31 protein-coding genes are annotated in these 52381 nt (G+C 42.6%); 24 read left to right on the top strand and 7 right to left on the bottom strand.

The features are described 5' to 3' along the window. From GVN20_RS28290 to GVN20_RS28200, 19 genes are all read left to right on the top strand, one after another. A partial coding sequence (locus GVN20_RS28290; RefSeq protein ID WP_166561567.1) for a response regulator occupies positions 1 to 1069 on the top strand: 1069 nt, incomplete at its 5' end. A gap of 354 nt (positions 1070 to 1423) precedes the next feature. Beyond that, entirely contained in the window at positions 1424 to 4558 is a 3135-nt protein-coding gene (locus tag GVN20_RS28285; RefSeq protein ID WP_166561566.1) for a TonB-dependent receptor, read from the top strand. A gap of 6 nt (positions 4559 to 4564) precedes the next feature. Continuing rightward, a complete protein-coding gene (locus GVN20_RS28280; protein WP_166561565.1) occupies positions 4565 to 6364 on the top strand; it encodes a RagB/SusD family nutrient uptake outer membrane protein in 1800 nt (599 codons plus the stop codon). A gap of 297 nt (positions 6365 to 6661) precedes the next feature. Then, positions 6662 to 9121, top strand: a complete 2460-nt coding sequence (locus tag GVN20_RS28275) for a glycosyl hydrolase family 95 catalytic domain-containing protein (protein ID WP_166561564.1) — start codon at positions 6662 to 6664, stop codon at positions 9119 to 9121. A gap of 36 nt (positions 9122 to 9157) precedes the next feature. Beyond that, the gene (locus tag GVN20_RS28270) at positions 9158 to 10834 is read left to right on the top strand and encodes a glycoside hydrolase family 43 protein (RefSeq protein WP_166561563.1); all 1677 of its coding nucleotides are present in this window, start codon (positions 9158 to 9160) and stop codon (positions 10832 to 10834) included. Then, a complete protein-coding gene (locus GVN20_RS28265) occupies positions 10831 to 12396 on the top strand; it encodes a glycoside hydrolase 43 family protein (protein ID WP_166561562.1) in 1566 nt (521 codons plus the stop codon). Before GVN20_RS28270 ends, GVN20_RS28265 begins: the two co-directional genes overlap by 4 nt. 69 nt (positions 12397 to 12465) lie before the next feature. Then, complete coding sequence (locus GVN20_RS28260) at positions 12466 to 14826, top strand: carboxylesterase family protein (protein WP_166561561.1); 2361 nt, start codon at positions 12466 to 12468, stop codon at positions 14824 to 14826. A gap of 23 nt (positions 14827 to 14849) precedes the next feature. Beyond that, a complete protein-coding gene (locus GVN20_RS28255) occupies positions 14850 to 15968 on the top strand; it encodes an esterase (protein WP_166561560.1) in 1119 nt (372 codons plus the stop codon). Between the two features lie 34 nt (positions 15969 to 16002). Continuing rightward, positions 16003 to 17166 (top strand): esterase, encoded by a 1164-nt coding sequence (locus GVN20_RS28250; RefSeq protein ID WP_166561559.1) that lies wholly within the window; start codon positions 16003 to 16005, stop codon positions 17164 to 17166. Positions 17167 to 17179: 13 nt separating this feature from the next. Continuing rightward, the gene (locus GVN20_RS28245; RefSeq protein WP_166561558.1) at positions 17180 to 18259 is read left to right on the top strand and encodes an esterase; all 1080 of its coding nucleotides are present in this window, start codon (positions 17180 to 17182) and stop codon (positions 18257 to 18259) included. Between the two features lie 29 nt (positions 18260 to 18288). After that, complete coding sequence (locus GVN20_RS28240) at positions 18289 to 19404, top strand: alpha/beta hydrolase-fold protein (RefSeq protein ID WP_166561557.1); 1116 nt, start codon at positions 18289 to 18291, stop codon at positions 19402 to 19404. A 26-nt stretch (positions 19405 to 19430) separates the two neighbouring features. Then, the gene (locus GVN20_RS28235) at positions 19431 to 21356 is read left to right on the top strand and encodes an alpha/beta hydrolase-fold protein (RefSeq protein WP_409033853.1); all 1926 of its coding nucleotides are present in this window, start codon (positions 19431 to 19433) and stop codon (positions 21354 to 21356) included. Between the two features lie 30 nt (positions 21357 to 21386). Beyond that, a complete protein-coding gene (locus GVN20_RS28230; protein ID WP_166561555.1) occupies positions 21387 to 21722 on the top strand; it encodes a hypothetical protein in 336 nt (111 codons plus the stop codon). 150 nt (positions 21723 to 21872) lie between these two features. Next, a complete protein-coding gene (locus tag GVN20_RS28225) occupies positions 21873 to 22982 on the top strand; it encodes an endo-1,4-beta-xylanase (protein ID WP_166561554.1) in 1110 nt (369 codons plus the stop codon). A gap of 121 nt (positions 22983 to 23103) precedes the next feature. Further along, positions 23104 to 24522, top strand: a complete 1419-nt coding sequence (locus tag GVN20_RS28220) for an MFS transporter (protein ID WP_166561553.1) — start codon at positions 23104 to 23106, stop codon at positions 24520 to 24522. Positions 24523 to 24546: 24 nt separating this feature from the next. Continuing rightward, complete coding sequence (locus GVN20_RS28215; RefSeq protein WP_166561552.1) at positions 24547 to 25581, top strand: glycoside hydrolase family 43 protein; 1035 nt, start codon at positions 24547 to 24549, stop codon at positions 25579 to 25581. A gap of 59 nt (positions 25582 to 25640) precedes the next feature. Beyond that, the gene (locus tag GVN20_RS28210; RefSeq protein WP_166561551.1) at positions 25641 to 26783 is read left to right on the top strand and encodes an endo-1,4-beta-xylanase; all 1143 of its coding nucleotides are present in this window, start codon (positions 25641 to 25643) and stop codon (positions 26781 to 26783) included. Between the two features lie 109 nt (positions 26784 to 26892). After that, positions 26893 to 28239 (top strand): CotH kinase family protein, encoded by a 1347-nt coding sequence (locus GVN20_RS28205; protein ID WP_166561550.1) that lies wholly within the window; start codon positions 26893 to 26895, stop codon positions 28237 to 28239. A 49-nt stretch (positions 28240 to 28288) separates the two neighbouring features. Continuing rightward, entirely contained in the window at positions 28289 to 30952 is a 2664-nt protein-coding gene (locus tag GVN20_RS28200) for a sialate O-acetylesterase (RefSeq protein WP_166561549.1), read from the top strand. A 561-nt stretch (positions 30953 to 31513) separates the two neighbouring features. On the opposite strand, the gene GVN20_RS28195 is transcribed toward GVN20_RS28200, so the two are convergent. The 7 genes from GVN20_RS28195 to GVN20_RS28165 all read right to left on the bottom strand — a co-directional run bounded on the left by GVN20_RS28195 (position 31514) and on the right by GVN20_RS28165 (position 41396). Then, positions 31514 to 32188: a family 16 glycoside hydrolase gene (locus GVN20_RS28195; RefSeq protein WP_166561548.1), complete on the bottom strand. Its 675-nt coding sequence runs from the start codon at positions 32186 to 32188 to the stop codon at positions 31514 to 31516. A 180-nt stretch (positions 32189 to 32368) separates the two neighbouring features. Further along, the gene (locus GVN20_RS28190) at positions 32369 to 32797 is read right to left on the bottom strand and encodes a Crp/Fnr family transcriptional regulator (protein WP_166561547.1); all 429 of its coding nucleotides are present in this window, start codon (positions 32795 to 32797) and stop codon (positions 32369 to 32371) included. Positions 32798 to 32982: 185 nt separating this feature from the next. Beyond that, positions 32983 to 34938: a c-type cytochrome gene (locus GVN20_RS28185; RefSeq protein ID WP_166561546.1), complete on the bottom strand. Its 1956-nt coding sequence runs from the start codon at positions 34936 to 34938 to the stop codon at positions 32983 to 32985. A gap of 90 nt (positions 34939 to 35028) precedes the next feature. Continuing rightward, positions 35029 to 36873, bottom strand: coding sequence for a family 16 glycoside hydrolase (locus tag GVN20_RS28180; RefSeq protein ID WP_166561545.1), 1845 nt, complete (start codon positions 36871 to 36873; stop codon positions 35029 to 35031). 348 nt (positions 36874 to 37221) lie between these two features. Further along, on the bottom strand, positions 37222 to 38604 hold the full coding sequence (locus tag GVN20_RS28175) for a replication initiation protein (RefSeq protein WP_166561544.1): 1383 nt from the start codon (positions 38602 to 38604) through the stop codon (positions 37222 to 37224). 882 nt (positions 38605 to 39486) lie between these two features. Continuing rightward, positions 39487 to 40434, bottom strand: coding sequence for a hypothetical protein (locus GVN20_RS28170; protein WP_166561543.1), 948 nt, complete (start codon positions 40432 to 40434; stop codon positions 39487 to 39489). 20 nt (positions 40435 to 40454) lie between these two features. Beyond that, positions 40455 to 41396, bottom strand: coding sequence for a ParA family protein (locus tag GVN20_RS28165; protein ID WP_166561542.1), 942 nt, complete (start codon positions 41394 to 41396; stop codon positions 40455 to 40457). Between the two features lie 969 nt (positions 41397 to 42365). On the opposite strand from GVN20_RS28165, the gene GVN20_RS28160 reads away from it, so the two are divergent. The 5 genes from GVN20_RS28160 to GVN20_RS28140 all read left to right on the top strand — a co-directional run. After that, positions 42366 to 45500, top strand: a complete 3135-nt coding sequence (locus GVN20_RS28160; RefSeq protein ID WP_166561541.1) for a SusC/RagA family TonB-linked outer membrane protein — start codon at positions 42366 to 42368, stop codon at positions 45498 to 45500. Positions 45501 to 45542: 42 nt separating this feature from the next. Continuing rightward, the gene (locus GVN20_RS28155; protein ID WP_166561540.1) at positions 45543 to 47072 is read left to right on the top strand and encodes a SusD/RagB family nutrient-binding outer membrane lipoprotein; all 1530 of its coding nucleotides are present in this window, start codon (positions 45543 to 45545) and stop codon (positions 47070 to 47072) included. Positions 47073 to 47334: 262 nt separating this feature from the next. Beyond that, positions 47335 to 47814, top strand: a complete 480-nt coding sequence (locus GVN20_RS28150; RefSeq protein WP_166561539.1) for an ankyrin repeat domain-containing protein — start codon at positions 47335 to 47337, stop codon at positions 47812 to 47814. A gap of 127 nt (positions 47815 to 47941) precedes the next feature. Next, positions 47942 to 49135 carry an ATP-binding protein gene (locus GVN20_RS28145; protein ID WP_166561538.1) on the top strand — a complete coding sequence of 398 codons (1194 nt, stop codon included), beginning with the start codon at positions 47942 to 47944 and terminating at the stop codon, positions 49133 to 49135. A 122-nt stretch (positions 49136 to 49257) separates the two neighbouring features. Then, a partial coding sequence (locus tag GVN20_RS28140) for a two-component regulator propeller domain-containing protein (protein ID WP_166561537.1) occupies positions 49258 to 52381 on the top strand: 3124 nt, incomplete at its 3' end.

The following is a 52381-nucleotide window of genomic DNA, read 5'->3' as shown; positions in this document are numbered from 1 at the left end:
TATGTTGGAAAAAATCTTTGACCGGTTTTATCAAATCAACACCACCCCAAACATCCTCAATCAAGGTAGCGGTATTGGACTTTCAATCACTCAGGAGTTTGTGAAACTTCATGGCGGTACCCTAAAAGTGGAGAGTGAAGAAGGTACAGGAAGTGTTTTTACGGTGTATTTACCTCTGGTTTTACTATCAAATCAATCGTTAACTTTAACGGACGCCCAAGATGAAAAGCAGGAGATTGCAATGCCTCTAACCAGTGGAGATGAAATCGATGAGCCTTCAAAAATTGGAAAGCCAGTACTATTAATCGTCGATGACAGTGAAGACCTTAGAACTTATTTAAAAGAGAATTTAAAAGCAAAATATAAAATCATTGAGGCATCAGATGGAAAACAAGGTTGGCAAAAAGCCCTTGGGTGCCATCCCGAGATAATTGTAAGTGATGTAAACATGCCCAACATGGACGGCAGGGCCATGGTCCGGAAAATCAAAAATGATAATCGAACCAAGCACATCCCAGTCATTTTGCTTACGGTGTTAGCTGAAGAAATTGACCAATTAAAAGGGCTTGAAACAGGAGCCAACGATTATCTTACCAAACCCTTTAGTTTTCAGCTTTTGAATATGAAGATAAACAACTTGCTCAACCTTAACACTACCTTAAAAAATACTTATAGTAAACACATTAATCTCGAAACTCCCGAAATTGAACTCGTTTCGGAGGATGAGAAATTTCTGCTGAAAATCTCTCGCTATGTAGAAGACCACATCGAAGACCCAGACTTGTCGGTAGACATTCTGAGCAAAACAATGTTTATGAGCCGAGGCACGCTGTATAATAAAGTGTTGAGCCTAACGGGAGAAACCCCCGTGGAATTTGTGCGCTCCATAAAACTTAAAAAGGCGGTGGCACTGCTGGAAAAAAGCGATATGAAGATTTCGCAAATTGGCTACGCAGTAGGGTTCTCTAACCCTAACTATTTTGCAAGGGCGTTTAAGGCTAAGTACAATGTGTCGCCTTCTGAGTACATTCAACTGAAAAGAGATTCTGCAAAAAGTACACCCCGCTAGGTGGCTCCATTTTCACTTACTGGTTTTCTTCGTTATCGACGTTCAATTTTATTGGGTGCTTGGGTCATTGTTATAACTAAATAAAGAAAATTTAAAATAAACTCTGCTTCTTTTTACCCTGTCTCTGGGACCGTAAGCTTCTGTGCAATTATAGTCTGACTTTACCCACTACTCGAAAGGCTGAGCCCTTTTTGTGATACTTTATGTGTCAAATTGACAATTTTAAACATTCGGAACATAGATTTGGTGAAACGTGCTACTTAGTTTTTTGTGAGCGCGCTTACTTTACATCCACAAATAATCGGCCGTACTAAGGAAGATTATATAATTTATTCAACCAATCATATTTATATCATGAAACAACTCAACCTCTCCATTTCACAATGGCAAAATAAACATTGCTATTGGGCGTGGTGTATTTTGCTGTTGATCCTTTCGGGATTTACAGTCAACGCACAGACCGTAAAGGGTATCATTAAATCAAAAACGAACGGGGTAATACCAGGTGCTTCGGTATTGGTAAAAGGAACTGCAAGAGGAACTACGGCCAACAATGAGGGGGTCTATTCAATCAATGCCTCGCCCAATGAAACTTTGGTCTTTAGCTCAATTGGCAATAAGACCCAAGAAGTGGTGGTAGGAAACCGCTCAACCATCGACATCCTATTAGATGAAGACCAGTCAACGCTAAATGAGGTAGTGGTTGTAGGATATGGTACGCAACGCAAGCGAGACGTAACGGGAGCGGTTGTTTCAGTTACCGAGGCTACGTTGAAAGAAGTACCTGCTCCAAACCTGCTTAACCAACTTAAAGGTCGTGCGGCAGGGGTATCTATTGTAAGCAACGGTTCTACGCCCGGTAGTCAGGGAACGATTCGTATCCGTGGTAACCGCTCCATTACAACTGGTAACGGTGACGGTCTTGACGGCCCGCTTGTGGTGGTAGATGGTATTCCGTTTGGAGGGCTGAATGACATAAACCCCGACGATATTGCGAACCTTGAAATCTTGAAAGACGCCTCAGCAACGGCCATTTTCGGTTCGAGAGGTGCCGGTGGTGTCATTTTGATTACCACCAAAAGAGGAAAAGTAGGCAAGCCGATTCTGACGTATGATGGCTACCATGGTGTGACCAGCATCTTGGGCAAATACAATGTCATGAATGGGGCGCAATACGCAAAATTTAAGGAGCAATCGGCCGCGCTAAACACCCAAGGAGCAGGTACTACGGCCTATCCATTGACCGAAGAAGAAAAGGCGAACCTTGCCGCGGGTGTTTCTACCGATTGGCAGGATTTAATGTACAAACAAGGATTTAATACAAGCCATCAGCTCGGATTACAGGGCGGGGTAGAAAATACGCAATACAGCATGGGGCTTGGCTATTTTAATGAAACGGGTATTATGCCAAACCAAAACTTTGACCGTTTTACGATTCGTGCCACCATCGACCAAAAAATTGGAAAACGGGTTAAAATTGGTTTAAACACAATCAATACACTTACACGTAGAAACGACCCTGCGGGTGGGGGTGTTCCGACGGAATTGGTTCGTTTATCACCGCTCATCAAGCCATACAATGACGATGGCACTGTACTCCTGAACCCTAAACGTGGAACGATTGAAGCACAAGCCGTAAGCCCACTTACCCTAATTTCACGCGGAGATGATATTCTTTCCAACGAGCGTTCTATTCGAACATTCAATAGTTTATACGCAGAAGTAAACATTTTAGACGGCCTAAGATACCGTTTCAATGCGGGCCTAAATTTCAGTCAAGTTCATTTTAATGGCTACGGGCCGCCAAATACATTTGTCAATACAGGTGTTGATCAAAATGTTTCCAACGCTGATATTAGAAATACCGAATATTGGGACGTAAACATGCAGCATTTGCTTTATTACGATAAAACGTTTGCCACCAAACACAGAATTGGTTTGACTGCGCTCTATGAAATTACCAAAAACCATAATTTGGGGAGTAGTTTTAACGTAAGAGGGGTTCCTGCCGATTACATTCAAACGGCTAACTTCTCATTGGCTTCTGGTCAGCCTACTGGCAGCGGAAGTTTTGGTGAAACTGGGCTATTGTCTTATATGGCTCGTTTAAACTATACATTCAATGATAAATACATCCTGACGGCTACGTTCCGTCGGGATGGTTCTTCTACCTTATCACCTGGCAATCAGTACTTCAACTACCCCGCAATCGGTTTAAGCTGGAATCTCATTGATGAGCCGTTTATGAAAAACCTAAGCTTCTTGTCAAACTTGAAACTACGAGGTGGATGGGGTATTTCGGGTAACCGCAACGTAGGTGCTTATGCAACCTTGGGAGCGCTCTCAACGGGTTACTATAACTTTGGTACTACTACGGCTGGTCAGGCACTTGCTTATACAGTTACCAGTCTGCCAGCTAGTGATTTGGGTTGGCAGTCGACGTCCCAGACGGATATTGGTTTAGAAATTGGTTTATTTAATAACCGGATCACGGGGTCATTTGATGTGTATTATCAAAAAACCAAAGACATTTTGCTTTCGGTCAACCTCCCTCAAAGTAACGGTGCGGGCTCTACCCTCAAAAACTTAGGAAGAACCGAAGGAAAAGGCTTTGAAGCATCATTGACGTTTGACATATTTAGAAACAAAGGTGGCTTTAATTGGAGCACAGATTTGACTTATTTCTTAAATCGTGAAAAAATCACGCAACTTACTACACCTCAGGAGTTGGATAATAAAGGAAACTTCTGGTTTGTGGGACATCCACTTACGGTCATTTATGACTACAACAAAATCGGTATCTGGCAGCAGGCGGATTTGGATAACGGCACGTTGAAAAAACAAACATCACCCGTGCAGCTTCCTGGTGAAATTAGAGTGGAAGATGTCGATAATAACGGTGTTATTGATGCCAACGACCGTAAAATTATCGGCAATTTTCAACCGAAATGGGAAGGTGGTTTGACCAATAGAATTAGCTTCAAAGGATTCGATGTGTCGTTTGTCACCTTTGCCCGGATGGGAATGAAAGTGGTAGTGCCGTACTTATCGGGTACTTCTGGTGGCGGTTCTGGTTTTGGTTTCCTTAACCAAGGTCGTTCAAACCAATTAGTGATGGATTACTGGACCCCTGAAAACCCAACCAATGCCTTCCCTCGACCTGATGCTGGAGGTGGTGTGCGCAACTTTACATCTACAACTTCTTATCAAGACGGCTCTTTCATTAAAATGAGAAGTATCAACGTAGGTTATACGGTCAATGCCAAGGTACTTAACAAAATTGGGGTTTCCTCTGCCCGTATTTACCTGAATGCGACCAATCCTTTTATCATTTATTCCCCGTTAGTAAAAGCCAAGCTTGCAGTTGACCCCGAAGGGAATGGCTACGGTAACACCATTCAGGGAGGTAATTTTAACCGTTTTGTTACCGTAAACTTAAACAACCCTCCGGTTCGTCAATATACATTAGGTTTAAATCTTAAATTTTAATTCAAGATGAAAAAAATACAAATTTCAATCATTGCCTTTACTTTATTTTTCTGTGTGAGTTGCGGAAAAATACTGGAAGAGCATCCGCAATCACAAATTGTTCCTTCGTTTTTCAATAGCCCAGCGGGTGTATTGGGGGGTATTGCCGGGGTATATAATGAAATACGCGGTCAGTGGGGGACGGAAGGCTTTTCTTCGGAAATGCAGGCCGGTACCGACGAATTTATTCAGGGAGCCAGTAGTGGTGGTGGCCCAATACATACATTTAACGGCCTTAACAGTACCAACTTTGGCTCGGCATGGGGGGCAGCTTTCACGAGCATTAATACAATTAACGGCGTACTGAAGTATGGTAAGAGTATTGATTTACCCGAAGCAACCAAAAACCAGTATTTAGCTCAGGCTAAGTTTTTGAGGGCCTTCTGGTACTTCTACTTGGTTCAGACGTGGGGAGATGTGCCATTGCATACTGAGTTTATCACTTTACCCTCACAAAGTGCTAAAAGAGACCCAGCAGCCGAGGTATACAAGTTAATTATTCAGGACTTAACCGAAGCCGCGGCGGCATTGCCCGATAAACCAACCGCACCATTTTTAGGTAAAGCTGCCACTAAACCCACTGCCTTGTTCTTTTTGGCAAAAGCCTATCTAACGCGCGGTTGGTTGACCAATTCACAGGCAGACTTTGCCGAAGCTGCCAAAATTTCGAATGATCTTATTACCAATAAAGCAGCCTATGGACTTGATTTATGGCAGGATTTCGGCGATGCTTTTGTACCTGCTAATGATTACGGTAAAGAAACATTGTTTGTCAGCGACCACTCAAATGATGCAAAATACGGTTACTATCGACTAGGCTCTGGAGAAAGTGGCGGTTTCGCCAATAACCTGACGCCTTGGTTCACCAACTGGAACTATCCAAACAACAGCGGTATCAATTCCTTTGTCAATGCCGCTGGGGTTTTGGTAAACTCGGGAACTTCTGGTATGATACGTGATTCCTACTATGGCCGTCCATACGCCCGTATTCGTCCAAATAGCGTAAAACAAACGAACGGCAAAAACTATTTTCTTGATCAGGCTTTTGTAAAAAGGGATGTTGACTCACGATTTGCTAATACGTTTTATACAGTCTATATCTCTAATACTGCCGTGACCAATACGCCAACAGCGGCCAATAACAAACGCGGTATCGGCTACACAATGCAGGTCGGTATTGATACCGCTGTTTGGATTACGGATTATGAAGTGGTAGGAGCTCCGCAGTTCAATGGAACAAAACCATTTAAAGGAATCATCGCACCTCCAAGCACCTGGAATGCCAATTTATATCCTGCCATCAAAAAACACATGGATCCGAGCCGTGGTAGTAATTTCAATGACCCTTCTACTCGCCCCGTGGTGATTACCCGTTTTTCTGAAGTGTATTTAGTAGGTGCAGAAGCCTATCTCATGGCTGGAAATAAAGCAAAAGCCGCTGAACTCCTCAACGTGATTCGTCAAAGAGCCGCCTATCGTAAAACCAATACGGCGGCCCAAAATGCCGCTGCCGCTGCGGCGATGATAATCAGCGCCGATGAGGTAACCGTTGATTTTATCTTGGATGAGCGAAGCAGAGAACTATTTGGTGAGTGGATGCGATATCAAGACTTAGTGCGTACCAAAACCTTGGTAAGACGTATTCAGGCTTGGAACAAGGAGGCATCAGCCTATGTCAAAGATTTTCATTTGCTAAGACCCATTCCTCAGTCGCAAATAGACCGCACGGTTGAAGGCCCTCCATTTACGCAAAATCCGGGTTATTAATTGAGTATTGTAGATAAATAAAGAGAATGATGGGAGATGTAAGAGGGTTTTCTTCTTACATCTTTTTAATTTTTCAACAAATTGTTTGCATAATTTACGTAATAAATATAACTTTTCTATCTTGAACTAATATTTTACTATTATCATTTTTCTGAACACATTATAGTGGTAGTGTTACCATCACTATTTTTTTTGTACACAAAAATGTGTCAAATTTACACATTTCATCTTTTGTCATAAGTATTTAGTTCATAAACAATTAATTGTATTCTTATATATCGCATAAACCCGTTATTAATGAAATCGTTTTTCACTTTCTGTTTACTGATTGTTTCCTATCTGAGTTTTTCTCAGGATAGTAAAAGCCTAAAACTTTGGTATAACAAACCCTCTGGTAAAACCTGGGAAAATGCCCTGCCCATTGGCAATGGCCGACTGGGTGCCATGGTGTACGGAAATGTGGAAAAAGAAACGATTCAGTTGAATGAACACACTGTTTGGAGCGGTAGCCCTAACCGCAACGATAATCCGGAGGCATTGGCCGCATTGCCTGAAATTCGTCAATTGATTTTTGACGGAAAGCAAAAAGATGCCGAACGGTTGGCCAACAAAGTAATCATTACCAAAAAATCGCACGGGCAGATGTTTCAACCCGTTGGTAATTTGCACCTCACCTTTGAAGGACACGAAAACTACACCGATTATTACCGCGAATTAGATATTGAACGAGCCGTTGCGAAAACGACTTATACCGTCAATGGCGTCAAATACACGCGAGAAATTTTGGCTTCTTTTCCCGACCGAGTAATTGTCATGCAACTGACGGCAAGTAAGCCAAATAGCCTTTCGTTTATTGCTTTTTACGCAACGCTTCATAAAAAAAGAGCCATCAACACGGTGGCTCCTAACGAGCTCACGCTTTCTGGAACCACTTCGGACCATGAAGGAGTAAAGGGAATGGTAAATTTTAAGGGCATTTCCCGTATCAAAACCGTGGGCGGGAATGTTACTGCCAACGATAGTTCCATTACGGTAAAAGGGGCCACAACCGCCACCATTTATATTTCCATTGCTACCAATTTCAACAGCTACAAAGACCTCACCGGTGACGAAAATGCACGGGCAACTGCTTATCTGAACAAAGCTTATCCGAAATCCTTTGCTGCCATTTTACCCTCTCATATAACTGCTTACCAAAAGTACTTCAACCGCGTTCGATTAGACCTCGGAACTACAGAGGCGGCGAAACTCCCTACCGATGAGCGCCTGAAAAATTTTCGCTCCACCAACGACCCGCACATGGTGACACTTTATTACCAGTTCGGACGCTATTTGTTGATTTCTTCTTCTCAGCCTGGTAGTCAACCAGCTAATTTACAGGGAATTTGGAATAACAGAATGAACCCTCCTTGGGACAGCAAGTACACCATCAATATCAACGCGCAAATGAACTACTGGCCAGCGGAGAAAACCAATCTGGCTGAACTCCATGAGCCGTTTTTGAAAATGGTGAAAGAACTATCGGAGACAGGGCAGGAAACGGCGCGTGTTATGTATGGCGCAAAAGGATGGATGGCACACCACAATACCGATATTTGGCGGGCGACAGGCGCGATTGACGGGGCTTTTTGGGGAATGTGGACGGGCGGTGGCGGCTGGACCGCCCAACACCTTTGGGAACATTATCTGTACAGTGGCAATAAAGCCTATTTGTCTGAAATTTATCCAGTTCTGAAAGGAGCCGCTGCCTTTTATGCCGATTTCCTGATTGAACATCCGAAATACAAATGGCTGGTCATCAACCCAGGAAGCTCTCCAGAAAACGCGCCGAAAGCCCACGCGGGTTCGTCGTTGGATGCTGGTACGACGATGGACAACCAAATCGTTTTCGACGCTTTCAGTACGGCCATACGGGCTGCTGGAATCCTGAAAAAAGATGCTTCTTTTGCCGATACACTCAGGCAATTACGCGGTCGCTTGGCTCCGATGCACGTGGGGCAACACGGCCAATTGCAAGAATGGCTGGACGATGTAGACGACCCTAACGACCATCACCGTCACGTTTCGCATTTGTACGGGCTGTTTCCTGCCGTTCAGATTTCACCGTATCGTACGCCCGAACTGTTTAATGCTTCCCGTACCACGCTGATTCATCGTGGAGATGTTTCGACGGGCTGGAGCATGGGTTGGAAAGTCAACTGGTGGGCTCGATTGCAAGACGGCAATCATGCCTATACCCTGATTCAAAACCAGCTTACGCCGCTGGGTGTCACCAAAGACGGAGGCGGAACCTACAATAATTTGTTTGATGCGCACCCACCGTTTCAGATTGATGGGAATTTTGGGTGTACGTCGGGTATTACCGAAATGCTCATGCAAAGTGCTGACGGGGCGGTGCATTTATTGCCAGCCTTGCCCGATGTATGGCAATCGGGCAGCATGGATGGGCTGCGGGCCATCGGCGGTTTTGAAGTAGTGAATATGCAGTGGAAAGACGGAAAACTGACCAAGTTATCCATAAAATCAAGCCTTGGCGGTAACCTTCGCTTGCGCGTACCGAATGGTCTAAAATTGAGTACAGGCGGAACGCTGAAAAAAGCATCCGGTCAGAACCCTAATCCTTTTTATGTCGTGGAAGAAACGCCAAAGGCCGTTATTTCACCCAAAGCCAACCCAACTGCCCCGACCCTGAGAGAAACAATGCTATACGATATTCCTACCCAAGCAAGGAAAGTGTATACGCTTGTAAATCAGTAATATAAACTAATCATTGATATTAAACTTTACATAAAAATGTTCAAAAATAGTCTCTTTGCCTTGTTGATGGCCTTATGTTTTTCACTAAGCCACACTGTTTCAGCCCAATCCGTCACCTTGACCAACCCCATTTTGACAGGATTTTATCCCGATCCAAGCATTGTCAAAGTAGGGCCTGATTATTACACCGTACATTCTACTTTTTCCTATTTTCCGGGTTTGCCGATTATGCACAGCCGTGATTTGAAAAACTGGAAGCAAATCGGAAATGTAATCAATCGCCCTTCGCAAATGGACTTCATGGGTGAGCGCATGACGCGCGGGCTTTTTGCCCCTGCCATCAGTTATTACAAAGGCACGTACTACGTAACTTGTACCGATATTGACCACGATGGAAATTTTGTCGTAACCTCAAAAAATCCCGCCGGACCTTATAGTAATCCCGTCAAGATTCCGCAGGTACGCGGCATTGACCCCTCCATTTATTTTGACGAAGAAACCGACAAAGCCTACATCATTTATAACAGTGATGCTCCCGACCGTAAACCGCTGTATTCTGGCCACCGCACCATTCGGATGTATGAGTTTGATTATCAGAATCTAAAGGTAGTGGGTGAAGAAAAACAACTCGTCAACGGCGGGGTGGATTTGTCCAAAAAACCCGTTTGGATTGAAGGGCCACATATTTTGAAACGTAACGGTTGGTATATCCTCTACGCGGCCGAAGGCGGAACCTCCGTCAATCACTCGCAGGTGGCGCTGCGCAGCCGAGATATTTGGGGACCTTATGTGCCGTTTGAAGGCAATCCCGTTTTGACACAAAGAGGCTTGCCTGCCGACCGACCTAACCCCATCACCTCGGCGGGACACGCTCAGTTTATCGAAGGTCCCGACGGCAATTGGTACTCGATTTTCTTGGCCGTTCGCCCTTACGAAGGCGATTTTTATAATACAGGCCGTGAAATGTTTATTGCTCCGTTGACGTGGGTAAACGATTGGCCGATGATTGAACACGGCGAAAAAGTCATTGAATACAAATACCCCACCAACATCAAAGAGGTAAAACAAAAAGGGGCGTTACCGCAAAACGGCAACTTCGCTTATACCATGACCTTCGACAAAGGACTTGACCTTTCTCTGCTTTTTTTGAGAACCGTAGATAGTAGTTCGTTCAAAACGTCAAAATCAAACGGACTTACGCTTAAACTCAAACCAGAAACGATTTCAGAATCGGGAAACCCTTCGTTTGTGGGTAAGCGTCAACAACATTTAACAAGCACCGCCGAAACCGAAGTGAATTTTTCGCCAAAAACAGCAAATGAAAAAGCGGGCTTGGTTATTTTTCAGGACGAGCGCCATTTTTACTTCGTGGCCAAATCAAAAAACGAAGGCAAAGACGTAATTCAACTCTTCAAGAGCAAAGATAAGACTACGGAATTGGTGACCGAAGTACCTTTAACTTCCGCCGCTGCCAAGGTAAATTTTAAAATACAGTCGGAGGGAGCATTGTATAGCTTCTACTACTCAACCGATGGCAAAAACTGGATTTTGTTAAAAGACCAAATAGACGGTAAGTTTTTGAGCACAAAAGCGGCCAATAGCTTCATTGGCTGCGTTTATGGCTTGTATGCTACTTCTTCAGGCGAAAAATCTGAAAATTCTGCTTCGTTTAAGTTCCTGAAATACAGCGGTAACGATTCAATGTTGAAATGAGAAATCAGCTACTATTTTTAAGTTTCCTACTGTTTGGTTTAGGGGTTTTTGCACAAAAAAAAGTGGCAACAAACCCGATAATTCACGCCGACGTGCCCGACATGGCCATGATTCGAGTGGGAAATACGTATTACATGAGCAGCACGACCATGCACATGAGCCCAGGCTTGCCGATTATGAAATCGAAGGATTTGGTGAATTGGCAATTAGTAAGTTACACTTACGATACGTTAGCCACTGTCGATGCGCTTACGTTGACCAATGGCAAAAGCACCTACGGACGAGGTTCTTGGGCGAGCAGTCTGCGCTATCATAAGGGAATATTTTATGCCACAACTTTTGCCCAAACTACGGGGAAGACGTACATCTATACCACCAAAAACATCGAAAAAGGTCCGTGGAAAGTAGCAACGTTCAAACCATCTTACCATGACCATACGCTGTTTTTCGACGATGATGGTCGCAATTACCTGATTTATGGCGCGGGAAAACTCAAAATTGTAGAGCTCAACGCAGACATTACGGGCGTAAAAGAAGGCACAACCGAACAGGTTCTTATCGAAAACGCAAGTACACCATCGGGTACGGGTGGCGGTCTTCCTGCCGAAGGTTCACAGTTGTTCAAAGTCAACGGCAAGTACTATCTGTTTAACATTTCGTGGCCCCGAGGCGGTATGCGTACGGTGTTGATTCACCGCGCCGATAAAATTACGGGGCCGTGGGAAGGACGTGTGGCATTGCAGGATTTGGGCGTGGCGCAGGGCGGATTGATTGATACCCCCGACGGACGTTGGTTTGCCTACCTATTCCGTGATTTTGGCGGGGTGGGGCGTATTCCGTACCTGGTTCCTGTGAAATGGGAAAACGGATGGCCAGTGTTGGGCGAAAACGGCAAAGTCCCCGAAACGCTTGATTTACCCACTAACAAATCCCTGATTCCCAGCATCGTGGCTTCTGATTACTTTACGCGCAAAAAGGGAGACGCTGCCTTGCCATTGGTTTGGCAGTGGAATCATAATCCTGACAATGCACTTTGGTCGGTTTCTGACAGAAATGGCTTTTTGCGATTAAAAACGGGTCGGGTCGATACCTCGTTTGTTCTGGCCCGAAACACCTTAACCCAACGAACCATCGGCCCCGAATCGACGGGCTCGACCTTGCTGGATGTGTCTAATATGAAAGAAGGCGACTTTGCTGGGTTGAGTTTGTTGCAAAAAAACTACGGTTTAGTGGGTGTAAAGGTTGGCAAAGGCACCAAATCAATCGTGATGGTCAGTGCCAATACGGGTAAACCCATTGATATTGAGAATATTCCACTTTCCCAAAACGCCGTTTATTTCAAGGCCGAATGTAATTTCAGAAACCGCGCCGACGTCGCCCATTTCTTTTACAGCCTTGACGGTAAGATCTGGACAAAAATTGGTGAACCGCTGAAAATGCCGTATACCATTCCGCATTTCATGGGCTACCGTTTCGGGTTGTTCAACTATGCCACTCAAATGGTGGGTGGTTTTGCCGATTTCGACTATTTCCGAATTGAAGATAAGATTTCAGAAAAGTAATAATCACTTCGTGCCCGTTGTGCCATTCTTTGGGCTCTTTGTGGTTATAAACCCCTTAACTTACTACTAATGAAACGCTTACTTTTAGTTTTAACCATTTGTTTTGTAGGGTTCATCAGCGCCCAAGCCCAGGACCCTAATTTCCATATTTACCTCTGCATCGGTCAGTCAAATATGGAAGGACCCGCTAAAATAGAGCAACAGGACACGCTTGTAGACAGCCGGCTTCGGCTCCTTTCGGCAGTCGATTGTCCTGAGTTGGGGCGAACGAAAGGCAACTGGTACACGGCCAAACCGCCGCTTTGCCGCTGTAATACACGCCTTTCGCCCGCCGATTATTTCGGTCGGACGTTGGTGGTAAATCTGCCGAAAAACGTTAAAGTAGGTTTTGTGCATATAGCCGTGGCGGGAAGTAAAATTGAGATTTTTGATAAAAAAGACTATAAAATGTACCTCGACACCTCGGCCAAAGAAAGGCCGTGGATGATCAACATGGCCAATCAATACGGTGGAAATCCGTACGAAAGACTGGTAGAAATGGCGCGTTTGGCACAAAAATCGGGGGTTATTAAAGGTATTTTGCTGCATCAGGGCGAGTCGAATACGGGGGATAAAGCATGGCCGATGAAGGTCAAAAAAATCTACGACGACTTACTGGCCGACCTGAATTTACCTTCCAATTCGGTTCCGTTGCTGGCAGGTGAGCTGGTCAATGCCGATCAGGGTGGTAAGTGCGCGAGCATGAATACCATCATCGCTACGTTGCCCCAAACGATACCGTCAGCCATTGTGGTTTCGTCCAAAGGATTGCCCGCCGTTCCCGACAAATTGCATTTCAGCAGCGAAGGCATCCGCATTTTTGGTAAACGATACGCAGCGGCTTTGTTAGCGTCGCAAGGCAAAAAAATCGACATCGACGAAAGCAGCATTGCACCACCCTCTCCTGTAAAAGTAGAGCAAGGCTTAGTACAAGGCAGCACCGAAAACGGGTTATCGGTCTATAAAGGCATTCCTTTTGCCGCCCCACCCGTGGGAAACCTTCGCTGGAAAGCACCGCAACCCGCCGCCAAGTGGGAAGGTGTAAAACAAGCAACCCAATTTGCCCCCGCCCCCTATCAGGGCGGCAATCCGCCTTCGGGCAAGAGCGAAGATTGTTTGTACCTGAACGTCTGGACGCCTGCCAAAACCGCCAATGAAAACCTGCCCGTCATGGTCTGGATTTACGGCGGTGGGTTTAGCTTTGGCGCCACCTCAGAACCCGTAACGAATGGTGAAAAACTGGCAAAAAAAGGCGTAATAATGGTCAGTATCGCTTACCGTGTCAATCAAATGGGCTTTTTGGCACACCCAGAGCTAAGCGCTGAAACGCCCCAAAAAACGTCGGGAAACTATGGCTTGCTTGACATGATTGCGGGTTTGCAATGGGTGCAGAAAAATATCAGAGCCTTTGGCGGTAATCCTGACAAAGTAACCATTTTTGGCGAATCAGCAGGAGGCATTGCGGTGAGTATGCTGTGTGCGTCGCCATTGGCCAAAGGACTTTTTCACGGGGCGATTTCGCAAAGCGGCGGCTCGTTTGGCCCCCACCGACTCACGACCTACCCTGGAGAAAACATGAAGCTGTTGGCCTTGGCCGAAAAACAAGGCGTTGAATTTATGCAAAAAGCAGGCGCTACGTCATTGGTTGAACTTCGTGCTTTGCCTCCCGATAAGCTCCCATCAGGTTTTGGCAACCCCGGAGGCTGGCCAATCGTCGATGGATACGTCATTCCCGACGATCAACATGTTTTGTACCAAAAAGGCAAGTTCAACCATACGCCTGTGTTAATCGGCTACAACTCCGACGAAGGTGCGAGCTTTATGCCTCCCAAAACACCGAAAGATTATATTGAAAGCACCAACAAACGCTACGGACCGTTTGCCGAAAAACTGATAAAAGCGTATCCTGTTGAAGAAAACAGCGTTCCCAAAACGGCAAGGGATTTAGCCCGTGATGCCGCTTTTGGCTGGCAAACGTGGGCATGGGCCAATCTTCAGTCTCAGAAATCAAAGGAGAAGGTTTTCTATTACTATTTTGACCAACACCCTGAGCACCCCGCAGGCTCTGCAAAGTTTGGGTACGGCTCGCCCCACGCACAAGACGTTGCTTTTGTGTTTGGAAACCTCAATCCCGCCGACCAGAACCGTACGCCAACAGACGGTGATATGTCGGAAACCATCATGACGTACTGGACAAATTTTGCCAAAAGCGGCAACCCCAATGACGGAAATGTACCGCAATGGGAAGCGTTTTCTACCAAAAAACCTGCGGTCATGTATTTCCAGCAAAAGGCATTTATGGGACCTGTCCCGAGCAATGATGCCATGAAAGTACTGAATTCGTATTTCGAGTGGAGACGAACGCCCGAAGGAAAAGAATGGGCAAAATAAACCAAATAACAAACCCTTAACCGATGAAAGCCCAATCTATTTACTTGCTTTTGTTTGCCATCCTGACCGTGAGTATTGCAATAGGTCAGCCCGCGTCAAGACCCGTCATCGTTTCGCCCGAAGTCCATCCTGACAATTCGGTGACGTTTCGGTTTTATGCGCCTTCCGCTAAAGAAGTGAAACTCAGCGCGCAGTTTGAAAAATCACCTCTGGCCATGGCCAAAGACGATAAAGGCGTATGGAGCATCACCACCACTCCCGTAAAGCCCGATATGTATCCCTACGCCTTCAATGTCGATGGCATTTCGGTGGCAGATCCTAACAATTCAGCACTTTTCCCGAACGAGGGCTTTCAGAATAGCGTGGTCGAAATTACGGGAAATACGCCTTTGGTACATACCCTGCAAAACGTCCCCCACGGCACAGTGTCGTACCGTTATTACCAGTCGGTTGAGTTAGGAACGCGTCCTGTGGTAATTTACACCCCTCCAGGCTACGAATCTAACCCAAAGACCTCTTATCCAGTGCTTTATTTGTTACACGGCACGACCGATACCGAAGAAACATGGACAAAAGTAGGCCGCGCCAATATCATTCTCGACAACCTGATTGCGCAGGGCAAGGCCAAACCCATGATAATTGTGATGCCCTACGGACGGGCTTATCCTGTCATCAGCAAGTCGTCGGGCAGTTTGCGAAACTGGGACAATTTGCAGGAGTTCAAAAAGGACTTTTTCGGCAATCTGATGCCGTTTGTTGAGAAAAATTACCGAACCCTCAAAGACAAAAACCATCGGGCCATTGCAGGTTTTTCGGGAGGTGGAGGAACAACCCTTTATTTCGGTCTGAACAATACAGACAAGTTCGCTTACGTGTGCGGTTTTGCTCCCGGAATGCTCAAAAACGAGTTTGACCGTAACAATGAGGTGTTTTTTAAGAACACGGAACAGGCCAACAAAAACCTCAAACTCTTCTGGATAGGCGTAGGCAAAGAAGACATGCTTTATACTGTCAATCAGGAATATATGCAGGTACTTGACCAAAAAAAGATAAAGTACGAAAGCCTCTTTACCGACGGCGGTCATACGTGGATGAATGTAAAGCACTACCTAAGCGTCATTGCGCCTAAGCTTTTTAAATAGTATACCAATACACCCTTAACCAATCAGTAAACCAATGAAAATCGTTACTCTCTTCAAACAGCTCAGCCTGCTTTTGCTGATTCTCGTTCCCTTTGCGGGATTAGCCCAGCCACCGCGCGGCCCGTTTGTGATTTCACCCAAAGTCAATGCCGACAAAACCGTAACGTTTTCGTACTTAGCCCCAAATGCCAAAACGGTGCTGTTGGGCGGGAGCCAGTTCGGGCAAGCTGATGTACCGTTGACTAAAAACGCAGAAGGGGTTTGGTCGGTAACCGTGGGACCTATCAAACCCGATATTTACCCTTATAGTTTTAAGGTGGATGGGGTTACGGTGATGGATCCTGCCAACGTTGCTTTCTTTCCCAATGAGCGTTTCAAGGCCAGTTTGGTTGAAATTCCTTCAGATGAACCTGCTATTTATGGGTTGAAAAACGTACCCCACGGTTCGATTACGTACGAATATTACCCGTCGGTAGAAGGTTCTACGGGCACGGTTGTGGTCTATACACCAGCGGGTTATACCAAAGAAACGGCGAAAAAGTACCCTGTGTATTACCTCATCAGCGGCACGACCGATACCGAAGAAACGTTTTGGAAAGTGGGAAAAGTGAACCTGATGCTTGACAATATGATTGCGGCAGGCACGGCCAAACCCATGATTGTGGTAATGCCGTACGGAAATCCGTTGGCGAAAATTGCCGAGCAAACTGGCAAAGACAAACCTGCCGATGTCATGAGCCGCGACGGTGACGATGCCCTACGCCGCATGAAGTTGTTTGAAACTGACCTTGTATCTCACGTCATTCCGTACATCGAAAAAAATTACCGCACCCTCAACAACCGCGACAACCGAGCTATCGGCGGCTTCTCGCGCGGGGGTGGACAGACGTTACGCACGGCCTTCAACAACGTCGATAAGTTTACGTACGTGTGCAGCTATGCTTCCTACATTTCGCCTGCTGAGATGGACAAAAGTTTTACCAATATCATCTCGAATCCTGCTAAAACCAACAAGGATTTTAAGCTGCTTTGGTCGGGCATCGGAACGGACGATTTTCTTTATAAAGGCACGGTTGAATGGGAAAACTATTTGAAAGACAAAAAAATCAACTTCAAAAGTTACGTCACCGACGGCGGCCACACGTGGATGAATGTGAAGAAATATCTCAATGAGACACTGCCTGTTTTGTTCAAATAAATCACCGAAGCACATGAACAAGGTTACCTTTTTTTTCCTTTTACTTGGGTTCGTTTACGTGAACGTATCGGCCCAGCAGCGTCCGCCTGCCATCAGTTCGCCCACCGTTCATGCGGATAACAGCATCACGTTCACCTATTTTTCCAAAACGGCGCGTGAGGTAAAGCTTTCGGGTGAATTTTTGAAAGAGCCGGTTTCCCTTGCCAAAGATACGTCGGGCATCTGGAAAGTTACGGTGCCGCCCGTTACGCCCGATATTTACCCGTACAGTTTTACCGTTGACGGGGTAGGAGTCGCCGACCCAAACAATACACTTATTTTTGCCAATGAACGATTCAAGCGGAGCATTGTGGACGTAAAAGGAGACAAACCACTGGTTCACAGCCTGCAAAACGTCCCTCACGGCAAGGTGACATACCACAATTATTTCTCCCAAACGCTGAATACAACCCGTCAATTGTTGGTGTATACCCCACCGAACTATGATGCTTCCGGTAAAACCAAGTACCCTGTTTTGTACCTGATTCACGGCGGGTCGGATACCGAAGAAACCTGGACCAAAGTGGGTCGTGCTAATTTCATCACCGATAACCTCATCGCGCAGGGAAAAGCCAAACCTATGATCATAGTGATGCCCTACGGAAATGTTCGTCCGGCTCCGATGCCCGATTTTACCAAAGACGTAGTGAACGACATCATTCCGTTTGTAGAAGCCAATTATCCCGTACAAACCGACAACAAAGGCCGCGCCGTGGCAGGATTTTCAGTAGGCGGCGGGCAAACCCTCAATATCGGCCTCACCAACACCGATAAGTTTGCCTACATCTGCTCGTACGCCCCTTACACCGCCACCGACGAATTCAAGAAGAATTTTACCGACTGGACGCCCGATGCCGATAAAATCAACAAACAACTGAAACTGTTCACCGTTAGCGTAGGGACCGAAGATTTTCTGTACGAAAGCGTGAAGCAAAATCTCGCGATGTTCAATAAAAAGAAAATCAAAGTGAAACCATTCATTGTATCCGGCGGACATACGTGGATGAACTGTAAGTTGTTTTTAGTCACGTCTCTCCAAGAGATTTTTAAATAGATTTTTAACATTATTCAACCTCATAAAACATGAAAAAGACACTCCGAAACATAGCTTTCATTACTGCTTTATCCAGCAGTATATGCTTTGCTCAATCAACAACCTCCGTGGTTGAGGATTTCAAACCTTCCACTTTCAATCAGCCTGGGCAGGAATACCCCATGGTCAATTCACAGGGCTATGCCCGTTTTAAAATCGTAGCCCCCGCCGCTGACAGCGTTCGGGTGAGTTTGGGTTTAGGAGGCAGAGGTGGCACAAAACTCAAAAAAGCCGATGACGGAACATGGGTGGGCACCACCGAGGGTCCAATGGACGAAGGTTTTCACTATTACAATGTGAACATTGACGGTGGAAAATTCAACGACCCCGGTACGTTAAACTTCTACGGCTCTACCCGTTGGGAAAGCGGGATTGAAATTCCCGCCCACGACCGAGATTTTTATGCCCTGAAAAACGTACCGCACGGCAATGTTCAACAGGTACTTTTTCCATCGCCAAGTACCAATACTTCACGCAGAGCATTTGTGTACACCCCACCAGGATATGAGAAAAATACCAAAGAAAAGTACCCAGTCCTTTACCTGCAACACGGTTGGGGCGAAGACGAAACGGCCTGGATGAACCAAGGCCACGCCAATTTAATTATGGATAATTTGATTGCCGAAGGAAAAATCAAGCCGTTTATCATTGTAAATACCTACGGAATGACCAACGAAGTGAAATGGGGAAAAATCAGAGACTTCAAAATCGAACCTTTCCAAACGGTTTTGATTGACGAACTCATTCCTTATGTGGATGCCAATTTCAGAACGATTGCCAAACCATCGCACCGAGCAATGGCGGGCTTGAGTATGGGCGGCATGGAAACCAAAACCATTACCCTCAATAAACCAGACGTGTTTGCCTATTATGGTTTATTAAGCGGCGGCATGTATGCGCCCGAAGATATCAAAGACAAATCGAAAGTCAAACTGATTTTTTTGAGTGCGGGCAGTAAAGAAAAACCCGAAAGAATCCTTGACGCAACGACCAAATTGAAAGAAGCTGGATTCAACGCTGTGTCTTACGTTTCTGACAAAACAGGTCACGAATTTCTGACGTGGAGACGTAGTTTGCTCGCAATGGCACCTTTGCTTTTCAAATAATTTTCAAAAGTCTCTTTAACCTCAGAATGATGAAAAATCCAATAATTGTATTCCTTCTTTTGTGCAGTTTTATCGGTTTTGCCCAAAAAATGGAAAAAGAAATGCCCAAAGGCTATGAACAGGAAAAAATGGGCATACCCAAAGGCAAAATCGATACGGTGCTGTACGACTCCAAAACTGTCGGAAATAAGCGTAAAACATTGGTTTACACGCCGCCTGGTTTCGACAAAAAGAAAAAATATCCCGTGTTTTATTTGTTGCATGGTATCGGTGGTGATGAAAAAGAATGGTTTAAAGGCGCAAGTCCGCAAAATATTTTAGACAATCTCTACGCTGAGGGTAAAATACAACCCATGATTGTAGTAATGCCCAATGGCCGTGCCATGAAAGACGACCGTGCGGTGGGAAATGTCTTTGAAAAAGACAAAGTGGAAGCCTTTGCCACCTTTGAAAAAGATTTATTGAACGACCTCATTCCGTTTATCGAAAAAAAATACCCCACACTCACCGACAAGGACAACCGTGCCATCGCGGGTCTTTCGATGGGTGGCGGGCAGTCGCTCAATTTTGGGTTGGGCAATTTGGATAAATTCTCGTGGGTGGGTGGCTTCTCGTCGGCGCCCAATACCAAAGTACCACAGGAATTAGTGCCAAATATCGAAGCCGCCAAGCAGAAATTGAAACTGCTCTTTATTTCATGCGGCGATGCCGACGGACTCATTGGATTCAGCAAACGCACCCACGATTATCTGTACCAAAACGACGTTCCGCACATTTATTATTTGGAAGCGGGCGGGCACGATTTTAAAGTTTGGAAAAACGGTTTGTACATGTTCTCTCAGTTTTTGTTCAAACCCGTCGATAATACCTCATTAGAACAATACACGGTGTTGGGAACGCCCGCTTCTTCCAATGTTCGCAATGCCAAATACCCCCAAATTTTACCCGACAACCGAGTGATTTTCAAAGTGAAAGCCCCTGATGCTCACAAAGTTCAAGTGGATTTGGGTAAAAAATACGACATGGTGAAAGACACCGCGGGCTTCTGGAACGTGACAACCGATGTCATCAGCCGTGGATTCCATTACTACTCTTTAATCATCGACGGCGTAGCACTCGCCGACCCTGCCAGTGAGACTTTCTACGGCATGGGGCGCATGGCAAGCGGCATCGAAATTCCTTACAAAGAAGGTGGTTTTTATGCCTTGAAAGACGTTCCTCATGGCGACATTCGCATCAAAAAGTATCTCTCCAAAGCCACCAATACTTGGCGAGAAATGTACGTTTATACGCCACCGGGCTATGACAAATCAAGCGAAAAATACCCTGTTTTGTATCTTCTTCATGGTGGTGGCGAAGACCAGCGCGGCTGGGCTACACAAGGTCGCACGGATTTGATTTTGGATAATCTTATTGCTGAACAAAAAGCCAAGCCGATGATTATTGCCATGCTTGATGGTAATTTTTATGGAAATGGCGGCGGTGTTGCCGGTTTTGGCGAACCACAACTCAGAGCGTTTGAAAACGAGCTCAAAAATGCCGCTATTCCATTCGTAGAAAGCAATTTTCGGGTAGAGACCGATGCCCAAAACCGAGCCTTGGCCGGTCTTTCAATGGGCGGTTTGCAAACGCTGTATGCAGGTATAAAAAACACCTCTATGTTCTCGTCGTTGGGCGTGTTCAGTTCGGGATGGTGGGCAAATAACCCAAAACTCTCTGACCCACAGTATGAGTTCATGAAAAATAATGCGTCAACCATCAACGGCAACCTAAAAAACTTTTGGATTTCGATGGGTGGGAAAGAAGATATTGCTCATCAAAATTGCCAAATCATGATGAAAAAGTTTGACGAAATGGGCATTAAATACAAATACAGCGAGTATGCTGGCGGGCATTCGTGGCCCGTTTGGCGACACGATTTGTTCGAATTTTCGCAGTTACTTTTTAAATAAATGTTCAAACAAAACCCCCAATTTTTCACAATGAAAACGTTATTTTTTTCTTTATTCTTATCAATTGCCAGCTTAGTGGCACTTGCACAAAATCCAATTGATGGCAACTGGAAAGGCAGCCGTGAAACCCCAAACGGCACTTTTGAAGTAAACTACACCTTTAAGGTAGAAGGCAAAAAATTAACAGGAATTTGGAAAACTCAAAGAGGAGAGTCCCCCATTGAGGAAGGTACTGTTGATGACAAAAAGATTTCGTTTAGTGTTTCTCTTGGCGACCGTAAAATAAGCTACACTGGCGAGTTAGTTTCTGACAAAGAAATAGTTTTAAAGAATGAGCGTGGTGAGATGAAGCTTGTTAAGCAATAAGAAAATGTTGCCATTTAATTGCTCTAAAAACAGTCAATTAAATGGTACTTTTATTTTTTTTAGGTGGTTTGGGGCAGGAAAATCTGTTCGAATTGTTGCAGAATTCGACTGAATTTTAATTTCAAAAAAATATTTACTAATCAATTCATTATGAGACGTCAAAATCGACTAAAATCACTTTCTTGGGCGGCAATTGCTTTGGGAATGAGTTATTCTGCTTACAGTCAGACCTCCCTAAAGTCAGCCTATCAAAAAGATTTCCTGATAGGGACGGCGCTGGGCACCTCACACATTGAGGAAAGAAATGAAACGGCTAACCAGCTCATTAAGCGTGAATTCAACGCCATTACCGCCGAAAACATCATGAAATCGGAAGTGATACACCCCGAAATCAATCGTTACAATTTTGACCCTGCCGATAAATTTGTCGAATACGGTCAGAAAAATAACATGTATATCGTGGGGCATACCTTGGTTTGGCATTCGCAATTACCTCGGTTTGTCAGTAAAATCAATAGCCCTGATTCGGTGCGTCTGTTTATGACCGAGCACATTAAAACCGTAGCGGGCAGATATGCAGGAAAAATCAACAGCTGGGATGTAGTCAACGAAGCACTCAACGAAGATGGCACCCTTCGCAAATCAGTATTCCTCAACAAGTTGGGGGAAGGTTACCTCAAAGAAGCTTTTGATTTGGCGGCCAAAGCCGACCCCAAAGCCGCATTGTACTACAACGATTACAACATCGAACAACCCGCTAAGCGCAAAGGAGCAATCGAACTCATCAAAAAACTACAAGCAAGCGGCACAAAAATAGATGGCGTGGGCATACAGGGGCATTGGAGTATCAACACACTGAACCTCAAAGTAATCGAGGACGCTATCGTTGAATTTTCTCAATTAGGCTTAAAAGTAGCTTTTACCGAACTCGACCTTACGGTTTTGCCAAATCCTTGGGATTTGCGAGGAGCCGATGTAAATCAAAACTTTGAAGGAAGCCCTAAAATGAATCCTTACACGGCTGGATTGCCTGACTCAGTGCAGGTCACTTTGGCGCAGAAATACGAAGATCTTTTCAAACTGTTTCTTAAACACAAGGATAAAATCAGTCGGGTGACTTTTTGGGGGGTAAACGATGGTCATTCGTGGCTGAACGGTTTTCCCATTAGAGGAAGAACCAATTACCCATTGCTTTTTGACCGAGAATTTAAGCCGAAATTGGCATATAAGTCAGTATTGGAGCTAAAAGCGGCAAAATAAGGCGACAATGTTTTTATGACACGGAGGTACACTGAGTATTACACAGAGTTCCACAAAGTATAAAATATCTCAGTGAAACTCTGTGTTACAACTTTTTTCAATCTTCCTAAATCTTCTTTTAATGAACCAAACCTCACAAAAACTATCCGTCCTTGAGAAAATCGGTTACAGCCTCGGCGACTTGGCCGCTAATTTGGTTTTTCAGACGCTGGTTACATATTTGGCGTATTTCTATACCGACATTTATGGCTTAAAAACCGAAGATGCCACATTGGTCACCCTCTTCGTAGGGTTATTTGCGGCCTTTGTATTCAACCCCTTGATGGGGGCAATCGCCGACAGAACAACTACCCGGTGGGGAAAATTCAGGCCGTGGATACTGTGGACGGCCGTGCCGCTGGGGGTTACCGCCTTATTGGCTTTCAGTACGCCCGATTTTTCTTACCAAGGCAAAGTTATTTACGCTGTCATTACGTACAGTTTGTTGTTGTTGCTGTATGCCGCCAACAATTTACCTTATTCGGCACTGAGCGGCGTCATTACGGGCGACATGGCCGAACGTAACAGCATGTCGGCCTATCGTTTCGTAGCGGTGATGTTTTCTCAGTTTTTTGTGCAGGTATTTATGTACAATCTTATCCTAAAAGCAGGGGATGGTAACAAAGCCGTAGGGATAGAAAAAGTAATGACCATTTTGGCCATCATCGGTACGCTTATGCTTTTGATTACTTTCTTTACTACCAAAGAGCGCATTGTACCTAAACCTGAGCAAAAATCGTCGTTAAAAGAAGACCTTGGCGATTTGTTTAAGAATATTCCGTGGATTATCATGCTCACCGTCACTACTTTAGTTTTCATTACGTTGGCGATGAAGGGCGGTTCTTATGTATATTACTTTGAAAACTACGTGGATAAAGTGCAGCTTACTGCTTTCTTGGAACCAATGAAATCTTTCTTGCCTGCCTTCGAAAATGACATCTCGATGGGATTGGGCGTGTTTAACGGCGGCGGAATATTGATTGGTCTGATTGGTATTATGCTTTCCAAACAATTGGCAGACAAATATGGAAAGAGAAACGTTTTCGGGGCTTCGCTGTTTGTTTCCACCCTTTTTATCATCCTGTTCTATTTTTATCCGCCTCAATCCGTGGGTCTTATGTTTGGCTCTCAGATTCTGCACATGTTTTTTTATGGCATCAGTACGCCCATTCTTTGGACCATGATTGCCGATGTTGCCGACTACTCCGAATGGAAAAACAATCGTCGGGCTACAGCTATTATATTTTCAGCCATGATGGTGGGCTTGAAGGGTGGTTTGAGCATCGGAAGTTCTTTACTTACCTTAATTTTAGGGATATTTAATTATAAACCACAAACCGAAATAGCACAGTCGGCCGAAACTATCAATGGCATCAAAATGCTGGTAAGTATTTTTCCTGCCATCCCTTTTTTGATTGCCGTAGGGCTGCTGGCATTTTATGAAATAGGAAAGAAAATGGAATTGAAGATAGAAGCGGAGTTGAAAGAACGAAGAAAATAACCCATCATTAAAATAGCTCAAACAATGCCAGAAGATAGCATACAACATATTGATTTTAAAGACTTAAATAGACGAGCGATTTCTCAGCCGCTTGTCCGTCATATTTATACTGCCGACCCATCGGCGCACGTATTCAACGGCAAAATCTACATTTATCCATCGCACGATATTGATGCCGGCGAAGCCTTCGATGACTTGGGTAGTCACTTTGCCATGGAAGATTACCACGTGATTTCGATGGACTCCATCACGAGCGAAGCCATTGACAATGGCGTGGCCTTGCACGTAAACGATGTGCCGTGGGCCGAACGTCAAATGTGGGCACCCGATGCCCACGAAAAGAACGGCAAATACTATTTGTTTTTTCCTGCTAAAGATTACGAGGGAATTTTCAGAATTGGCGTGGCTATCAGTGATTCACCTGTGGGTCCTTTTATACCTCAACCTGAGCCAATTAAAGACAGTTTTTCGATAGACCCTGCCGTTTTTAAGGACGCTGATGGCGCTTATTATATGTATTTTGGCGGACTGTGGGGCGGGCAATTGCAACGTTGGCGAGAAGGTGTTTTCAATTCAACTTCTCCCGAAAGCCCCGTGGCTCACCTACCTGCGGATAATGAACCCGCTTTGTGCGCTAAAGTAGCCAAACTGACCGATGACTTGCTTCAATTTGCCGAAGAACCAAGAGACTTAGTCATTTTGGATGAAAACGGAGAACCCCTTTTGGCCGGCGATAACGACCGACGTTTTTTTGAGGCGCCGTGGGTACACTTTTATAAGGGGAAATATTATTTCTCTTATTCCACGGGCGATACACATTTTATTTGTTACGCTACCGGCGATAACCCCTACGGGCCGTTTACGTATCAGGGCCGAATCTTGAATCCCGTGGTAGGTTGGACATCCCACCATTCAATTTGTGAAGTAGAGGGAAAATGGTATCTTTTTTACCACGATTCGAGCCTTTCCGAGGGCGTGACGCACCTGCGCAGCATTAAAATAACCGAACTTAAACATGATGCCGAAGGCAAAATTCAGACCATAGAGCCGTATGCGTAATGAGTGAATTATTCTAAAACACAGCTTTAAAAAATCAGAACAACACAAACGCGACACGTATGAAGAAAGGTATTCAATGGCTCATTTTTAGCACTATTACGCTGACAGCCACTTTGTCAGAGGCTCAACTTACCCTCAAAGAAGCCTATAAAGATGCCTTCAAAATGGGGGTGGCAGTCAATGACGCCATCGTTTCGGGACGAGACAAGGCCTCTCAAGAAATCGTAGTAAAGCAATTTAATACCATCACCCTCGAAAACTCCATGAAAGCGGGGCTTATCAATCCACAGCCTGGAGTTTTTAATTATGGCCCTGCCGATGCTTACGTTGAGTTTGGCAAGAAAAACAATATGTTTATCATTGGGCATACGCTCGTGTGGCACAATCAAACCCCTGCATGGTTTTTTCAAGACGAAAACGGCAAACCAAAATCGAAAGAAGCCGTTGCCGAGCGTTTGCAAGAGCATATTAAAACCGTAGCGGGTCGGTATGCTGGCAAAGTGCAAGCTTGGGACGTGGTAAACGAAGTCATTGACGACGACGGGAGTTATCGGCCCACTACGTGGGTAAAAGGCATTGGCAGTGGCGACGAACTGGTTAAGTTGGCTTTCAAATACGCTGCCCAATACGCCCCCAATACCGAATTATACTACAACGATTTTAATGCTTGGCGGCCGTCGAAGCGGGATGGGATTGTCAAGATGGTAAAAATGTTACAAAAAGAAGGAATCAAAATTGACGGTATCGGTATACAAGGACACTGGGGCCTAAATTATCCCAAAACCGAGTACATCGAAGCCGCGATTGATGCTTATGCGGCTTTGGGCTTGAAAGTAATGATTACAGAGTTGGACGTAGACGTGCTTCCGCTCACCAAAGAAGGGCAGATTATAGGACAGGGCATGAGCGAAAAGCAGTTTCAAAACGAAGAATTTAAAACGTTTTTAGACCCTTACCCCAACGGCCTACCCGACTCGATGCAGAAGGCTTTAGCGGATAGATACACCCAACTTTTTGAGATATTTTACCGTAAAAGAGACAAAATTGACCGCGTAACTATGTGGGGTATCCATGATGGAATGTCGTGGAAAAACGATTATCCGATTCCCAATCGAACCAATTATCCCCTACTCTGGGATAGAAATAAACAACCCAAACCAGCTTTCGATGCCATTTTGAAAGTTCCTCAAAAGTCAAAGTAAAAGCAGGTCTGAAGGTACTACGTCAGCGGTCTGCCCCAACGAGCAGACCGCTATCTAAAAATAAAATCTAAGGTGAAACCACGCAAACCTTTCACCAACAAATACTGATATGAATTTCAGGTTTTACCTTCTTTTCTTGGTTGTAATCACTGTCAGTTGTAAAGATAATACTGATCTTTATCCCTCAAAGTTCAGCCAAACCCCAGACTATGCTTGGGTTTTTCCAGAAGAGCAAGTCAAAATGATTACTATCAATTTGGGGCAAGGCAATTGGGATAAAATTCAAAGAGATATGGAATGGCGCACTGCCCGTAAGTTTGGCAGCGCCACGACCATCCCTGGAGTAACCCCACCTGCTGGTAATGGCGCACTGGATGCTGTTCCAGGTGACCCTATTTTTGTAGAAGCAGATGTTAACCAGGGCGAAAATACGTGGGACAAAGTTGGTTTTAGGCTCAAAGGCAATGCTTCACTGAATGGTTCTTGGCGGAGTGGCATTTATAAATTACCTTTTAAGTTAAAATTTGACGAATGGGAAGACCAATATCCCGACATTAAAAACCAACGGTTTTATGGTTTCAAAGAACTTTCGTTTGTTCCAAGCTTTGCAGATGATTCCTTTTTGAAAGAAAAACTACTCACCCAACTTTTTCGCAACAACGGAGTAATGGCCTGTAAAGTAGCCTATTACAAAGTTTTTATTGACTTTGGGCAAGGACTGAAAAATTGCGGTATTTATCAGGCCATTGAAATAGTGGAAGAGCACATGGTAGAAGTGCAAAGTGGCAAAAAAGTAGGCAATGTCTATAAACCTGAGTCTAATTTACAGCAATTTATAACGACTGAGATTGAAAAACAAAACAATCAATCAGTCGCCGATTATTCGGATATAAAACAACTAATCGCCCTTCTCAATAGCCCACTACGAGTCACTGACAATACTCAATGGAAGAAAAACTTGGAAGCAATATTTGATGTCAAAGCGTTTTTAAGATATCTAGCTGTCAACAATACGGTTGGCAATTGGGATTCGTATGGGGTTCTCGCCCATAATTATTACATAGCCAATACCGACGGCGTCTTACATTGGGTCCCTTACGACCTCAATCTCTCTTTTCAGATGCGAGGTGGATTAAACAATTCGAGGTTTTCACTGAGTATGGATATGAAAGAGGTTACTAATCAGTGGCCTTTGATACGATATATTGTAGATGACCCTGAGTATTTTGCGTACTACAAGTCGGCGGTAAAGGAGTTTATTCAAAAAGATTTCAATCCTACAACGATGGGGGCTTATCTCAAAAAGCATAAGGCAATTTTACAGCCTTACTTTACAGGAACAGGCGTAGAAGCCCCACCGTACAGTCATTTAAGAAGCCCTCAAAATTTTGAAACAGCAATAACAGCGCTGGAAAAGTACATCAATGAAAGATACCAAGTCGCACTTGCCTTTTAATTCAACAAACAGCTGACTATTAGTCATTTTGACCAAATTACGACCCTAAATGAAACCCATTAAATTTATTGTTGCCCTCCTGATTATTTCTATCACTTCAAACGCCCAAATCCGTCTGCCAAAACTGATTTCGGATAACATCGTGTTGCAGCGTGACCAACCTATCAAAATCTGGGGTTGGGCATCGCCCAAAGAGAAAATTGAACTCAGCTTCAATAAAAAGAAATATAAAACGACCACCTCGGATGATGGAAAATGGGAACTGATGCTTCCACCACAGCCTGCGGGTACGGGTTATGAATTTTCACTGAAAGGCAAGAATGATATTGTCATTAAAAACATAGCATTTGGCGATGTGTTTTTGTGTATTGGACAATCAAACATGGTGCATCAAATGGACATTCATAACATCACTTATGCCAAAGACATAGAAACGGCCAATTACCCCGAAATCAGGCATTTATTTATTCCAACTCGAACAAATTTGGTAGGAAAACAAGACGATTTAAGCGATGCTGTGACTTGGAAATCTGCCAATCCAAAAGATGTGGGTCGGTTTTCGGCGGTTGCCTATTTTTTTGCTCGAAATATCTATGAAAAATATAAAGTTCCAATAGGACTCATCAATGCTAGCGTGGGTGGCACACCCATTGAAGCATGGATTTCGGAAGCAGGTTTTCAGCATTTTCCTGAATTAGTTAAAACAGTTGCCAAGAATAAAGATACGGCTTCGGTCAATCGGGCCAATCGCCCCAATTTCCCAAATGCGGTCCCAAGAAATGTACCGATTGATTTGGGAATGACTGAAAAATGGTTTTCACCCGATTCAAAGTCGCAACATTGGCGACCAATCAACATTCCAGGCTATTGGGAAGACCAAGGCTTGAAAGATTTGAATGGTTCGGTTTGGTACAAAAAAGAAATCATTATTCCCAAAAACATGACCGAAACCACTGCCAAAGTACACTTGGGCAGGATTGTGGACGCCGACGAATTGTACATCAACGGAAAGAAAGTGGCACAAACTACCTATCAATATCCACAACGGCGTTACAACTTACAGCTGGGGGTGTTGAAAGAAGGTAAAAATTTATTTGTCATTAAAGTGAGCAATACCGCTGGTAAAGGCGGTTTTGTGCCCGATAAACCTTACATGATTGAGGCAAATGGCCAAACACTCGACCTAAAAGGTACTTGGGAATACAAAGTGGGGGAGGTCTATCGTCCTCGAAATTTTGGTTTTGGTGGTGGTATCGTAGCGCAAAACCAACCAACGGCTCTGTATAATGCGATGGTTGCCCCTGCTGAAAACCTTAATATTAGAGGAGTATTGTGGTATCAGGGCGAGTCAAATGCAGGCAGGCCCGCCGAATATGAAGCTTTACAGTTAGCGCAGATCAATAATTTAAGGCAGAATTTCAGGAATCCGAACCTGCCCTTTTTGTTTGTTCAGTTGCCTAATTTCATGGATTACAACTACTTACCCTCTGAAAGTGATTGGGCAAAACTGCGTGAAGCTCAACTACACGCTGCTCAGAAATCAACCAATACGGCTTTGGCGGTAGCCATTGATTTAGGGGAATGGAATGATATTCATCCCGATAACAAAAAAAGCGTAGGCGATAGATTGGCAATCGCCGCTTCCAATTTGATTTATGGTGAAAAAGTAGCATCATCTGGGCCTATTTTTAAACAACAAACCATTGAAAACGATAGAATTATCCTCGAATTTGACCACATCGGCAAAGGGCTTTCAACCAACGACGGAGAGAAATTAAGTGATTTTTCGGTGGCAGGTTTCGATAAAAAATTTGTGTGGGCAGATGCCAAAATAGAGGATAATAAAATCATTGTTTCGTCAAATGAAGTCAAAAATCCAAAATATGTACGATACGCTTGGGCAGATAATCCCATTAATCCCAACCTTATCAACGCTGAGGGTTTGCCAGCTTCACCCTTCCGAACCGACGGCGAAACCTTAGACGAAACCAAGCCTTGGAAAGGCAAAAAATGCGCCGTAGTCCTCACCTACGACGATGCACTCAATGTCCACCTCGACCACGCCATCACTTTACTCGATTCTCTAAGCATGAAAGGGACTTTTTACATTGCAGGGTCTTTCCCAGGTTTCAAAAATCGAATGAATGAGTGGAAACGTGCCGCTGACCGTGGGCATGAATTGGGCAATCACACCCTTTTCCATCCTTGCGATGCGTCACTCCCAGGGCGGTCGTGGGTGAACCCCGAAAATGACCTCAGCAAATACACCCTCAAACGCATCACCGACGAAATTCGCCAGACCAATACCCTGCTAGAATCGGTGGACGGAAAAAAACAACGGACGTTTGCGTTTACCTGCGGCGATACTAAAGTAGGCGGCGTGGAGTTTATGAATGACCTTAAAAACGACCTTGCAGGTGCCCGTGCCGTACGTGCCCGTATGCAAAAATTTGATGAAATAAATCCTTATGATTTCGACTCTTACATGATTAATGGCGAAACGGGCGAACAACTCATAAAACTTGTTAAACAAGCCCAAAATGAGGGAAAATTATTGGTTTTCTTGTTTCACGGTGTAGGTGGAGAGCATTCGTTGAATGTTTCATTACCTGCTCATCGTGAGCTACTTATGTATCTTAAAGAAAACGAAAATGAGATTTATATTGACACGATGCTCAACGTAGCTGAGCACAATAAAGCCCTGAAAAAATAATTTATTGATGTGTGACCAACTTCCTCGGTCTTTTCACAAATACAAGTGGTATTATTTCTTAAATTGTCAGAAAGTTAATGCTATGAGCTGGTAGTTTTATCGGGCTGGTAAACTACGTGACCTTGACAATGACTTTCCCTTTGGCACGACCACTTGCTAAATAAGTCATTGCTTCGTTTGTATGTCAACTAATTATAGGACAATACACAACCACACATCAGTCTCAAAAAACGGGGGTTTAACTATACTTTTCTGGGGTATTTTCTAAACCGCTAAATTGGTCTACAATTAACCATATTAGTAAATAAAACTTGTATAATAATCAAAGTATAATTAAAAATGACAATTGTTGATTAATCCTATACAAATGCTGATAGGATACGTTGGTGTTTCGATGGTAACCCCCAACCGTAAAAGTTTAAAATTTAGAACTTCAATAGGATGTCCTCACCAAAGCGATGTGAAAAGAATCATTGGCATCAGTTCCATTAGAATGGATGATACACCCCTGCGTTGACCCTGAAAATGGCGACGATTTTTCCGAATTTTCTATGCCAAAAACTAAGGTTTTGTAACCATCAAATCCCTGAAATAGCCTTCGGTACCTACGTCCACAAATAAGCCTAACGCTCCTGCAGTGTTTTCTCCCAATTTTAAGTCGTTGACTACTAAGGACGGCTGTTTGTTGTCATTCAAAAACAATTTGGCTTGCTTGCCTTTTACTACAATTTTCATTTTTATCCACTCATTAAGTCCCATATCGGAATACGATTCGTATTTTTCGGGAGACTCTTTTCGTAGACGGTCAAATTTGAAGTCAGGAAAAGCAAAGTATTGGATAGAATGATTTCGGCGTACTTGGTCGTCGGCTCGGCCATTGGTTGGGCGAATATAAATGCATTCAAAAGCAGAATTTTGTTCATTGATTCTGAAGGCTATACCGATAAATCCACGGTCGGACGGCCGAGCCGTTTTCAACAAACGGCTCAGTACCCTTACTTCAATCGTTCCATCTTGGAAATCAACGTCTTTGATTTTTACAAACGTAGCTTCGTCAACGGCTTTTATGGTTGAATCTTTGACGATTTTTAATGCCTCTTTGCCCTCCAGCCTTTCGACAGACATATACACTTGATTGGCTAAAAGATTGTTTGGGGTTAGCTTGATACTTTGAGCTAACAAATCAATGGAAAGTAGCAATAAGCCGCTAATGAATACACAATTGAAACTCTTCATAGTCTTTTAAATTTTATTGTGATTGCATATTTTAGGGCCCTTAGAATCAATTATCTTAGTTCTTTAAAAAAGGTACAGTACTAGCCCAAACTGCTGCAAAATTTTCAAGAAAAACAAAATGACCCGTATTGGGGATAGTAGGAAGCAATTTGGGTATTGGGTAGCCGTAGAGCTGATATTTTACAATACCCGATTTTGCAATTCTACATACTTGTTTTCAATAATAACCTTAAAGATTCGATTGAGTTTAGGGATATTGGTGTAAAGAAAATACAAATCCTGTTGTTCGATTTGCAGTATGACGGAGGGTTCGATGGCTTCGATGAATAACTTGCTCGGCTTTCCTGAATGAAAACTGCCAATATCAGTAATCCAATCATTTTCAATTGCAAATTGAATGTTATGTTCGGTTCCTTTGCTATCTACGCCAAACATTTTGAAACAACCACTTATTATGAACGTATAGTGTTTGCAGGGAAAACCTTCTTGCAAAAGAAACTGACGCCGCTTAACTGAACGCTGAATGACTCGACATTCTAAAAAAACTTTATCACTTTCACTAACAGGTAGATATGTCTCAAAATGGTCAATGAGGGGTTGAATCGTCATGGCTTAGATGGGGTAGGATTTTGAGAATTTGTCCCAAGTATAATTGTCTTTTTTTGAATACAGAAAGACCAGTGAATTTGGGTTCACTGGTCTTTACTTAAAATTATACGAAAACGGTCACATAAATTAGTATTTAGTAGAAGCAAAAGTTCAGAAAGCTGGCTCTGCTAATACCAAAATCGAAATTATTTTTTTGACAAAGAATTGATCCAAGCAGCAATTTTTAAGGCATCTCCTTTTGAAACTTGAGGCATGGCAGGCATGGGTGTGGCATAATCTGGCCAGTTCTCAGGCTTCGGGGCATAAATCAATTCTACGATTTTTGCATCGCTGTATTTCCGCTTTGCCACATCTATATACGACGGCCCTACCACTTTTTTGTCGGTTGCGTGACAAGCAAGACAAGTGTTTTTTGCCAAAAGCGGTTTAACTTCTTCCCATGTTGGGGCTTTTTTTGCCGTGGCCGTTTTAGTTGATGCAGGTGCAGGTTCTTTCCCTTTCCCGTCAGGAGAAACGTGTTCTTTTACGGGGGTTGAAACAGTTGCTTTTACTTTACCCGAACGTGTCGTTTTCAATTCTGAAACTTTCAATTTCTCACCGTCAGGAATGTTATTGAGCGTGTAATAAGCATCTGGATGGACCAATGACCAATAATTACCGGCGGCGCGCACTCCTTCAAGTTGAATTTTATGAACAAAATACTGACGCATACCGTCCAGAACGATTCTTACTTTTTTACCATCTTCCGACAATTTTACGCCTTTAACCGTCACATCTTTTGTGTCAATCTGAGGACTACCATAAACTGGATAGTGTTTGTAGAGGTAGCTGCTCACTTTATAAGAATCAAGGTCTTCGGCTGATTTACGATCTACTGGCAACGTAAATTCGATTTCAAAACCATCAGGCATGGCCTTTACCGTATACATTTCAAAAGGCATCTTACCGTTCCAAACCAAACGCTGTAACCCTTGGTTGGCATCGCCTGCCGAACCCCAACCACGGTTGGTTTCACCCACAAACATAGAGCCGTCTTTGGCGAAAGTCATTCGCAAAACGCCCGACTGAAATCCACTGCGGAAACCAATAGAGGCACCTTGGTATTCCCCTTTTACTTTTTCAAGCACTACCCGCATAATATTACTTTGACCTTGGTCGCCCACAAAAACCTGACCCGTAAACGGCCCGAAATCACCGTTGGTTTCGTCCATGATAAGCTCAGCTGTCGAAACGCCATGTACACCGTAAGGCAACCAAACGGCAGGAAGCTGCACCATGTCATATTTTTCTTTCAACTGATACAAAAACTGAGGCGTTTCATTACGGGTGTTTTCGGGTTTGATGGCGCGGTTGTTGGCATCTCTTTCTTGGCGGTTATCCCGTTCGGCAAAGAATTGTTTCTCTGTCAATTTTACGGGAGAATTTGGCAATTCAGCCCACTTTAATCCCGCAGGGTGTCCCATGAATCCGCCTTTTTTTACGGGAAAAATCCCGCCAGTTCCCATCCAATCTCCTTGATTGTCGGTGTACCAAAGCTCACCTTTAATCATACTGATACCCGCTGGTGAGCGGACCCCTGTGGCGTACGGTTCGTATTTGCCGTCTGGTGTGATACGAAAAATCCAGCCACGGCCAGGAACCCGGCTTTCGCCTCTCCACCATTCTTCGTCGCCGAATGCTACGTTGCCGCTTACAAAAAAGCTGCCATCGGGGGCTACTTTTGGCCCGAATGAGTATTCGTGGTAGTGACCTGATAAGGCCCAAGCGTGTACGGTTTCGTAAATATCAGCTTTACCGTCGCCATTTTTGTCAATCAGTTTGGTCAATTCACCACGTTGTGCGCAATACAAAAATCCATCTTTGTATGCAAGGCCTAGAATCTCGTGCAAACCCGTAGCGAACTTTCTAAAATAAGGTGTACGACTGGTAGGATTATCTACAATCCATACTTCACCCCGGCGGGTTGAGATTCCCAATGAGCCATTGGGTAAAGTAATCAAGCCACCGACTTCCAATATAATTCCCTCGGGGATGGGCGGGGTAATGATTTTATAAAAATCTTCTTCTTTTGGTGATTCTTGCGCTTTTACCATTGGCAGCGTTGCCAAAAGTAGTAAGGCTATTTGAGCAATTTTTTTCATTGTCATTATTTTGAGTTTTCTAGCAACATTTGTTAAGTAAACGTTGCTGGATAATCTGTTAATTAAAAAGTGATGATTTGCAGACTATTTTTAGAAATGGATGGCATATTTAACCGCCCCGTTAGTTACAGGAACAATCAACTCCTGACCGCCATTCACATTTCTGATTTGCGGTACCACCGATTTGTCGGACATTTGGATAAAATAAGACTTGTTGTTAACTGAGTACAGCCCTTCCGAAATCATTTCAATGTTGGTTCCTTCGGCAACTCTCGCTACTAGGTTTTCGACTGGTTTTGCCAATTTTACTTCGCGTTCAAAATATTTGTTGTCTACAACCGAAAGACGGTCAGTAACGGGCGAGCCGAAAGCAATATAGTTGAAAGTCGGAGCCTCGGCATCATCCAAGGCATATCCTTTAGGTACGTAACCGCTGCCCGTAGTATCTGCCTGCCATGCCGACTGACCATTTACTTTTCCAAGAAACATGTCATTGTTCAAAAGTGTAACACTACCGCGTGGGCGCGACGAACCATCGCCGCGGCTGTGCCACATTGGGGTGGCGTCGAGGAATTCTCCCCGCCAAATTTGCAATAAAGCACCTTTGTCGAGGTCGTAAGTATAATGCAGATTGGCGGGACTTCCCACCGAAACAGCATGAACAATGCGGGTGTTTTTAGCTTCGGGGGTCTTTTTGAAATCCATGAAGCTGCGCATAATTGTATTGGTAGGAGCAGTTACAAGTATCGGATCTACTCCACCACCTGTTGTAACCGAACTGGCGGTACTTAAAGACATCTCTCTAAAGCCAGGACCAGACACCCAAACCGCTAAACCTGGCCGCATATAGCCTTCGGTTTTGCTATTGAAAACTTCAATGGTATGCGCTCCCGCCGTGAGGTTTACTTTTCCTTGACGCATGGAATTTCTTGATTCTGCTGGGATTATATCTTTGCCATCAATTTTGAGGTAAGCATTGCCCGCAGCTTGCAATTTAAAGGTGTATTCACCGTCGGTGGCAGCGGTGTATTTTCCGTTATAAATGTAAGCGAAGTTGTTGTTATCTTTCAAAATTTCCCAAGAAAAGGCTTCCTTTTTACCCGTTTCGGCCACTTTTTGTTTTGAGAAATCTTCATTAGGTGCAAAGGTGCCGTAGTACGTTTTATAAGTAAGGTCGGACAATGTTCCTGGTTTTTTGTCGAAATTGTTAATGACAATATTTTTAATTGCCAACGAACCATGATCTCCCTGAATACGCAACGGACCAGAAGCTACGTCTTCTTTGGTCAGCGAGCCGCGAGTGGGACCACTTACTTCTACGTTTTCGTGAATGGTTACACCGTTCAAAACAATCTTTAGAAACACCGCATTGGCAATTTTTTTTCCTACAGCATCAAAGCGAGGAGCCTGATATGATATTTTGATGTTTTGCCATAAACCGGGCGCTTTTGCTACGTTAAAACGTGGAGCATATCCTTCATACCCTTTTTCACCTTCTGGTTTGGCATCGTTCCAACGCTCATAAATACCGCCATTGTCGTTGTATTTAGCCGTTTTTTTACCCCAACTGTCAAAAAGCTGTACTTCATAGTTCCCTTGTAGATAAATACCAGAATTGGATTCTTTGGTAAGCATAAAATCTAATTCTAGGTCTAAATCTCCGTGTTTGAAATTTGACACAAGCTCATACTCCTGGCCATATTTTCCTTTTTCGTGAATACAGACAAGAATGCCTTTGCCTGGTTTGGATTCTAAAACATTGACTTTGGAAATATCGGCAGTGACATCACCAGCAATGGACCAATTGTTGGCTTTGTTGGTAAAGGCGCTGAGGTCATTGAGAGGGACAGCTGTTTGTGCAAAAACAGATGACGCAACAATCACTCCCGGAACGCAGGCGATAAATTGCGAAAAAATACTTTTGGGTTTGAACATAGAATGGTTATTCAATTGATAATTAATAAATTAATTCGTTTTAGATCAAAAAGTCACCGTTTGATGTAAGATACTAATTGCCCTTTGTTTAGACAATAAAGTTAAGGAAGTTAATGGTGCGGTTTTGAATCCAAACTACAAAAGTAATTCATATTTTGAGATTGATGGAATCTAGTGTGTCTATTCTGGTTGGGATGATGACACGGATTTATTTTACAAGAGAATTTTACATGGACTAATTTTTTGTCATTATATTTTATTGCGTAATTTAGCAGTATATTCCAATATTATAACGGTATTATAACGATATAAAACTATAAAATAAATGATTTAAAGTCGGAAATGTTTTTATCCATCCCATCCTAAAACCCTGAGTTGACTTTTAAGCGATTTCTCTAAAACTTCAAACTCCCTATCCATTTCTTCAAAAAGCGTTTGTCTCGCCTGCTTCACTTTAGAGAAAACCATTCCTTGAACCATCCCCTTTTTCATATTTTCGACAATCGTTTGTCCTGGGTCATAAAAACGGCTGTTTTTGACTGAATTATGTATTTCCGTGCGCAATGTCTCATCTTCGCTCAATATTTTTTCAACCATCCGTTTTTGGGTTTCATAATGCCCCACCTGTAGTTGCTCCAATTCAGCCGCCAAACGCTTCAGCAAATGATGAGTTTGCTTTTGTTGTTCAGCTACCTGTTGTTTTTCATGTTTCGTCTCTTCTACCAAATCAAACAGATTTGATTGAATCATCATTTTCTGTAAGTAACCCATTGGGTTTCGAATCTTCCCTCCTAATGCAATTTGATTTTTAAGCAGAGTTATACGCTGACGAACATGCTCTGGCGAGAATTGAATAAGCCAGTCTTTTACCGTCTGTATATTTACGCCTTTAAATTCCTTGAGTAAACTGAAAATTTCAAGTGCTTCCTGAGACTCCTTGGACACAACTGGCAGTTGTATCATTGAATCAACAATGATATTGCTGGGTAATTCTTCGGTGAAATCAGCATTTCGCTCAATGAAGAAAATAATCGCATAAACCGCCTTACCTTTCTTTTCCTCTTCAAACGTAAAACGGATGTCTGTAAATTCTGAAAGGTCTTCTTGTGCTTTAATGATTACCCTTTGCTTGAAATTGGCGTAAAGTGGGTACTTATCCGATATGTCTAAAATTTCCTTTAACTCTTCAATCGTAAATTTCCGTTTTCCGATTCGTTCGTACTGTTTCAGCAACTCATAGATTCTGATTGAAAACGAACTTTGCAGGCGAAGTATATTTTTAATGTCGTACATCAGAAACTGCGTTTGTAATTGCAGCAAATGAGGTTTCATCTCTGGATGAAATGAAATCTCAATGTATTTCCCAACATTATTGTTTGTAAAGCTTTTTACACCCGCCGCTATATGGGTCAATAGCTCCATTTCACCGTCGGGGGTAGATGCAACGGCCCTGATTTCTCGGCGGGCCAGTTTTTCAGCTCCTTCTTTCAAAAATTTGTATGACTGCTTGTTTTGCTCTAATCCAAAATCACTGATAATTTCTTTCAGATAAATTCGGTAGGGCCTGAAGTCTTCATCATCTTTATGAATCATCGTGAGGGTTTTCGTAAATACCCTCATTTCCCAAATGTCAAAACGATATTTCCCTTCAACCAAGTCGTTTGACTTACGAATTAACCGAACTAAACGAGGTTTTTCAATTTTTGATGACGGTTCAGATTTTTTGGCCATACAGCTCTTTTTTTAGCTTAAAAATAACACCATAATTCGCATAAAATATCAGTTACCCTAATTTTGTTATAGTTTAACCCTAAAAATGTTATAATTGAACCCTAATTTTGTTATAGTTAACCCTAATTTTGTTATAGTTAACCCTAATTTTGTTATAATAAACCTTGTAATACATTGATTTTGAATTAGTTATGGCAACCGAAAGCTTTTAAAAGCTTTTAAAAAGAAAAGAAACATCATCAGCGCTATTGTTGTTGATTTTAAAATTTCTTTTTCTAAATCCAATTTTCTTTTAAGGTAAAAAATTGATTATCAATGACTTAGTTAAAATGTATGAATTTGCCTTTTTTTTTAAAACAAAGACTTCCCGAACCCTAAATTTGTTATAATAACTTTTTTATCCACATACATAACCCCTAAAAAAGTTATAGATATTCAAGGTATTTAAGGCTTTTTCCAGTGATTTTTGATTCGTCAGGTGAGTTTTAGTGTTTTGTTGCTGGTTTTTCTTTATTTTTTTTCATTTAAATAGTTTTTTTCGCCTCTTGTACCCTCATTTGGGGATATTTTCGGTGACGTAAAAAATTAAATAAAGACCCCTAAAAATGTTATATAAATACCCCATTTTTGGGTTATGTTTCTGAACTATGTAAGATAAATCGCCTTCTATTAATGACAATATATATTTATGTAACTTATTGATTATGAGAAAATAATAAACCAACTATTACATTTTTAGGGCTTATTTGGGCACTAACATTTAGAGCTTAATTGACTGGGTGGCCAACATCAAAAAAATGATAAAAGAGGTATAATAAAACAAAAATAGCGAGCGTACTCATTTTGGAGGTACATAGCACCTCACCGACAATAAAAGCTAGCCTACAACAGTGACTGTAAATCAGAAACTAATTTTATAAGTTTATCGCAGGCGTCCTTTCTTCTTTGGGGATTTTTAAGTTTAGTCACGAGAGTACCGATTTCGTTAATCAATACATCGGCTGGGGTTACAGCATTAGTTTGTGTGATTCTTTGCGTTTTGGTAGACATTAGCGTTAATTCAATCTCTTCTAAAGAGTCCAACGGTTTTTCAATATTCTCCGTTTTGGTCAGCTGTTGAATCTGGCTTTTATTAATTTTTGTGATACCCGCCAAAATAGAAAGCTTCAACTGCGGGCTAAGTTTTTCCATACCTTCAGCAAATTCTGCATCTCTTTTTATCGTTGCTTGGCCTACCTTAAACTCCTGTGCGAGTTGCTCCGCAGTAGTCATTTTTTTCTCAGAACTAGCATAAGGATCATTTTGATCTTTATGCTCAGATGGCAAAATATCATAAAGCTCATTTTGAGCCTTATGGTTTGAACGTTCATATTTACCCTTACTCTTACGCAGATTTAAATATTTCATTCCGCGCAAATACGAGGCCTGTTCGGTACTTAAATTCCTTCTTCCAAGTTGGTTATCAATCATAAACCCTTTCACATCTTCGAGGGTGCTGTATGATACTAGATGAATTTGAAAATCAAGGGAATGTTTGACGCAAATATTAAAACGATTATGGCCGTCAATCAGGACGTATACAGGTCTTAGTGAGGCTGAGTTTGGGATGACTACATTTTCAAGAGTGGGCCAGACCAATAGAGCTTCTCGGCAGCCTTCGTTCAAAATATTGATTTCCAGCTGTTTTTTTTCTTCTGCTCCAAGCGGAGGAATTAGTGATTCTAGTTCAGGTAGAACCATTATGTTTTTCTTAATGTCTTCGTGCTGCACAAAGGTGGAGCTTTGAAATATTTTTTGTTCGCCAAGGGAGGATTGATATTTTTTTGCCATTAGAACTAATAGGGAAGAGGTTAACCGATAATTTCTTTTGCCAGATTCATGTAATCTTTTGCGCCGTTGGAACTACCATCGTATCCGAAAATATCTATTTGCGAAATCTGAGACTCTTTCAAAGAAACATTCATCCTGATTTGAGTATTGAATATTTTAAAAGAATTTAGTTGAGAACGCACCTGATCAATAATATCTCGGTGTATATTTAGTCGGTTATCAACCATCGTCAATAATACGCCTTCAATATGAAGCCCGCTATTGAGTCTACGCTGTACTTGAAAAATATGGTCAAATAAACCCTTGACTCCCTTGAGTGCAGATATTTCGGGTTGGAGGGTAATCAGGCAAGAATTGGCCGCAATAAGCGCGCTGGTGGTAAAAACATTGAGTGCTGGCGGACAATCAATCAGTATGTAGTCATATTCACTCAGTTTGGGTGCAATGGCTCTTTGTAATTGCAATTCACTTAGCACCATTCTAATCATCTCACTTTCTCGGCTAGCAAGGGTCAAATCGCTGGGAGATAAATCAAAATTGGGAGCAATGGAATATACAGGCAGCGGCTCATCGTCAAGAACGGCGTGCATTACCTGCTTATCAGGGCTGTCAATTCCGAGGGCCTGTGATAGATTTCCCTGCGAATCCATGTCTATTACCAGTACTTTATAGCCATGAAGCACCAAGGCTTTTCCCAAATTGAGTGTGGTGGTGGTTTTGCCAACGCCGCCTTTATGGTTTACCACAGCGATTACCTTTGCTTTGGAGCGGTAAAATTCTTTCCATCCATACCCTACCAAAACGGGATAGAGTTTTGTAAGGTGGTCTTGATTCAGTTCGCGTTCGCCGTTTAAAGATTTGGAAAGAGTTCCTTTGGGAATGGCCGCTTCCTTTTCGACTTTTGCCAAAGTCAGCCCTTCCTTGTTTTTGAGGAAGTTTAGTACCTGTTCGCCGGTAATCATACAAATGATTTTGGTGTTTTTTGTGGACAAATATATATATTTTGTCTATAAATGGAGACAATTATGGCTCATTAATCTTAAAAAAACACCCTGTTTTTACAACAAGATAGAGTTTAGGCTACCTACACATACATAAGTCATCGTAATCCCTGATAGTGTTAAGGGAAATCTACTGATTAAGACGGCTTTAACAATTGACATAATTTCTAAGTGTATTCACTTGATTGTATGTGCACCTCCGTTTTCCTTTTTTATGATGGAGTCTTCTCCTTTAGGGGCATCATTTGCCAGCACTGATGATATAAAGAAAAATTAATATTGCTCTTTAGCCTGGGGGGATTGGGTAGAAATTCCCACCTACTTGGCTTTAACACGGCAAGTTAATTTTATAATTATTTCTATATCATTTATAATCATCACATTTATAATCATCACATTTACAGGCAGTACCAGCAGAACAATAAATCATTTATTATGAATGAATCGAGTTTGGGTCATAAGTTAATTCTTACTAAACATTTGAGTAAGTTATATTATAAAAACGTTAATAATTTGTGACGGAAAATTTATTTTACACCAAAAACGAGAATCTCATCTGCGAGTTTTTTGGAATCACACAAATGCTACTAATTTTGCCCATCTTAAAAAATTGTGAATAAAATAGTACTTATCCAAGTAGTACATCATAATCCTGTGAGAGTATAGGGTAGTAGATGTATCAAAGTCTTTAATTAAAGACGGTACTTTCTATGAATGATTTTTTAATAGGAACTTTATCATTAGCTAAAACCCCTTTAATATCAACACCATTTTATCCAAACTTTCAACCTCAACACAGTTGGCCCGTTGCTGATTGCGGCGCTCCAACACCCTTTTCGCACTAACCGTTGCGTAAAGCTAACGCCGTGACTAATCACGGATAAGTTTGTCCTTACCTATTTTCTATTTTTAAATTCTAACACTAAACAAATGCGAAAACAACTATTCCCCTACACGTTGATGAAAAGCAGGAGTCGGTTCATGCTGTTGACCGGTTCAATTCTTTCCTTCGGTGTGTTAACCAGCGCTGGAATCATGGATGCTAATGCAGCGACTCCACCGATTCAGAAGGTTCAGGTAAACGCACAGGAGGTTACTGGAACCGTAACCGATGAAAACGGGTCGCCGCTTCCCGGCGTCAACGTAATTGAGAAAGGAACCACCAATGGTTCACTCACCGATTCAGAAGGTAAATTTAAGCTGTCGGTAAGAAGCGAGAAATCTATTATTTTGTTTTCTTTTATCGGTTATGCTACCCAAGAGATAGAAGTAGGCACTAAAACCTCCTTTTCGATTCGCTTGACTACTGATACCAAAATACTAAGTGAGGTGATTGTGACAGCCTTAGGGGTAAAGCGGGAAGAAAAGTCGTTGGGATATGCTGTTCAAAAGGTTGCTGGTCCTTCATTGCAGACCGTCAAAGGGGTAAGTGTGGGTACTTCACTCACAGGGAGAGTGGCTGGTTTGTGGGTACGAAACAGTACTGAATTTAACCAAATGCCAGCGCTAAGCTTACGTGGTGAGACTCCATTGTTGGTTATTGACGGGGTTCCTTACAACAATATCTCCCTTAATAACATCGCTCAAGACGACATCGAAAGTATTGACGTTTTGAAAGGGCCTACCGCTTCGGCGTTGTACGGTTCTCGCGGGGGGAGTGGGGCCATCATCGTTACTACTAAAAAAGGTTCGGCCAACAAAGGCTTGACGGTGACGGTCAACACCAACAACATGTTCAACGCTGGCTTCTTGATGCTTCCAGAAGTACAGCAGTCGTACAGTGCAGGTATCGGGGGAGTATATGACCCTACCGATTACATCTGGGGCCAAAAGCTCGACATTGGTATTAAAGCAAACCAATGGAATCCCATCACCAAACAGATGGAAATGCAAGAGCTTACGTCAAGAGGAAAGAATAACTTCCGCGACTTTTTGGTGCCAGGGCTGATCACCAACAACAGCATCAGCGTTGCCCAAACGGGTGAAAACGGTAGCTTCCGGACTTCATTGACGCATATTTATAACAAAGGACAATACCCCAATCTAAAATCTGACGCCTTCAACTTCACGTTGGGTGGGGAGATGAAAGTAGGAGATCGTTTTAAACTCTCCAGCCAAATGGGTTACAACAAACGCAATGCTCCGCAAATAACGGGTGCTGGTTACAGCGACCAAGGTTATATGTATAATATCCTGATGTGGATGGGACCAGAGTACAATTTGTCAGAATACAAAGACAACTATTGGTTGATTCCAGATGTACAACAAAACTGGCATTACAAGGCTTGGTATGATAACCCATATCTCATCGCAAACGAAAAATTGTGGGGTGTTTATGAAAATAGGTTGAATGCTAACTTGACAGCTACTTACAAACTTTTTGAGGGAGCCAACTTAATTATTCGTCCTGGTTTTGATATGTACAACAATGACGAAACCAAGCGCAATCCGCCAAACATTCTCTCCAATCGGGGATGGGACACGCCAGGCTTATATGCTATCAACAAACAAACGGGCTGGAGTTTCAACGGCGATGCCTTGCTTACTTATAACAAAACCATTGGTGATTTAGGGATTGACGCACTTGCTGGAGGAGCCATTTATGCTTTAAAAAATAATAACTTGTACAGTGCCACACGAAGTGGTATCTTGATTCCAGGCTATTATTCACTCAACAACTCCGTAGAAAGGCCTAACGTAAGTGTGGCTGCCAGTGCAAAGCAGGTGAATAGTGTATACGGTAAACTTACACTATCTTACAAAAATATGCTTTTCGTGGATGCCACAGGACGTAATGACTGGAGCTCAACTATGCCCCAAAGCTCACGTTCTTATTTCTATCCATCTTTGGGCGGAAGTTTCGTTATCAGTGAGGTGTTGGGTTCATTGCCTTCTTGGCTTGACTTCTGGAAGTTGCGCGGTTCCTGGACGCTTTCAAAGTCGGATTTGGGAATTTATGCTACCAACCAAACGTACAGCACTACGATCGGTACTTGGAATGGCCTCAATGCGGGAAGTTATCCTACCACGATTCGTAACGCCGATAACATCCTACCCGAAACCAACAGGACTTGGGAAATCGGAACCGCCGCTTATTTCCTGAAAAAACGCTTGAAATTGGATATTGCCTACTTTAATAAGTACAATTATAACCGCCAGACCAATGCCAATATTTCTTCAGCTTCTGGGTTTGTTAATACATTGATTAACTGGGATGAAACACTCGTAAGAAGAGGGCTTGAAGTGAGTTTAGACGCTACGATTATTAAAAAGAACGACTGGCAGTGGGATGCTGTAGCCAACTATTCTTTTAACCACCGCTATTATAAAGAAATCGCACCAAACTCAGCTAAAAATGCATGGACAGTAGCGGGTGGACGCGTAGATACCTACACAGACCGTGTTTGGTTGACTGATCCAGCGACGGGAAGCCTCATCCACCGCGCCAACGGCTTACCTCTTCTAAGTGATTTTAGCTACTTGCGTGGGTATACTGACCCGAAATTCTTGTGGGGTTTTGCCAATACCATCAAGTATAAGCAATTCAACTTGATGGTGAACTTCGACGGACGCGTCGGGGGTGTGTTGAACAACTATACATCGTACAAAATGTGGGACACTGGCTCGCACCCAGATTCGGATAACCAATGGAGATATGATGAGGTTGTGAATAAAACTAAGTCTTTTACTGGAAATGGGGTTATTGTAAAATCTGGAACTGTTACGTTTGATAGCTTTGGCAAAATTACTAATGATACACGTGTATTTGCCCCTAATGAGGCCAAGGTTTCTTACCAAGATTATTCACGTTCTTACGGAGACGGTACTCGTGGTATTACAGATGCAACTTTCTTTAAATTGAGAGAGGTGTCGTTGGGTTACAACCTTCCCTCACCTGTTGCTAAGTTGCTCGGTGCACGTTCAGGTTCTATCTCTTTAACAGGTCAAAACGTGTGGATGTGGACCAAAGCCTTCCGCTTTGCCGATCCTGATAAAGCGGATGATACGCAGCTTACTTCACCATCGGTTCGCTACATGGGCGGTAACATCACGTTGACGTTCTAATAACACAGAGCTGATTGTTAATCACATCTAAAAGCATTACGTATGAAATTTACTTGGAAAAAATACTTACTTATTGGCGTTGTGGGTCTCTCGATGGGCAGTTGCTCAAAGTTTGAAGAAATCAACACCAACCCCAATGCCGCGACCAAAGCGTCGGCACCACTGCTTGCTACTACACTCATCCTTGATATTTCGAGAAATTCGCTCGGAAGCATCGGGTCAATGATGAATGGCAAGTCTATCATCCGGATGGAATTCCCCGAAAACGCGCAGTACAATTACCTAGGACGCGCAAGTTTTGATGGACTTACGGTACTCAACAACGTTGAGAAAATGATTGAACTTGCCCCCGAAGGTGCCTTCAAAAACTCCTATACGGCATTGGGGAAATTCGTGAAAGCGTACAAATTCTTCTGGTTGTCAATGCAGGTGGGCGATATTCCTTATGCAGAGGCATTATTGGGAGAAAAAGGAACATTGAACCCTAAATACTCGACCCAAAAGGAAGTAATGGCAGGGGTACTCAATGAACTCGAAGAGGCAGATAAACTTTTTGCCGCGGGTATCAAATTCGACGGTGATCCTATTTACGGTGGCGACATCACTAAATGGAGAAAGTTTGTAAACACCTTTGAACTTCAGGTTTTGCTCCATTTGTATCGTAAAACTGGGGAGGCTGATTTAAAAGTCAAAGAGCGATTCAATACGATCGTAACCAGCAAGCCGATTTTTGAGAGCAATGCCGATAATTTTCAGTTGGTGTATGCCGACCTTGCCGGGCAACGCTATCCTTTCTATAAACTGGGTAACACGACGCGTCTGTACACCATGATGACAAATGTGGTTGTGGATAAACTGAAAGATTTGAACGACTATCGTTTGTTCTACTACGCCGATCCCTCACCAGTGAAAATAGCCAAAGGGGCGGCAGTAGATAGCTGGGATTCTTACTTAGGTTTCGACCCTTCCATGGTCTATGCAGAGTTGACGACCATTTTTGGAGGCAAAGATTATTCTAACGTAAACAGCCGCTATTTGGAGCTTGCCAATGCCGAGCCAGTGTATGTACTGAGTTATGCCATGTTGAAATTTATGTTGGCTGAAGGAGCCGTCCGTGGCTGGATTACGAGTTCGGCAAGTACTCACTACACCGATGGTATCAAGGCAAGTATGAAGTTTACGGCTGGATACACCCCCGATAATGTGCTTTTCCATCACAATCGCAAAATGACTGATGCCTATATTGATTCATACGTTGCTTCGGACAAAGTAAAACTGAAGACGACGGCAGGTGAACAAGTGCAGCTTGAGCAGATTATTACGCAGCGTTACTTGAGTACATTCATGCTTCACGCACCGTTTGATGCCTTCTTTGAAAACCGTCGTACTGGTTTTCCAGTGTTTCCGGTTAACCCCAAATCAAACTTGAACGTACCAGCAGATAAATTACCAGTTCGGTGGCAGTACCCGCAAAAGGAACTTGATTACAACACCGCCAACGTAAATAGTGCCATCCAGTCGCAGTATGCAGGTAGCGACGATTTTAACAAAACCATGTGGATTCTTCAATAATTAAGTAAGTATCCTCAAAGTGAAAGGCTCGTGTGTAACCCACACGGGCCTTTATTTTTTTTAAAGGTTGAGCTGGATAAACGCCCACTTTTCAGTTTTGAAAAGATTAGTAAATGTTAAATCGAGTTCATTTATAGACCAGATACTTTTACAAATTGTAAACATTTAGTAATTTGAGCCATAACTAAACGCCTTATATATTACCCTTGTGTAATCATACTTTAACAGTTCAGAAAATCTTTACTCCAAATAGAAACTTGTTATGACAGCTTTAATGAATGCCATCAATAAAAATAACTTTTCACTCGTTGAACAACTCATTCAAAATGGCGCGGATGTCAATGAGTTGGATGCAAATCAGGATGCTCCCTTGGTCATTGCAGCTTATAAGGGATATAACCAAATAGTTAAATTACTATTAGAGTCTGGTGCTGATGTGAGTGCCGTTGACCCAGGTATGAAAGCCACGGCTTTACACGCCGCTGCCTATGCTGGCCGAACAGAAGCGGCTAAACTCTTGATAGAATATAAAATTGACATCAATAAGCAAGGCCCTTACAATGGTTATACCGCCCTACACGATGCAATTTGGCAGGATAACGTTGAAATTGTTAAATTACTGTTGGCCGCCAATGCAGATTTGAGTCTTCTTTCGCACGATGGAAAATCTCCTCTAGATTTTGCCAAATCCAAAAATCGCAAGGAAATTGTAAACCTCATCCAAACCAAACTAGGGAAGTAATTTCAATTGCTTACCTAAATCGTAAGTTCAGAGGTGTTCGTTAATAATTCTATTAGATAGAATACACTCTATTTTGCATATTAAATTGTGCAAAATAAAATTATATTTGCATATTAAATTATGCAAAATGGAGGTTTTATTAGAAACATCAGAGCGCTTATCGAAATTTACGACCGATTCTTTTAGGCGGGGGCTTTACCAGAAAATCAATTGGGAAAATCGTTTAATTGGCATTAAAGGCGCACGCGGAACGGGCAAAACTACCCTAATGCTCCAGCGGATGAAATCATTAGGAAAATCCAGCACCGAGGCGGCGTATTTTACCCTAGACGATTTGTATTTTACCACCCATTCGTTGGTTGAAACAGCCGCTGAATTCAGAAGAAAAGGTGGAAAAATATTATTTCTGGACGAGGTACATAAATACCCAAACTGGGCCACTCACCTCAAAAACCTCTATGATTTATACCCTGATTTACAACTTATTTTTACTGGGTCTTCCATTGTAGATATTTCCCGGCAGGAAGTTGATTTGAGCCGGCGGGTACTGATGTATGAGTTGCCAGGATTGTCGTATCGCGAATACTTGGCCTTTGAGGGAATTGTGACGATTGAAGCGCTACCGCTGCCCTTACTCCTTTCGGAAAATCAGGATTGGAAGCCTTTTTTCCCTGCTGGATTTAAGCCATTACAGTATTTTGAAGCGTATCTTAGTTCAGGCTATTATCCATTTTTTAGGGAAGACAAATCAGGATATAGGCACCGAATCCAGCAATTGATTCGGATGATTGTGGAATATGACATGGCTGAGCTAAAAGATTTTGATATTCGCAACGCCAAAAAAATACTTCAACTCCTCTATGTTTTGGCCGAAAACGTTCCTTTTAAACCTAATTTGTCAGAATTGGCCGATAAAAGCGGTATTCATCGCAACTCAGTCAATAATTATTTGCATTATCTGGAACAAGCCAAATTGATAAAGTTGCTATACCGAGGCGGAACGGGAATGGTGGCTTTGCAAAAACCCGAAAAAATTTACTTAGAAAATACCAATTTAGCCTACGCTTTATCGCTTCAAAAACCAGATACGGGAAACCTTCGTGAGACCTTTTTTTTGAATCAAGTAGGCTATGGGCATTCGGTGCAAGAATCGGCCGTGAGTGATTTTTTGGTGGAAGGTTTGTATACGTTTGAAGTAGGAGGCAAACACAAGGGCAAAAAACAAATTGAGGGAATTCAAAAGGCTTATTTGGTAAAAGATGATGTTGAATCTGGGTTTGGGACAAACTTGCCACTTTGGTTGTTTGGATTTCTATACTGATATACGGGCGTAAGAAAAGTTACTACTTAGTCTTTTGATAATGGTTGCACCGGATGAATCAATAAAAGGGGTACATTTATCAGAGCCAAAACCATGGAAGTTCGTATTTGAAGGAGGTCAAGATGAAAAATATTTTATATATAGTTCTTCTAGTTTTGGGAGTCCACTATTCCTTTGGACAGCAAAAAGAATATAACTTCATCAATTTTAGTAGTAAAAATGGGCTGGCTTCAAATACCGTAAATGCCATCATAAAAGATAAATATGGCTTTATGTGGTTTGGGACCGAAGACGGCTTAAATAAATTTGATGGACATAATTTTACGGTATATCGACATCGAGAAAATGATTCAACAAGTATAGGAAGAGGGGCTGTGATGGCGATGTTGGAAGATAAAGAAGGCAATCTATGGATTGGTACCAACATTACGCTATCCGTTTACAATAGAAGTTTAAATAATTTTATCAATTACGATTTTACTAAAATTGGTTGGATACGGAGTTTATGCGCCGACCATAACGGCAATATTTGGGTAGGAACCTATAGTGGCCTTTTTTATTTTAATACCAAAACCCACAAAATAAACGCTTATAAAGTTGACCCAACGGATGATAGAGCATTAAACTCTGAGATGATTCTTTGTGTATTTGAGGATAGCAAAAGCAATGTTTGGGTCGGAACAAAAGTTGGACTACATCTATTTAACCCTAAAGATGGAAGTTTTAAAAGATTTCTTCACAATAAAGAGAATTCATATACCATTTCAGACAACACCGTTAGGACCATAGCTGAAGATAAATATGGAAACCTATGGATAGGAACATCTGAAGGGGGCTTAAATAGGATGAATGCACAAAGCCAAACTTTTACCCACTTCAAAAATAGCAAGTCCGATAAAAACACATTGAGCAACAACAGTATCTTCAAAATTTTATTTGACAATACAGATAAATTATGGGTTGGAACCGAGGATGGACTCAATATTTTTGACCCTAACAATGGGAAAGTCCAAAGAGTAAAAAGCTCAATATCAGGGAAATATAGTGCAATGGGTGGCTTCGTTGGCCGCTCTGTCAGGGATATTTACTTAGATAATTGTGGGATTTATTGGATTAGTACCCTCCAAGGCGGCGTAAATAAATATGATGTTAACCTGGCATTTTTCAATCATAAACAGTTTAATCCATCCGATGCAAATGGACTGACTGCGGGTTCGATTACCTCATTTGCCGAAAGTCCATCGGGGGATATTTACGTGGGTACCGACGGTGGTGGACTCAATAACTTCAATAAAAAAACAGGCTTCATTAAACACTTTTCTCTCAACAAATCAAAAGAGAATGGAGAGGTTATTTTGGCTTTGGAGCCGTCGGGCAATGAGCTTTGGGTAGGTACGTACCTCGACGGCCTGTATGCGGTAAACACAACCACAAATACCGTAAGGAATTTTGCTATCAGTAAAAGTAAAACCGATTTTTCTAATATCCCCATCAACTGCTTAAAAGCTGACCGTCAAGGAAATATCTGGATTGGTACAAACGGAAACGGGATATATGTTTACCATCCAAAAACGGGAGAGTTGCTTCATTTTGATAAAATATTGCCTCTAAATGGTGGGCGAAATCTATTTTTAAACGGATATATTACTACTATTGAAGAAGATAAACAGGGCAAACTGTGGTTCGGTTCAAACGGCTCGGGGATTGCAGTATTTGACCCTATGCAGAAAACGTTTGTTGTCTTAAATCACGGTAACAGCAAACTTCCTTTAGATAGGGTTTTGAGCATTTATTGCAGCAAATTAGGGCATATTTGGGTAGGTGTATTTGGAGGGGGACTATGTTTGTATAATCCTAAAAATAAGGAATTTAGCCAGTACAGTGAAGAACAGTTGCTTTCAAACGGAGTGATTTATAAAATTCTGGAAGATGAATTTGGTAAATTATGGGTAAGCACCAATAAGGGCATAAGTACTTTCGACCCTAAAAAAAGCATATTCAAGAATTACACCTATCATAATGGCATACAGCAAAGTACTTTTAATGTGGGGGCAGGGCTAAAAACAAGCTCGGGTGAAATGTATTTTGGCGGGCTTGACGGCTTTAATTACTTCTACCCAAAAATGCTTTACCAAAACAAGAATGTACCGCCAATTGTCATTACAGATTTGAAAATCAATAACAAAAGCGCTAATCCAATTGACAATTCAGAAATCACCGACTATATATCTGTTGCCAAAGAGATTAATTTGAGCTACCGACAAAACTTTTCATTAGATTTTGTGGCGTTGAATTATACCGCCCCGCACGAAAGTCAATATTCATACATGCTGGAAGGTTTTGACAAAGAATGGAATAATGTAGGCTCCGTTACCACGGCCGTTTACACCAACTTAGACCCTGGAAAGTACACGTTCAGATTAAAAGCTAAAAGCGAAGATGGCTCTTGGTATTCTCCCGAAAAAACCATCGCTATTGTCGTAAATCCACCTTTTTGGCGCACTTACTATGCTTATTTTATCTATTTGGCCATCTTAATGACCGCACTATGGGCCATACGAAGACGAGGAATACAGAAATTGAGAAATGAATTTGCTTTGGAGCAAGAACGCCTTGAAGTAAAGCATTTAATAGAAAAAGAACGAAATGATGCCGAACGAAAAATGGAGTTGGAACAGGTGAAAATAAAATTCCTGACCAATTTGAGCCATGAATTAAAGACGCCACTCACGCTTGTTTTAAATCCCATCGAGAGTCTGTTGTTTCAGGAAAAAAGCATTGAAAAACTGGACACTCTGAATCTAATCAACAGAAACGCAAAACGACTCTTGAACCTTGTAAACCAATTACTTGATTTTCGTAAAATAGAAGACAATGAGCTGAAGTTAAACCTTGCCGAAGATGACCTTGTATCCTTTGCAAAGGAGATTGTAGACTCATTTAGATACATTTCGGAGCGAAAAAATATTCAGCTTGATTTTAAAAGCGCCTTTAATGAGTATCATACAATATTTGATAAGGAAAAGCTAGAGCGTATCCTACTCAATTTGCTCTCCAATGCAATTAAATTTACCAATGAAGAAGGCAATGTCTATTTTAGGATTGATGCCGAGGCCGAAAATGGGATAAAACTAACCATTGAGGATACTGGAATAGGGATGCCAACTGATATGTTGGAAAAAATCTTTGACCGGTTTTATCAAATCAACACCACCCCAAACATCCTCAATCAAGGTAGCGGTATTG

The organism is Runella sp. CRIBMP, assembly GCF_009905605.1.
In the GTDB taxonomy this organism is placed as follows: Bacteria; Bacteroidota; Bacteroidia; order Cytophagales; family Spirosomataceae; genus Runella.
This window is presented reverse-complemented; position numbering and strand designations above follow the sequence as displayed.

What these genes read in the sequence shown, in the direction of transcription:
- GVN20_RS28150 (WP_166561539.1), top strand. Translation starts at nt 47,335, where the DNA reads ATGACAGCTTTAATGAATGCCATCAATAAAAATAACTTTTCACTCGTT.
- GVN20_RS28285 (WP_166561566.1), top strand. Translation starts at nt 1,424, where the DNA reads ATGAAACAACTCAACCTCTCCATTTCACAATGGCAAAATAAACATTGC.
- GVN20_RS28280 (WP_166561565.1), top strand. Translation starts at nt 4,565, where the DNA reads ATGAAAAAAATACAAATTTCAATCATTGCCTTTACTTTATTTTTCTGT.
- GVN20_RS28245 (WP_166561558.1), top strand. Translation starts at nt 17,180, where the DNA reads ATGAACAAGGTTACCTTTTTTTTCCTTTTACTTGGGTTCGTTTACGTG.
- GVN20_RS28255 (WP_166561560.1), top strand. Translation starts at nt 14,850, where the DNA reads ATGAAAGCCCAATCTATTTACTTGCTTTTGTTTGCCATCCTGACCGTG.
- GVN20_RS28230 (WP_166561555.1), top strand. Translation starts at nt 21,387, where the DNA reads ATGAAAACGTTATTTTTTTCTTTATTCTTATCAATTGCCAGCTTAGTG.
- GVN20_RS28155 (WP_166561540.1), top strand. Translation starts at nt 45,543, where the DNA reads ATGAAATTTACTTGGAAAAAATACTTACTTATTGGCGTTGTGGGTCTC.
- GVN20_RS28145 (WP_166561538.1), top strand. Translation starts at nt 47,942, where the DNA reads ATGGAGGTTTTATTAGAAACATCAGAGCGCTTATCGAAATTTACGACC.
- GVN20_RS28165 (WP_166561542.1), bottom strand. Translation starts at nt 41,396, where the DNA reads ATGATTACCGGCGAACAGGTACTAAACTTCCTCAAAAACAAGGAAGGG.
- GVN20_RS28160 (WP_166561541.1), top strand. Translation starts at nt 42,366, where the DNA reads ATGCGAAAACAACTATTCCCCTACACGTTGATGAAAAGCAGGAGTCGG.
- GVN20_RS28265 (WP_166561562.1), top strand. Translation starts at nt 10,831, where the DNA reads ATGAGAAATCAGCTACTATTTTTAAGTTTCCTACTGTTTGGTTTAGGG.
- GVN20_RS28190 (WP_166561547.1), bottom strand. Translation starts at nt 32,797, where the DNA reads ATGACGATTCAACCCCTCATTGACCATTTTGAGACATATCTACCTGTT.
- GVN20_RS28170 (WP_166561543.1), bottom strand. Translation starts at nt 40,434, where the DNA reads ATGGCAAAAAAATATCAATCCTCCCTTGGCGAACAAAAAATATTTCAA.
- GVN20_RS28175 (WP_166561544.1), bottom strand. Translation starts at nt 38,604, where the DNA reads ATGGCCAAAAAATCTGAACCGTCATCAAAAATTGAAAAACCTCGTTTA.
- GVN20_RS28240 (WP_166561557.1), top strand. Translation starts at nt 18,289, where the DNA reads ATGAAAAAGACACTCCGAAACATAGCTTTCATTACTGCTTTATCCAGC.
- GVN20_RS28220 (WP_166561553.1), top strand. Translation starts at nt 23,104, where the DNA reads ATGAACCAAACCTCACAAAAACTATCCGTCCTTGAGAAAATCGGTTAC.
- GVN20_RS28235 (WP_409033853.1), top strand. Translation starts at nt 19,431, where the DNA reads ATGATGAAAAATCCAATAATTGTATTCCTTCTTTTGTGCAGTTTTATC.
- GVN20_RS28205 (WP_166561550.1), top strand. Translation starts at nt 26,893, where the DNA reads ATGAATTTCAGGTTTTACCTTCTTTTCTTGGTTGTAATCACTGTCAGT.
- GVN20_RS28275 (WP_166561564.1), top strand. Translation starts at nt 6,662, where the DNA reads ATGAAATCGTTTTTCACTTTCTGTTTACTGATTGTTTCCTATCTGAGT.
- GVN20_RS28270 (WP_166561563.1), top strand. Translation starts at nt 9,158, where the DNA reads ATGTTCAAAAATAGTCTCTTTGCCTTGTTGATGGCCTTATGTTTTTCA.
- GVN20_RS28195 (WP_166561548.1), bottom strand. Translation starts at nt 32,188, where the DNA reads ATGAAGAGTTTCAATTGTGTATTCATTAGCGGCTTATTGCTACTTTCC.
- GVN20_RS28210 (WP_166561551.1), top strand. Translation starts at nt 25,641, where the DNA reads ATGAAGAAAGGTATTCAATGGCTCATTTTTAGCACTATTACGCTGACA.
- GVN20_RS28180 (WP_166561545.1), bottom strand. Translation starts at nt 36,873, where the DNA reads ATGTTCAAACCCAAAAGTATTTTTTCGCAATTTATCGCCTGCGTTCCG.
- GVN20_RS28260 (WP_166561561.1), top strand. Translation starts at nt 12,466, where the DNA reads ATGAAACGCTTACTTTTAGTTTTAACCATTTGTTTTGTAGGGTTCATC.
- GVN20_RS28215 (WP_166561552.1), top strand. Translation starts at nt 24,547, where the DNA reads ATGCCAGAAGATAGCATACAACATATTGATTTTAAAGACTTAAATAGA.
- GVN20_RS28185 (WP_166561546.1), bottom strand. Translation starts at nt 34,938, where the DNA reads ATGAAAAAAATTGCTCAAATAGCCTTACTACTTTTGGCAACGCTGCCA.
- GVN20_RS28250 (WP_166561559.1), top strand. Translation starts at nt 16,003, where the DNA reads ATGAAAATCGTTACTCTCTTCAAACAGCTCAGCCTGCTTTTGCTGATT.
- GVN20_RS28225 (WP_166561554.1), top strand. Translation starts at nt 21,873, where the DNA reads ATGAGACGTCAAAATCGACTAAAATCACTTTCTTGGGCGGCAATTGCT.
- GVN20_RS28200 (WP_166561549.1), top strand. Translation starts at nt 28,289, where the DNA reads ATGAAACCCATTAAATTTATTGTTGCCCTCCTGATTATTTCTATCACT.